Genomic DNA, 55,144 nt, shown 5'->3' with positions numbered 1-55,144 from the left:
CCTTGAGCAACCGCGCCTGCTGGCGCCATTGCGCGAAGCTCAGGCCCGTTTCCACGGCGAAACGGCGAGTGAGCGTCCTGCGCGCCATGCCGATGCGATCGGCCCATTCGTCGATGCTGTCCGGCAACGCCGGATCATTGGCCACCGCAGCAGCCATCGCGGCAAGGCGCTTGTCCTGCGGCATCGGCAGGTGCAGCGACGGCCTGGCGCTCGCCGCAAGCTCATCGATCAGCACGCCCACCAGACGCGCACGGCGCGGCTCCAGCAGGGGCTCGGTGGCATCCATCGATGTCAGCCGGTCGATCAGCCCCTGCACCAGCGGCGTGACGGCAAACACATGCGGTCCGTCCGGCAAGGACGCCGCCATCATCGAGTCGATGTGCAAGCTCCAGCCCGTGGTGGCACCAAAGCTCTGCGCCGCATGGGCGCAGCGCGGTGCGATCCAGCCGATCCACCCCGGCGGCTGCACCCAGCGGCCCGAAGGCGTTTCGATGACCTGCAACCCCTCGCGCAGTGCGAACAGCTGGCCGGTTTCATGCGCGTGGTAGTCCGTGACGCGCGGCGCCTCGTAGGCGTTGATCCAGAGCTTCACAGGGGCCTCAGCAGCCATGGTTGGCCCGCCAGAGGTATCGATTGGCCCCGCGCCGCAAGCCCGAACGCGCGCCGCTGCCTAGCATCGAGTTCATCCTCACCAACCCATCCAAGGAACATCCATGAAAGCCCAAGACGTACTGCCCGACGGCGCAGACTTCACCGTCGTGAACGGCCGCACATTGCGCAAGGGATCGGTCGGCGCCTTCCTCGCCAACGTGCGCATCCTCGAAGACGCAAGCGCGTCGGCCGCCGACAGGCACGCCGCCGAGCAAGACCTGGTCTCCCTGATTCCCGCCCTCGACGCGCTCGGCCTGTTCGACGTGTTCGAGCTGCGCTCGCCGTCCTTGCGCGACGAAGTGGCCCGACATCGCTCGGCACTCAGCCCTGCGCCTGCTGCTGCTTCGCCGAACGCGTGATCGACGCCAGCGTGCCGCGCGTGGTGATCACTTCAGGGTCGAGCGGGATCTCGATCAGCGTGCCCGTATCGGCCGCCAGCGCACGCAGCAGCGCGGCCTCGAACTGCGCCGTTTCCGTCACGCGCTCGGCCGCATAGCCATAGGCGCGCGCGAGGCCGCAGAAGTCGGGGTTGCGCAGCGCAGTGCCGCTCGTGCGTTCGGGGTACTCGCGCTCCTGGTGCATGCGGATGGTGCCGAACATGCCGTTGTTGAGCAGCACGACGATGCTCTTGCCGCCATGCTGCGCAGCCGTCGCCAGCTCCTGCCCGGTCATCAGAAAATCGCCATCGCCCGCGATGGTGAAGGCCACGCGCCCCGTCGCAAGATTGGCCGCGATGCCGGCCGGCACCCCATAGCCCATCGCTCCGCTGGTCGGCGCCAGCTGCGTCTTCGCGCCCTTCGCGAGCCCGTGATAGCGAAAGTAGCGGTGCACCCAGCTTGCGAAGTTGCCCGCGCCGTTGGTAATGGCCGCGTCCGCCGGCAAGTGCTTCTGCAGCAGCGCGACGACCTCCGCCATGTCGACCGGCCCGCGCGGCGTCTCGGCGGGCATGCCGGCCAGCGCCTGCGGCACAAGGTTGGCCTCGTAGTCGGCGTGCGCCTGCAGCGTCCATTCTTCCCAGGGCAGCGTCGGCGGCGCGCTCAGCACCTCCAGGCTGCGCGCGGCCGCGCTCATGCCGGCGTTGATCGCCAGGTCGGCCTGGTACACGCGGTTGAGCTCTTCGGCGCTCGCATGGATGTGCACCAGCGTCTGCTTCGCCTTGGGCGCTTCGAGCAGCGTGTAGCCGCCGGTCGTCATCTCGCCCAGGCGCGGACCGATGGCCAAGATCAGGTCGGCGTCTTTCACGCGCTGCGCGAGCTTCGGGTTGATCGCGATGCCGACATCGCCCGCATACAGCGGATGGTGGTTGTCGAAAGTGTCCTGAAAGCGGAAGGCGTTCGCCACCGGCAGTCGCCAGTTCTCCGCAAAACGCTGCAGCGCCTGCGCGGCCTGCGTCGTCCAGCCGCCGCCGCCGGCAATCACCAGCGGGCGCTGCGACTTCAGCAGCAGTTCGCGCAAGGTGCGCAGCGCACCCGGGTCGCTCCAGGGCTCGACCGCTTCCACGCGCGCCAGCGGCCGAGCCGTCGTCTCGCTGCGCAGCATGTCCTCCGGCAGCACAAGCACCACCGGCCCCGGCCGTCCGTTCATCGCGGTGGCGAAGGCGCGCGCGATGTACTCGGGAATGCGGTTCGCATCGTCGATGCGCTCCACGCGCTTGGCAAAGCCCTTGGTGCTTGGCCCGAAGAAGCTGCCGTAGTCGACCTCCTGGAAAGCCTCGCGATCGCGGAAGTCGCTGCCGACGTCGCCGACGAACAGCACCATCGGCGTCGAATCCTGGAAGGCGTTGTGCACGCCGATCGATGCGTTCGTCGCGCCGGGCCCGCGGGTGACGAAGCACACGCCCGGCCGCCCGGTGAGCTTGCCGTGCGCCTCGGCCATGAAGGCCGCGCCCCCCTCCTGCCGGTTGACGATGAAGCGCGTGCGATCGCGGTACGCATGAAAGCCGTCGAGCACCGCCAGGAAGCTTTCGCCAGGCACGCCGAACGCCATTTCCATGCCCTGTTCGACCAGGCACTCCACGATCAGGTGGCCCGCGGGTTGTGATGTACTCATGAGAAGTAGAACCTCAGCTGCAAATGTCTTCGGCAATTATGTGCGCCCGCTCCAGACGCCTTGCGTTAATTCCCCAATTGGTTAAATTCGCGCCATGAAGGCCTCCAAGGACCCCTCACCCGACGCCGCCGAAGTGATCGAACCCCGTTCGCGCGACGCCGACCGCTCGCAGCTCGCCATCCTCGCGTCGGCGCGCGACGAGTTCTCCGCGCGCGGTCTCGCCGGCGCGCGCATGGACAGCATCGCCGAGCGCGCGGGCCTCAACAAGCGCCTCATCTACTACTACTTCGGCAGCAAGGACGACCTGTTCCTCGCGGTGCTGGAGCGCACCTACGCCGATATCCGCGAGGCCGAGCAGCGCCTGCATCTCGACGAGATCGAGCCTGTCGAGGCCATCCGCCAGCTGGTTTCGTTCACCTGGCACTACTACCTCGAGCACCCCGAGTTCATCACGCTGCTCAACAGCGAGAACCTGCATTGCGCGGCGCACCTCAAGCGCTCCGAGCGCATCCAGGAGATGAACTCGCCGCTGGTACAGCTGCTCGACACCGTGCTGGAGCGCGGCCGGCGCGACAACCTGTTCCGCGCCGGCGTGGACCCTGTGCAGCTCTATATCTCCATCGCGTCGCTCTGCTACTTCTACCTCTCGAACAACCACACGCTCTCGGCCATCTTCGGCCGTGACCTGCGCGCGCCCAAGGCAATGGCGCAACGCCTCTCGCACATGACTGATCTCGTGCTGGGCTACGTCCTGCACTGAGCTTCATCAGCGCGTCTTCGTGCTCTCCGGGTATCTACTAGGCAGCGGCCGTTGACGCTGCAGCGCAGCCGTTCCTACAATCGATAATTCACTCATTGGTGAATTGATCGGTTCAAGAAAGCGGCCCGACCGCGCGGAGACATCCATGAAGCTCTTTGCCAGCACTGCACGCACCACCGTCGTTGCCTCGCTGACCTGCATCGCTGCACTGCTACCGGGCCTGGCCGCCGCGCAGAACGGCTACCCCAGCAAGCCGATCCGCGTGATCGTTCCCTTCGCGGCCGGCAGCACCACCGACATCATTGCCCGCGCCATCACCGACAAGATGAGCGCCAGCATGGGCCAGACGCTGGTGGTCGACAACCGCGGCGGCGCCAGCGGCACCATCGGCCAGCAGGCGGTGGCCACGGCTGCGCCCGACGGCTACACGGTGATGATCCATTCGTCGTCGCACACGGTCAGCCCTTCGACCTTCGCCAAGCTGCCGTTCGACACGGTGCACGATTTCGCGGGGGTCACGCCAATCTCGTCGCTGCCCAATGCGCTGGTGATCTCGCCCAGCAAGAACATCAAGACGCTGCCCCAGCTGCTGGCCGCCGCGCGCGCCAAGCCCGGCAGCATGAACTTCGCTTCCGCCGGCCAGGGCAGCGCCACGCACCTGAACGCCGAGAAGTTCAAGATGGCCGCCAAGATCGACGCGACCAACATTCCCTTCAAGGGATCGGGCGAGGCCGTGACCGAAGTGCTTTCGGGCCGCGTCGACTACTACTTCTCGCCCATTGCTCCGGTCATCGGCCAGATCAAGGAAGGCCAGTTGCTGGCGCTGGCGGTCGGTTCGCCCAAGCGCGCCGCAGCCCTGCCCGACGTGCCCACCACCACCGAGGCCGGCGTGCCCGGCTCCGAATTCAACTTCTGGATCGGAATGATGGCGCCCGCCAAGACGCCGCGCGACGTCGTCGAGCGCCTGCATGCCGAGGTAGCCAAGGCGCTGGCCACGCCCGAGGTGAAGGAGCGCTTCGCCAAGCTCGGCGCCGACGCCTGGACGCTCAAGCCCGAGCAGTTCGACGCCTACATCAAGGAAGAGATCGCGAGCAACGCGCAGCTCGTGAAGGCAGCCGGGCTCTCGGTCCAACAGTAAGCCCCCCTGAAAGCCCCGGCCCTCGCCATGTTCCGCAAGCTCCTGCTCTCTCCGGCCCTGCGCCCTTTCATCCTCATCTTGCTGCTGCTGGTGCTGTGGGACCTGGCGATCCGCCTCTTCAAGATTCCGGCCTACCTGATTCCCCCGCCGTGGGAGGTCGTGAAGCAGCTCGTCGCCGAGTGGCCGCGCCTGCTCGCCGAAAGCTGGAAGACCACGCTCGCCACGCTGGGCGGCTTCGGCCTGACGATCCTGATCGGCATTCCGATCGCGATGGTCATCGCCTACTCGCGCGTCGTCGAGTCGTACGTTTATCCACTGCTGGTGTTCTCGCAGAGCATCCCGAAGGTAGCGATCGCGCCGCTGTTCGTGGTGTGGTTCGGCTTCGGCATCTTCCCGAAGGTGATCAGCGCCTTCCTGCTGGGTTTCTTCCCTGTGGTGGTGTCCACGGTGATGGGCTTCAAGTCGGTCGAGCCCGACATGCTCGACCTCTCGCGCTCGATGGGTGCGAGCCGCCTGCAGACCTTTCTCAAGATCAGCCTGCCGCAGGCGCTGCCTTCGATCTTCAGCGGCCTGAAGGTGTCGGTCACGCTGGCCGTGGTGGGCGCGGTGGTCGGTGAATTCGTCGGCTCCAACTCGGGCATCGGCTACGTGCTGCAGGTTGCCAACGGCAACTTCGACTTGCCGCTGATGTTCGCCGCGCTGGTGGTTCTCTCGAGCATCGGCGTCATTCTTTTCGTCGCGGTCGACCTGGTCGAGCGCGTGATGATTCCCTGGCACGCCTCGCAGCGCCACGCGAACTGAGTTTTCCGTTTCAAGTTCCTTCGCAAAGCCAACAACTCCCGGAGACAAGACCATGAAGAAACTGCTTCCCTCGCTGCTCGCTGCAGCAGCGCTCGCCACCTTCGCCATCGCTCCTGCGCAGGCCCAGGGCGACAAGCCCAAGGACAAGGTCACGCTGATGCTCAACTGGTACCTGTACAGCGAGCACGCGCCCTTCTTCCTCGGCAAGGAAAAGGGCTTCTACGCCGAGGAAGGCATCGACCTCGACATCCAGGAAGGCCGCGGCTCCGCCGTCACCGCGCAGGCGGTGGCCGCCAAGTCGGCAACCTTCGGCTACATCGACGTCACGACCATGATCAAGGCGGCCGCCAAGGGTGCTCCGCTGAAGTCGACCGGCGTGCTGTTCCAGGTGAGCCCGATGTCGGTCATGGGCTTCACCGAGAAGAACATCAAGACGCCGAAGGACATCATCGGCAAGACGGTGGCCGTCACGCCGGGCGACTCGATGTCGCAGATGTGGCCGCTGTTCCTCAAGGTCAACAACATCACGGCCGACCAGGTGAAGATCGTCTCGGGCGACGGCCAGACCAAGCTCAATGCCGTGACCAACGGCCAGGCCGACCTGCTGCTGGGCTACGTGATGGACCAGGCGATCAAGCTGCAGGACGCCACCGGCAAGCCCGTGACGCCGATCCGCTTCGCCGACTCCGGCGTGAACCAGATCAGCTCCGGGATCATCACCAACAAGAACCTGCTGACCGAGAACCCCGACCTGGTGAAGCGCTTCATGCGCGCCTCCACCAAGGCCGCCGAAGCTGCCGAGAAGAGCCCCGAGGCCGCGGTCGACGCAATGCTCAAGGCCAACCCCAAGGCGGGCGTGCGCGACACCCTGATCGTCGGCATGAAGCAGAGCGTGGCGCTCTATCACACGAAGGAAACGGCCAACCAGCGCCCGTACCGCGTGGCGATGAAGAACGTGAGCGACTCACTCGACCTGCTGGTGCAGTACGGCGGCATGGATGCGTCCACACGCGGCAAGCCCGAAGACTACGTGACCCTCGACTTCCTGCCCTGACCTGCCACTGCCTTCGAACCCGCGCGCCTTTCGCTGCCGCCACCTCTCACGCATTCAATGTCCCAAGTCAACCTGATCGAAGCGCGCGGCGTCTCGAAGATCTACCAAAGCAAGGACGGCCCGGTCGAGTCGCTGAAGCCACTCGACTTCGCCATCAAGGAAGGCGAGTTCGTCTCCGTCGTCGGCCCCTCGGGCTGCGGCAAGAGCACGCTGCTGAAGATGGTGGCGGGCCTGCTGCCCATCAGCGGCGGCAGTCTCACGCTGGCCGGCAAGCCGATCAAGGGTCCGCAGAAGGATGTGGGCATCGTGTTCCAGAGCGCGGTGCTGCTGCCCTGGCGCAGCGTGGAAGACAACATCCTGCTTCAGGCCGAGATGCGCCATCTGCCCAAGGCGGCCTCGAAGGACCGCGCGCGTCAGCTCATGGAAATGGCCGGCCTGAAGGGCTTCGAGGGCAAATACCCCTGGCAGCTCTCGGGCGGGATGCAGCAACGCGCGTCGATCTGCCGTGCCCTGTTGCACGACCCGTCGGTGCTGCTGATGGACGAGCCCTTCGGCGCGCTCGACGCGATGACGCGCGAGAAGATGAACCTGGAGCTGCAGCGCATCTGGATGGCGTCGAAGAAGACGGTGATGCTCATCACGCACAGCATTCCGGAAGCCATCTTCCTGTCGGACCGCGTGATCGTGATGAGCGAGCGGCCCGGCTCCATCGCCGCGGTGTACGACATCGACCTGCCGCGCCCGCGCACGCTCGACATGATGGCCTCGGCCGAGTTCGGCGCATATACGAAGCTGGTGCGCGCGCATTTCTTCTCGCAGGGCATCCTCGACCACTGAAGAAAGCGCCAGCCATGGATGCCATCCGTTTTCACGTCGAGGAGATCCGCTTTGCCGAGCGCAACGTCACGCTGCGGCTGCCGTTCCGCTTCGGCGCGGCCACCGTCACGGCCTGCCCGCAGGTCTACGTGAAGGCCCGCATCCGCTTTGCGGACGGCCGCACGGCCGAGGGCTGCGCCGCCGAGATGATGGTGCCCAAGTGGTTCGACAAGAACCCAGCCCTCACCAATGAACAGAACTTCGAGCAACTACGTTTCGCCTTGCGCGACGCGCGCGAAGCCTACACGGCCGAGCCCGACACACAGACCGCCTGGACTCACTTCGCGTCTAACTACGCCGCACTGCAGGCGCGCGCCAGGGCCAAGGGCCTGCAGCCGCTCGTGGCCAGCTACGGCCCGGCGCTGATCGACCGCGCCCTGCTCGACGCACTATGCCTGCACAGTGGCGTGAGCTTCGCCGCTGCGATGAGCGGCAACCTGAGCGGCATCGACGTCGCAGGCAGCGGCCTGGCCGATGACCTCGCAGGCTTCGACATGCCCGGCTTCTTGTCTAGGCAATCGCCGCGCACGCGCATCGCAGCGCGCCACACAGTCGGGTTGGCCGATGCCATCAACGACAGCGACGCCGTGCCCGACGCCCCCACCGACGGCCTGCCCACGACGCTCGCAGCGGCCGTGCGCCGCTACGGTCTCACGCACTTCAAGCTCAAACTGTGCGGCAACACCGCGCAAGACATCGATCGACTCCAACGCATCGCCCGCGTGATAGACGGCCACGCGCAACTCGTGACGCTCGACGGCAACGAGCAATACGCCGATGCGGACGACTTCGGCGTCTTCCTCGACCGCATGCTGTCCACGCCCGTGCTGTGGAAGCTCGCGCAGAAGACGGTCTTCGTCGAACAGCCGATCCGCCGCGATGCAGCCCTGCAGCGCGACGTGTCCGCGCTCGGCAAGCGTATTCCGCTGCTCATCGACGAGTCCGACGCCACGCTCGATGCCTTCGTGCAAGCCCGCGCGCTCGGCTATACCAGTGTGTCGAGCAAGAGCTGCAAGGGCTTCTACAAGTCGGTCATCAACGCGGCGCGCTGCGCGCATTGGAACGCCTCCGAGGAAAAGCCGCGCTACTTCCTCTCCGGCGAAGACCTCACCATGCAGGCCGGCATCGGCGTGCAGCAAGACCTGGCGCTGGTCTCCTGGCTCGGCCTCTCGCACGTGGAGCGCAACGGCCACCACTACGTCAACGGCCTTGCCGCGGCCCCCGAAGCTGAACAGCAGGCACTGCTGCGCGCCCATCCAGGCCTGTACGAACAAAGCGACGGCGCAGTGCGCCTCGCCATCCGCGACGGGCAGCTCGACCTGTCCTCGCTCGCCACCGCGCCCGGCTTTGCCACCGGAAAACCCGGCGCCGGCATCTCGTGGGACGCCATGCGTTCCGTCTACTGAAGCCCCCCGCTTCGATCTGCAATCTCTCTCGCATCTCAAGGAAGAAAACGATGGCCCCCCAACGTCTAGGAATCATCATGCACGGCGTCACCGGCCGCATGGGCATGAACCAGCATCTGATCCGCTCGATCTGCGCCATCCGCGCGCAAGGCGGTGTCACGCTGTCGAATGGCGACAAGGTCATGCCCGACCCGATCCTCATCGGCCGCAACGCCGAGAAGATGGAAGCGCTCGCCAAGGCCCACAACATCGCGCGCTGGGGCACCGACCTCGACAAGGCCCTGGAGAACAAGGACGACACCATCTTCTTCGACGCCGGCACCACGCAGATGCGCCCCACGCTGCTGGCCAAGGCCATCCGCGCCGGCAAGCACGTGTATTGCGAGAAGCCGATCGCCACCAATCTCAACGAAGCCGTCGAGATCGCGCGCCTCGCCGAAGGCTCAGGCCTGAAGCACGGCGCGGTGCAAGACAAGCTCTTTTTGCCCGGCCTGCGCAAGCTCGACATGCTGCGCCGCGCCGGCTTCTTCGGCCGCATGCTCAGCGTGCGCCTGGAGTTCGGCTATTGGGTGTTCGAGGGCGACCTGCAGCCCATCCAGCGCCCGAGCTGGAACTACCGCAAGGAAGACGGCGGCGGCATGATCCTGGACATGATGTGCCACTGGCGCTACGTGCTGGACAACCTGTTCGGCGAAGTGAAGTCGGTGTCGTGCATTGGCGCCACCCACATCCCCAAGCGCTGGGACGAAGCCGGCAAGCCGTATGAAGCCACCGCCGACGACGCGGCCTACGCCACCTGCGAGCTCACCGGCCACAACGGCGAACCCGTCATCGCGCAGATCAACATGAGCTGGGTCACGCGCGTGCGCCGCGACGATCTTGTGACCTTCCACGTCGACGGCACCGACGGCTCGGCCGTGGCGGGCCTGTCGAGCTGCCGTGCCCAGTCGCGCGTGGCCACGCCGCGCCCGGTGTGGAACCCCGACGAGAAGCAGATGATGAATTTCTTCGACCAGTGGCAGGAGATTCCGGACTCGCAGGTCTACGACAACGGCTTCAAGATCCAGTGGGAGCACTTCATTCGCCACGTGGTCGAGAACGAGCCGTACAAGTGGACGCTGCCCGAAGGCGCCAAGGGCGTGCAGCTGGTCGAAGCCGCGCTCGAATCGTGGAAGGACCGTCGCTGGGTCGATGTTCCGGCGCTGAAGGTCTGAGGTCCCTCGCCATGGCTCTTTCGCTGAACCTCCCTACCGCCGGCGGCACGCTCGCGCCCTACGCGCTGCGCGGCACCGCACCGGTGAAGCCCGATGCGGGCATCAAGTTCAACCGCATCGCCTACTCGGCCGCGCACGTGGTGGCCGATCCGCTGGCGGCCATCGACCCGTGGCTGCAATGCGCAGTCGACTGGGACACCACCATCGCCTACCGCCGCCACCTGTTCTCGCTGGGCCTGGGCGTGGCCGAAGCCATGGACACCGCGCAGCGCGGCATGGGCCTGGACTGGCCGACCTCGCTCGAGTTGATCCGCCGGTCTCTCGATGCAGCCAAGGACATGCCGGGCGCACTGGTTGCGTCAGGCTGCGGCACCGACCACCTGAACATCGATGACGTGAAGAGCGTCGACGACGTCATCCGCGGCTACGAAGAGCAGATGGCCGCCATCGAGGCGCTCGGCGGCAAGCTGATCGTGATGGCCAGCCGCGCGCTGGCCCGCGTGGCCAAGAGCCCGGCCGACTACGAGCGCGTGTACGACCGCATCCTGAGCCAGGCGAAGCAGCCCGTGGTGCTGCACTGGCTGGGCGACATGTTCGACCCTGCGCTGGCAGGCTATTGGGGCACGAAGGATGTCGATGCGGCGATGGACACGGCGCTGGGCATCATCACGGCCCATCCGGACAAGGTCGACGGCATCAAGATCTCGCTACTCGACAAGGACAAGGAAATTGCGATGCGCCGGCGCCTGCCGCCGGGCGTGCGCATGTACACGGGCGACGACTTCAACTACGCCGAGCTGATTGCCGGTGACGGCTTCGGCAGCGAGCCGACGCATGGCAAGAGCGATGCGCTGCTGGGCATCTTCGACGCCATCGCCCCCGCCGCGAGCGCCGCCCTCGGTGCGCTTGCGCAGGGCAACACCGAGAAGTTCCACGCGATCCTCGGCCCGACGGTGCCGCTGTCGCGCCACATCTTCGCGGCGCCCACACGCTTCTACAAGACCGGCGTGGTGTTCATGGCGTGGCTCAACGGCCACCAGAAGCACTTCACGATGGTCGGTGGTCAGCAAAGCACACGCTCGTTGCAGCACTTTGCCGAGCTGTTCCGGCTGGCCGATGCGGCCAACCTGCTGGAGCAGCCGGAGCTGGCGATTCAGCGCATGAAGACGCTGCTGGCTTTGCACGGCGTGGAAGGCTGATTCGGACCATGCGCGATTTCTCTCAGAACCACGACTGGCTGTCGATCAACACCGCCACGGTGCGCAAGCAGTCCGGCGCGGAGGTTTCGCTCGACCGCATCATCGACCAGTGCGCCGAGCGCGGCATCCGCGCGATCAGCCCCTGGCGCGACCAGGTGGCGGCTGTCGGACTCGACAAGGTGGCGAAACAACTGAAGGCGCACGGCATCGGCCTCTCGGGCTACTGCCGCGGCGGTTTCTTCCCCGCGCCCGATGCGGCTGGCCTCAAGGCCGCGCTCGACGACAACCGCCGCGCCATCGACGAAGCGAAGACGCTCGATGCGCCCTGTCTCGTGCTGGTGGTCGGCGCCCTGCCCGGCGCGCTCGAAGGCAAGGTCGCCTACAAGGACATCGGCCGCGCGCGCGGCGAGGTGCGAGACGGCATCGCCGCATCGCTCGAATACGCCCGCGAAGTCGGCATGCCGCTCGCCATCGAGCCCCTGCATCCGATGCAGGCGGCCGACCGCGCGTGCATCAACACGCTGGAACACGCACTCGACCTCTGCGACGAACTCGACGCAGGCAAGAGCGGCATGCTCGGCGTGGCCCTCGACATCTATCACGTGTGGTGGGACCCGAAGCTGCAACAGCAGATCGCCCGCGCAGGCCGTGAGCGTCTGCTGGCGTACCACGTGTGCGACTGGCTCACGCCCACGCGTGACCTGCTGAGCGACCGCGGAATGATGGGCGACGGCGTGGTCGAGCTGAAGAAGATCCGTGGCTGGGTCGAGGATGCGGGCTTCGCGGGGTTCAGCGAGGTCGAGATCTTTTCGAATCTCGACTGGTGGCAGCGGCCCGGCGCGGAAACGCTGGACGTCTGCATCGAGCGGCACCGAAGCGCCGTCTGACCGGATGGCCTCGAGCGGAACGCGGCCGCTTGTGCTGCAATCCGCAGCATGGCTACCCCGACCCTCGACGACCTGCGCCGCTACGCGGTAGCACGCACCCTCTTCAAGCCCACCACGCTGCCCGCCGCGATCCGCCAGCTCGGCTTCGTGCAGGCCGACCCGATCCGCGCGCCCGCACGCGCACAAGATCTCACGCTGCGCCACCGCGTGAAGGACTACCGCGCGGGCGACCTCGAAAACCGCTACACCCGCATCGCCGTCGAAGAAGACTGCCTCGTCAACTACGGCTTCCTGCCGCGCGAGCACCTGGCGCTGATGCACCCGCGCGAAGCCAAGCGCGCATGGGACGCCGACACGCGGCGCAAGGCCGCCGATGTGCTCGCCTATGTGCAGGAACACGGCCCGGTGCATCCACGCCAGGTCGAACAGCACTTCGCGCATGGCCGCATCAAGAACTACTGGGGCGGCTCGAGCAACGCGACCACGCACCTGCTCGACGAAATGCACTACCGCGGCATGCTGCGCGTGGTGCGGCGCGACAGCGGCACGCGCGTCTATGAGGCCGTGACGCACCAGCCCGCCGACAACAGCCCTGCCGGCCGCGCACAGCGCGCCGCCGCGCTGATCGAACTGGTGGTGCGCAAATACGCGCCGCTGCCTGCCGCGAGCCTCACCTACCTCGTGCGCCTGCTCGGCTACGGTGCGCCGCATCTCTCGCTGCAAACGCAGGCGGCCCTGCGCATCGCCCGCGAAGAACTGCTCGCAAGCTGCCGCATCGACGGGACGACCTGGTACTGGCCCGCCGACGAGAACCCGGCCTCGCGCCGCCACGCGCCCGACGACGCCGTACGCCTGCTCGCCCCCTTCGACCCCGTCGTGTGGGACCGCCGCCGCTTCGAACTGCTCTGGGACTGGACGTACAAGTTCGAGGCCTACACGCCCGCGCCCAAGCGCCAGTTCGGCTACTACGCGCTGCCGATGCTGTGGCATGACCGCGTGATCGGGTGGGCCAACGTCACCGCGCCCGAAGGCCGGTTGAAGCCAGCCTTCGGCTACGCCGGCAAGAAGCCGCGCGACGCGGCCTTTCGCGCGGCGCTCGACGCCGAACTGCAGCGCATGACGCAGTTCCTCTCCGGGCGCTGACACCTTTCTTCCTATAATCGCGCGGCCTCAGCCAGCCGCCCGCAACGGGCCGCCAGCCGTCTTCGAAGGAACGAAGACCGCAGCCGCAACGGCTGCTCCCCCCCGACGACGCAAGAAAAACCTACAACACCCACCGGCCGCCAGCCTTGATTGATTGAGCGAGCCGCCGGTAGCGCTCGTCCGGATTGAACCGAATCCGAGAAGCCATGGCACGCCCCGCTGCGCGCCGCAGCCACTCCCCTTACCGCAGGACTCAGGAGAAGCTGCACATGACATCGAAGAAGCATCGCCGCCCGACGTGGCACCTTTCACACACCCGCCGCGCCACGCTCGCGGCCACCGCCGTGGCGCTGAGCGCCGCCGTACCGGCCTATGCCGAAGAAAAAGACGAAGCCGGCGAGCCCCGCAGGGCACTGCCCACCGTCACCGTATCGGGCGATTCGGGCGAGACCGCAACCGGCCCGGTGACCGGCTTCGTCGCGAAGCGCGGAAGCTCGGCAACCAAGACCGACACGCCGCTGATCGAGACGCCGCAGGCCATCTCGGTCATCACGCGCGACCAGATGGAGGCGCAGAGCGCGCTCACGCTGCGCGAGACCACCAACTACACGGCCGGCGTGGTGTCGAGCTACTTCGACAGCCGCGTCGACTCGTTCAAGGTGCGCGGCGGCGACGCCATCCAGTACCTCGACGGGCTGCAGCGCAGCTACGGCACCTACAACACCACGCGCGTAGATCCGTACATGCTGGAGCGCGTCGAGCTGCTGCGCGGGCCCTCTTCCGTGCTCTACGGCCAGGGCGGCATCGGCGGCGTGCTGAACCTGGTGTCGAAGCGGCCGCAGGCCGAGCAACAGCGCGAGGTGCAGGTGCAGCTGGGCAGCCACAACCGCAAGCAGGTCGCGGCCGACTTCACCGGTCCGCTCGACACCGAAGGCAAGTGGCTCTATCGCCTGGTGGCCGTGAACCGCGACAGCGGCACGCAGGTCGACCATGTGCCCGACGACCGCATCCTGCTGGCGCCCTCGCTCACCTGGCGCCCGAACGCCGACACCTCGCTCACGCTGCAGGCGCTCTACCAGAAGGACAAGAGCGGCTCGCTGATCGGCTTCTTCCCATGGCAGGGCACGCTGCTGCCGTCGCTGTACGGCCAGATTCCCACCTCGACCTTCACCGGCGAGCCGGGCTTCGACCGCTACGACACGCGCAACACCTCGCTGGGCTACCTGTTCAGCCACCGCTTCAACGACACCTGGACCTTCAGGCAGAACCTGCGCTCGACCGAGAGCAAGGTGGTCTACAACTCCTCCTACACCAGCTTCACGGCCAACCGGCTCACCGGTCGCCCGGCGCGACCGGTGTTCAACGCCGACCAGCGCACCATCGAGCGCGACCTGGTGGTGCAGCTCAACGGCGGCAAGATGCTGCTGATCGACAACCAGGCCGAGGCGCACTTCAAGACCGGCGCGGTGGAGCACACGCTGCTCGTCGGCGCGGACTTCCAGCGCAACGAGACCTCGCAGCTCACCGGCCGCGGCCGCGCGGGCGCGCTCGATGTGTATGCGCCGGTGTACGGCAACTACACGGCGCCCACCTTCCTCACGCGGCAGCCCGCGGTGCTGCAGAAGCAGGCCGGCATCTACGTGCAGGACCAGGTCAAGTACGGCCGCTGGATCGGCCTGCTCGGCCTGCGCCACGACAAGGCCACCACCGACACCGAGGGCCGCCCCGCGGTGGCGGTCGACGACAAGGCCACCACCAAGCGCGCCGGCATCGTCTACCTGGCCGACGGCGGCTGGGCGCCGTACCTGAGCTATGCCGAGTCCTTCCTGCCGCTGGGCGGCGCGGACGTGAACAACACGCCCTTCAAGCCGCAGCGCGGCAAGCAGTGGGAGGCTGGCGTGAAGTGGGAGCCCGAAGGCCAGCGCACCTCGTTCATGGGGGCGGTGTACGACCTGCGCGACACCAATCGCAAGACCACCGACCCGACCAACCCGCTCAACAGCATCCAGCTCGGCGAGGTGCACGTGAAGGGCCTGGAGCTCGAGTACAAGGGCAGCATCGGGCGCGACTGGGACTGGATCGCCTCGTACGCCTACACCGACGCGCGCGTGTCGCGCAGCAACGGCGCCGACCTGGGCAAGCGCATCTCGGGCGTGCCGAAGCACACGGCCTCGGCCTGGCTGATGCGCCGCTTCACGATCGGCGGCGTGTCGGGTTTCTCGGTGGGCGGCGGCGTGCGCTACCTCGGCAAGTCATGGGACGGCATGGACGCCAACCCCGTGCCCTCTGTCACGCTGCTGGATGCGATGGTCGCCTGGGACAACGGCCCACTGCGCCTGTCGCTCAACGTGGGCAACCTGACCGACAAGGTGCAGCTCACCACCTGCCTGGCACGCGGCGACTGCTTCTACGGCCAGCGCCGTACCGTGACTGCGGCCGCCACGTATCGTTTCTGAAGAAAATCCCCGCTCGAGCGAAGGTCTGCCGCGCGGGCGACAGGTCCGTACGGCGATGGGCTCCTAGAATCGCCCCCGCTGTCCGGTTCGCCGGGCGGCAAGCGTTCTCAGGGCGGGGTGCAATTCCCCACCGGCGGTAATGGCGGCTCTTCTGAAAAAAGGCCGCACAAGCCCGCGAGCGCCTGGGGCTTGCAACAAGCTCCAGGGTCAGCAGATTTCGGTGCGATTCCGAAGCCGACGGTCACAGTCCGGATGAAAGAGAGCGCGAAATGCGGGCTCGCCCGCGCGCATTGCTTTGCCGTGCGCGCAGGTAGCCTTGCGGTTTCGTGCGCCCTGATTCAGGAAACCTGCTTTCAAGAGGCACACCATGAGTCAGATCAACGACCTTCCCCTTTCTGCCGTTACCGCGTCGGGTTCGCCGCGCGGCACGCGCATCGCATTCGTCGAGGCGCAGTGGCATTCCGACATCGTCCACCAGGCACGCGACGCCTTCCTCGAAGAAATGGATCGCCTCGGCGTGGCGCGCGAGCTCATCGACATCTTCGACGTGCCCGGCGCCTTCGAGATTCCGCTGCACGCCAAGCGGCTCGCCAACTCGGGCAAGTACGCGGCCATCATCGGCTGCGCACTGGTAGTCGACGGCGGCATCTACCGCCACGAGTTCGTCGCGAACACGGTGGTCAGCACGCTGATGTCGCTGCAGCTGGAAACCGACGTGCCGATCTTCTCGGCCGTGCTCACGCCGCATCACTTCCACGAGCACGTGGAGCACCGCAAGTACTTCCACCGCCACTTCGCGGTCAAGGGCACGGAAGTGGCCGAGGCCTGCTTCAAGACGCTCGAAGGGCTGAAGAAGGTCGACGCGCTGCTGGCGGCGTGACCTACGTGACAAGGGGTGCGAGCCTGCAGTAATCTGGGTGGATGAGCTCTTCATCATCCGCCCGCGAAGACCGCTACACCCTCTACGGCGCCCCTGGCTCGGGCGCCACGCCGATACATGCCGCGCTGACGCTGATCGGCGCGCAGGTCGAAACTGTCGACGTCGCCACGTGGGAGAGCGATGCCGAGCGCGAGCGCGTGTCGGGCGTCAACCCGATGCGCCAGGTGCCCGCGCTGGTGCTGCCTTCGGGCGAGGTAATGACCGAGAGCGCGGCCATCCTGATCTGGCTCGGCGACCGTTATCCGCAAGCCGGGCTCTGCCCCGCACCCGACGACCCGCTGCGCTCGCGCTACCTGCGCTGGATGGTCTACCTGCCGGCGGCCATCTACTCGCTGTTCTGGGTGCGCGACGACCCGCAGCGCCTCGTGCCCGACCCCGCCGCGCAAGCCGCGATGCTCGAACGCTCTGCCGAGCGCATCGCGCACTGCTGGCACCTGATGGACACGCAGATCGACGAGCCCGCGCCTTACCTTCTGGGGGAGAAGCTGAGCATGCTCGACCTGTACGTGACCGTGATGTCGCGCTGGACGCCGGGCCGCAGGCGCTTCTACCGCGTGGCGCCGCGCATGGCCCGGGTGGTGCGCCGCGTGGATGCCGACCCTCGGCTGGCGGAATTCTGGGCTACGCGCTTTCCCTTCACCATGGACCCGAGCGCTCCGGGAGGCTGAGCCCTGTTTTCTATCATCGACACCATGACCGTACGCACACCGACCACCGTCTACCCGATGACCATCTACCACAAGCCCAACTGCAGCACCTCGCGCAACGTGCTGACGTTGATCCGCGAAAGCGGCGTGGAGCCCGAGATCGTCCTGTACCTGGAAACGCCTCCGCCGAAGAAAAAGCTGCGCGAGCTCGCGAAGGCGATGGGCATGGGCGCGCGCGAACTGCTGCGCACCAAGGAAGCGCCGTACGAAGAACTGAAGCTGGCCGATTCGAAGTGGACCGACGACCAGCTGTTCGACGCCATCGTCGAGCACCCCATCCTGCTGCAGCGTCCCATCGTGGTGTCGCCGCGCGGCACGCTGATGTGCCGGCCATGGGGGCGCGTGCGCGAGATCCTGCCGGCCTGAAGCGTCAGCTCGTGGCCCGCTGCGCCAGGCCCCACGCGACATGCTCGCGCACGAGTTCGCTCGGGTGTTCGGCCCGTGTCGCCAGTGCCTCCTGCGCATCGCCCTCGCCCGCTCGCGCCGCATTGCCCAGCGCCACGGCGATGTTGCGCAGCCAGCGCTCATGCCCGATGCGGCGGATCGGGCTGCCTTCGGTGCGGCGCAGGAAGTCTTCTTCGGTCCACGCAAAAAGCTCGGCCAGCGTGCGCCCCGTGAGCCCTTCGCGCGCATCGAAGTCGGGCAGCTCGCTCTTCTTCGCGAACTTGTTCCAGGGGCAGATCAGCTGGCAGTCGTCGCAGCCGTAGATGCGGTTGCCCATCAGCGGACGCAGCTCCAGCGGAATGGGCCCGCCATGCTCGATGGTCAGGTAGGAGATGCAGCGCCGTGCATCCAGCCGCTGCGGCGCAATGATGGCCTGCGTCGGGCAGATGTCGATGCAGGCACTGCAGCTGCCGCAATGTGCCGTGACGGGCTCGCTCGGCGGCAGTTCCATGTCGATGTAGATCTCGCCAAGGAAGAACATCGAGCCCGCGTCGCGGTCGAGCACCAGCGTGTGCTTGCCGCGCCAGCCCTGCCCGCTGCGCGAGGCCAGCTCGGCTTCGAGCACGGGGGCCGAGTCGGTGAAGGCGCGGTGGCCGAAGGGGCCGACCTCCTCGGCGATGCGCTCGGCCAGCTTCGCGAGCCGGTTGCGCAGCACCTTGTGATAGTCGCGGCCCCGCGCATAGACCGACACGATGGCCTCGCCGGGCCGCGTGAGGCGGTCGAACTCGATGGCCTGCCACTCGGGCTGCGTGCTGCGCGGCAGGTAGTCCATGCGCGCGGTGATCACGCTCACCGTGCCCGGCACCAGCTCGGCCGGACGGGCGCGGCGCGTGCCGTGTGTTTCCATGTATTGCATCTCGCCATGGAACCCATGGGCCAGCCATTGCATCAGACCGGCCTCGGCGCTCGATAAATCGACGCCCGCGATTCCGATTTGGGAGAATCCGAGTTCCCGGGCCAAAGCCTGAATACGAACAACGAGTGGATGGCTGACGATCACTTGCCGATTGTAGAAACGACCCAGAACGCCCGCAGCCTGCGCTGGCGCAGCGAGGACGACACCGACGCTTTCGCGCTGGCCCTCGCGTCCTCGCCCGCATTGCGCGATGCCTTCATCGCGCTGCAAGGCGACCTTGGCGCCGGCAAGACCACTTTCGTTCGACACCTGCTGCGCGCGCTCGGCATCGCAGGCCGCATCAAGAGCCCCACATACGCGGTGGTCGAGCCCCACGAGGCGCCCGACGGCCTGCAGATCTTCCATTTCGACTTCTACCGCTTCGCCGATCCGCGCGAATGGGACGACGCCGGCTTCCGCGACATCTTCGCGGGACCGGGCCTCAAGCTGGCCGAATGGCCAGAGAACGCCGCGGGCCGCACACCGGTTGCCGACCTCGCTATTAAAATAGAAGCAATGACTGACGACACACGCAGCGTGACCCTCCTCGCGAACACCCCTCGCGGCAGCGATCTGCTGGCGCGCATCGCCGCATGAAGGCGACCGGCCTGAAACGGCGCGTGCTGCTGCAAGGCGGCAGCATCGCGCTGATGCTCGGCGTGCACCAGATCGCCCGCGGCGCCACCATCCTCGCCGTGCGCGTGTGGCCCGCAGCCGACTACACGCGCGTGACCATCGAGTCCGATGCGCGGCTCAACTCGCAGCAGCTCGTGGTGGGCAGCCCGCCGCGGCTTGCCGTCGACATCGAGGGCATCGACCTAAGCCCCGAACTGCGCGAGCTGGTCGGCAAGATCAAGCCGGGCGACCCGTTCATCAACGGCCTGCGCGTCGGGCAGAACGCGCCGAAGGTGGTGCGCATCGTGTTCGACCTGAAGCAGGCCGTGGTGCCGCAGGTGTTCTCGCTCGCGCCCGTGGCCGCGTACAAGCACCGGCTGGTGCTCGACCTGTACCCCGAGCAGGCGATCGACCCGATGGAAGCGCTGATTGCCGAGCGCCTGCGCGATGCGCCTCGCGCGGGCAGCGGCAGCAACACGAACAACGCCCCGGCCGTGGCCGGCATCGTGCCCTCGGCCCCGGCCGCACCTGCGGCCGATCCGCTCGGCGAGCTGATGGCGCAACAGTCGATGCGCCCCGGCCCGCAGACGCCGCCACCCGTGCTAATCACGCCGCCACCGCCCGTGGTGGGCACCGCGCCCGTCAGGCCCGTGGTGCCCCCTCCCCCGGTGGCTGCCGCACGCGGCGGCAGCAGCACCGCCGCCACGGCCAGCCGCACCGACCGCATCATCATCGTGGCGCTCGACCCCGGCCACGGCGGTGAAGACCCCGGCGCCATCGGCCCCAACGGCACGCGCGAGAAAGACATCGTGCTGCAGGTGGCGCATCGGCTGCGCGAGCGCATCAACGCGAGCAGCGTGAACGGCAGCCCGATGCGCGCCTTTCTCACGCGCGACGCCGACTTCTTCGTGCCGCTGGGCGTGCGCGTGCAGAAGGCGCGGCGCGTGCAGGCCGACCTGTTCGTGAGCATCCACGCCGACGCCTTCACCACACCCGCCGCGCGCGGCGCCAGCGTGTTCGCGCTGAGCCAGAGCGGCGCGTCGAGCAGCGCGGCACGCTGGATGGCCAACAAGGAAAACGATGCCGACAAGGTCGGCGGCGTGAACGTCGGCGGCCACGAAGCGCAGGTGCAGCGCGCCCTGCTCGACATGAGCACCACCGCTCAGATCAACGACAGCCTGAAGCTCGGCGGCGCGATGCTCGGCGAGATCAAGAACATCGGCGCGCGGCTGCACAAGGGCCAGGTCGAACAGGCCGGCTTCGCGGTGCTGAAGGCGCCGGACATCCCGAGCGTGCTGGTGGAGACAGCCTTCATCAGCAATCCGGAAGAAGAAGCCAACCTGCGCCGCGTCGACTACCAGGAGAACCTGGCCGACGCGCTGATGCGCGGCATCCAGCGCTACTTTGCGCAGAACCCGCCTCTGGCGCGCAGCCGGCAGCTCTGATCGGCCGCGCGACTTTGTAAAGCCAAAGCGTGCACTGCTGTCCCACGCCGTGCGGTCCACGAGTCCGCACAGGCAGGCGCGGCAGGCTCCTACACAGATGCCACCGGCCTTCTGGACATGATGACTCATCACTCCTCGAAAGGTGGACATCATGAACACACGTCTCTGGATCGCTGCATTCGCAGCCACTTCGGTCATGACGATTGCAGGCTGCGCGAGCGGCCCTAACCAGAACCTCGGGACTGGTGTGGGCGCTGTCGGCGGCGCGCTGGTGGGTCACGCCATCGGCGGCAACACTGCAAGCACGGTGGGTGGCGCGGCCATCGGCGGCATCATCGGCAACCAGGTCGGCCGCAATGCCGACGAACGCAACTACTACAACCAGCAGCGCTATCCGCAAGGCAGCGGCTACTACCCGAGCAACGGCCCGAACTACTGAGATACGGCCTGAACGAAAAAGCGCGCCAGTGGCGCGCTTTTTTGCTGGTTGATCGGCCAGGCAGTCGTCAGGCCTGCGAGGCCTGCGCCTCGCGTGCCTTCTCGGCCTTCGAGGCGCGCCATGCGCCGAAGATCGCGAGCAACCCCGGCACGAAGATCAGCGCCCAGATGATCTTGTCGAGATGCTGGCGCACGAACGGCAGATTGCCGAAGAAGTAACCCGCTGTTGCAATGCCCAGCACCCAGATCAGCCCGCCGACCACGTTGAACATGGTGAACTTCGCGCGGCTCATCTCGGCCACGCCGGCCACGAATGGCGCAAAGGTGCGAATGAACGGCATGAAGCGCGCAAGAATGATCGTGATGCCGCCGTAGCGCTCGTAGAAGCCGTGGGCCTGGTCGAAGGCCTTGCGGTTGAAGAAGCGCGAGTTCTCCCACTGGAACACCTTCGGCCCGAAGTAGCGGCCGATCGAATAGTTGCACTGGTCGCCCAGAATGGCCGCCGCAATCAGGACCCCGCAGGCGAGCGGGAAATTCATGAGCCCCGCACCGCACAGTGCGCCAACGATGAAGAGCAGCGAATCCCCGGGCAGGAACGGCATCACCACCGCACCGGTCTCGACGAAGACGATGAGGAACAGCAAGGCATAGACCCAGGGGCCATAGGCAATGACAAAGGCCTCGAGGTGTTTGTCGACGTGAAGGATGAAGTCGACGAGAAAGCTGATGATTTCCATGGCCGCGGATTATCCTTGTTGAAACCGAACGCCCTGTGAATCACCCCATGCTGCACATACGCGCTGCCACCGACGCAGACTGGCCGGCCATCTGGTCCGTGCTCGAACCCACCTTCCGCCGCGGCGACACCTACACCTTCGCGACCGACGTCACCGAAGCCGAGGCTCGTCATGCGTGGATGAACCTGCCCGCGGCCACCTTCGTGGCCTGCGACGCGCAGGGCGCGGTGCTCGGCACCTACGTCATCAAGGCCAACCAGCCCGGGCACGGCTCGCACGTGAGCAACTGCGGCTACGTGGTGTCCGAGGCCGCGCGCGGCCTGGGCGTGGCCTCGGCGCTGTGCGAACACTCGCAGCAGGAGGCCGTGCGCATGGGCTTTCGGGCGATGCAGTTCAACTTCGTGGTGTCCACCAACGAAGGCGCGGTGCGCCTCTGGCGCAAGCTGGGCTTTGCCATCGTCGGCACACTGCCCGGCGCGTTCAGGCATCCGCAGCATGGCTTCGTGGATGCCTTCGTCATGTTCAAGCAACTGCAGCAGCCATAAGACTTACTTACCCCACCCGGAGAAACTCACGATGACAGGCCAGTACATCCAGATGAAAGCCGCTGATGGCAGCGGCACCTTCCGCGGCTACCTCGCCCTGCCCGAAGCCGGCAGCGGCCCGGGCCTGGTGATCGCGCAGGAAATCTTCGGCATCAACCACACGATGCGCGAGGTGGCCGACTACTACGCCGAGGAGGGCTACGTGGTGCTCGTGCCTGACCTGTTCTGGCGCCAGGAGCCGAACGTGGAGCTGGGTTACTCGCCAGACGACTGGCAACGCGCCTTCGCGCTCTACGGCGGCTTCGACGAGGCCAAGGGTATGGAGGACATGCAGGCCTCGATCAGCGCATTGCGCCAGCGCCCCGAAGTGCAGGACGCCAAAGTAGGCGTGCTCGGCTTCTGCCTGGGCGGCAAGCTGGCCTACCTGGCGGCCTGCCGCACCGATGCGGACGTTGCCGTCGGCTACTACGGCGTGGGCATCGACGCCGCGCTCGACGAGGCCGACAAGATCAAGCGCCCGCTCACGCTGCACATCGCAGAGCTCGACAAGTTCTGCCCACCCGAGGCGCGCGAACGCATCGTCGCCACGCTCCGGGGCCGGCCCGGCGTTTCGCTGTATGTGTATCCCGGCATGGACCACGCCTTCGCACGCGCCGGCGGCGAACACTTCCACAAGCCCTCGGCGCTGATGGCGCACGAGCGCAGCATCGCCACGCTGAAGGACGCCATCGGCCCGCACTACGACCTCTCGGCGCTGTGGGACAAGCACTGCGAATACGAGTTCGCCACCCGCAACGTCGACGACACCATGTCGACCATGGTGGCCGAGCCGTACGTCAACCACATCCCGACCATGACCGGCGGCGTGGGCTACAAGGCGCTGCACGCGTTCTATACGAACCACTTCGTCAACAGCAATCCGCCCGACACCTCGCTGGTGCCGATCTCGCGCACGGTGGGCGCCACGCAGGTGGTCGACGAGATGCTGTTCTGCTTCACGCACACCACCGAAATCCCGTGGATGCTCCCGGGTGTTGCGCCCACGGGCAAGCGCGTGGAAGTGCCACTGCTCGCGGTCATCAAGTTCCGCGGCGACAAGCTCTATCACGAGCATATCTACTGGGATCAGGCCAGCGTGCTGGTGCAGGTGGGCCTGCTCGATGCGAAGCTGCTACCGGTGGCGGGGATCGAGACGGCGCGCAAGCTGCTGGACGAGACGCTGCCGTCGAACACCCTGATGCCGCGCTGAAAACGACACGGCTTTTAGAATGCCCCGGTGAGCGCCCTCCCCACTTCCATCACCCCCACCGAACGCCGCCCGATCCGCGAACTCCCCGACGAACTGATCAGCCAGATCGCTGCCGGTGAAGTCGTCGAGCGCCCCGCATCGGTGGTGCGCGAGTTGCTGGACAACGCGCTCGACGCGGGCGCCAGCCAGATCACGGTGCGGCTGGCCTCGGGTGGCGTGCGGCTGATCTCGGTGGAAGACGACGGCCTGGGCATTCCGCGCGAGGAACTCACGGTGGCCCTGCGCCGCCATGCAACCAGCAAGATCGCCAGCCTCGACGACCTCGAAACGGTCGGCACGATGGGCTTTCGCGGCGAGGCGCTGGCCGCCATCAATGCGATCGCCGAACTCAGCATTCTTTCGCGCTTCACCGGCTCCGACACGGCCTTCGCGCTCGACGGACGCACCGGCGAGCTGCGGCCGGTGGCCCGCTCCACCGGCACCACAGTCGAGGTGCGCGAACTGTTCTTTGCAACACCCGCGCGCCGCAAGTTTCTGAAGACCGACGCCACCGAGCTGGCCCATTGCATCGAGGCGGTGCGCCGCCATGCGCTGGCACGGCCCGAGGTGGGCTTTTCGGTGTGGCATGACGGCAAATTGGTCGAGCAGTGGCGCGCCGCCACCACGCGCGAGCAGCGGCTGGCCGATGCGCTGAGCGACGAGTTCGTGGCGCAGAGCGTGGCCGTCTATCGCGAAGGCGGCCCGGTGCGCGTGGTCGGCCGCGCCGGCATTCCGGATGCGGCGCGCTCGCGCGGCGACCAGCAGTTCTTCTACGTCAATGGCCGCTTCGTGCGCGACAAGGTGCTGTCGCACGCGGTGCGCAGCGCATACGAAGACGTGCTGCACGGCCAGCGCCAGCCGATTTACGCGCTGTACCTGGAGATCGATCCGGCGCGGGTCGACGTGAACGTGCACCCGACCAAGATCGAGGTGCGCTTTCGCGACGGGCGCGAGGTGCACCAGGCGGTGCGCCATGCCATCGAGGACGCGTTGGCGGCCCCGCGTGCCGGTGATGCAGTCGCGCCAGCGGGTGCGGCACCGCAGCCATTTTTCAAGCAGACCCCGCTGCCGTCGAACGCCAGCTGGGCTCAGCCCGCCATCAATTTCACATCGCAGGAGCGCGGCGCCGGCGATTTCGAGGCGATGTGGCCCCGGCGCAGCGAGCAGCCGGCGCAGCATGCGGCGGAATCGACCGCATCGTCTCTTTGGCCCCAGGCCAGTGCGGCGGCGGCAACGTTCCAGGCCCCTGTCGGGCTGCCCGTGGCCGCGGCAAACACAGAGGCTGCCGCCCTCGCCACCAACGAACAAGCCTGGCCGCTGGGCCGCGCGCTGGCCCAGCTGCAGGGCATCTACATCCTGGCCGAGAACAGCCAGGGCCTCGTGATCGTCGACATGCACGCGGCGCACGAGCGCATCGTCTACGAGCGGCTCAAGACGCAGCTCGACGGTGCGTCCATCAGCAGCCAGCCGCTGCTGATTCCGGCCACTTTCGCGGCCACGCCGCAGGAAGTGGCCACGGCCGAGGCCTGCGCCGAGGTGCTGCCGACGCTGGGCCTGGAAATAACTCCCTTCTCGGCACGCACGCTAGCGGTGCGCGCCGTGCCCGGAACGCTGGCCGACGGCGATCCGGTGGAACTGGCGCGCAGCGTCCTGGCCGAACTGGGCCAGCACGACGCGAGCACGGTGGTTCAGCGCGCCCAGAACGAATTGCTGTCCACAATGGCCTGCCACGGGGCGGTGCGGGCCAACCGCAAGCTCACCATCGACGAGATGAACGCACTGTTACGTCAGATGGAAGCAACAGAACGTTCGGACCAGTGCAACCACGGCCGGCCGACCTGGCGCCAGCTGTCGGTTCGCGAGCTGGATTCGCTGTTCATGCGCGGCCGATAGGGCAAATCGGCGCTTTAAGCCTTTTTTCTAGGGTTTTCCGCAGTCATCGGGATTGCGGGCACGCACGTTGCATAGGCTCGGTAAAGCGCCTGTGAGCGTTGTTTCGGGGGGTTACCAAGGTGCAGTGTCGGCGCACCAAGGTGAAAGCAGGTGAACTTTTCCGCCGACTTCGCTGTCCCTCAACCCCATGATGAAACGCTGGACCCTCCTCGCGTCTGTCCTCTCGCTTTGTGCCCTGCTGGCAGCCGGTTGCTCGACGCTCGACGAACAGCAACGCGAATGGATCTTCCAGCCCAGCGACCGCAGCTGGGGCAACACCGCCTCCATGACCCAGGGCATGGAAGACGTGTGGATCGATTTCCAGTCTTCCCTCACCGGTGAGCCCGCTCGCCTGCACGGCCTGTGGCTGGGCGGCGCGCCCGAAACCACCGACACCCCCGTGATGCTGTACCTGCACGGTGCCCGCTACAACGTGGCCGGCTCGGCGCCGCGCATCCAGCGCATGCACGAACTGGGCTTCTCGGTGCTGGCCATCGACTACCGCGGCTTCGGCAAGAGCTCCAAGGGCCTGCCCTCGGAAGAGTCGGCCCGCGAAGACGCCCGCGCCGCCTGGACCTGGCTGGCCGCGCGCCACCCCAAACAGCACCGCTACATCTTCGGTCACTCGCTCGGCGGCGCCATCGGCATCGACCTGGCGGCGCATGTGAACGACGAGAGCGGCACCATCGTCGAGAGCACCTTCACCTCGATCGCCGACGTGGTCAGCGGCTTCAAGTGGGGCTGGCTGCCCTTCGGCCCGTTCATCACGCAGCGATTCGAAGCGATCAACACGGTCAAGGACATCGGCTCGCCGCTGCTGGTGGTGCATGGCACGGCCGACAGCCTCATCAACCCGACGCTGGGCCGCAAGCTGTATGACGCGGCCACCGTGCCCAAGCTGTTCGTGCTGGTCGAGGGTGGTTCGCACCACAACACCAATTCGATCGGCGAGGCGCAGTACCGCGCGGCGCTGACGCAGCTGTTCCGCATGAAGCCGGAGAGCATGGTTGCCAGCAATGGCGGCGCGGCGAACCGGCCGCAGCCACGGCTTGCACCGCCTTCCGCCGCGCTGGCGCCGCAGGATGTGCGCGGCGAGGTTCGCGCGCCGGCACCGGCCGCCATCTAGGTTTCGTCCGCGCCCGCCGTCAAGCCAGGTTGAAGGGCAGCTGGCGCAAGGGCTTGCCCGTCAACCGTGCAATGGCGTTGGCGAACGCAGGCGCCAGTGGAGGCAGGCCGGGCTCGCCCATGCCGGTGGGCGCATCGGCGCTGGGCACGATGTGGATATCGAACTCCGGCATGTTGGTGATTCGGGCTACGGTGAAATCGCCGAAGTTGCTCTGCTGCACGACGCCGTCCTTCAACGTGATCGCACCGCCGGACAGGCACGTCGACAGCCCCATCACCGCCGCGCCCTGCACTTGCGCCTCCACACTGCGCGGGTTGACCGCCAGGTTGCAGTGCACGCCGCTGGTGACGCGATGCAGCACCGGCTGGCCGTCCTTCACCGAAGCTTCCACCACATAGGCCACCACGGAGTCGAATGACTCGTGCACGGCTACGCCCCAGGCACGACCGTCCGGCAGCTGCTTCTTGCCGTAGCCGCTCTTGTCCACGGCCAGTTGCAGCGCAGCGCGGTGGCGTGGGTGCTTGTCTGCGAAGAGCTGCATCCGATAGGCCACCGGGTCCTGCTTCGTGCTGCGGGCGATCTCGTCGATCAGGGTCTCCATCACGAAGGCGGTGTGGGTGGAACCCACGCTGCGCCACCACAGCACAGGCACGTTGACCTGGGGGTGATGCACGGTCAGGCGCATCGACAGCGGGTACGGATCGCGCATGCCCTCCGTGGCCGTGGCGTCGATGCCGTCCTTCACCTGGAATTGCCCGAACACCGTGCCAGTGGTGATCGACTGGCCGACGATGACGTGGTCCCACGCCAGGATCCTGCCGCGCTCGTCGAAGCCGATGCGTGCGTGGTGCAGATGCATGGGGCGGTAGTAGCCGCCCTTGATGTCGTCCTCGCGGCTCCACAGCAGGCGCACCGGCGCGTCGAAGCCGGCGGCACGCGCGGCCTTGGCGATCTCGCAGGCCTCGACCACGAAGTCGCTGGTGCCCACGAAACGCCGGCCGAAGCCGCCGCCCGCCATCTGCACATGCACCGTCACCTGCTCGGGCTTGAGGCCCAGCACGCGCGCGGCGGCGGCAGCGTCCAGCCCGGCGCATTGAGTGCCGACCCACAGCTCGGCGCGCCCGTTCGACAGCTTGACGGTGCAGTTCAGCGGCTCCATGGGTGCGTGAGCGAGATAGGGGAAGACGAACTCGGCTTCCAGTTGGCGAGGCGCGGTGGCCAGCGGTGCCATGTCGGCGTCGAACTTGCGTGAGCCTGGGCGGCCGGCCAACTCGCGGTACTGCGCCAGTTGCTTTTCGGTGTCCACCTTCTCGACGGAGGCCGTGTCCCACTGCAGCTTCAGCGCGTCGCGGCCCAGCTTGGCGGGCCAGTAGCCATCGGCCACCACGGCTACGCCTTCGGCGCCGCGGTCCAGCGGCACGCGCAGCACGGCCTTCACGCCCTTGACGGCGCGCGCCGCGCTGTCGTCCACCGAGGCCAGGCGAGCGCCGAACACCGGCGGATGCGCCACGACTGCCGTGAGTTGGCCCGGATGCCGCACGTCGATGCCGAAGTCCTGGCGCCCGCTGCTCTTGGCGCGCGCGTCCAGGCGCGTGGTCGGACGGCCGATGATCCGGAAGTCCTTGGGATTCTTCAGCGTGACCTTCTCCGGCACCGGCAGGGCCATGGCAGCTTCAGCCAACTCTCCGTAGCCCAGCTTGCGGCCGCCCGGGCCGAGCACCATGCCGGCCTGCGTGCGCAGCGTGGCCACATCGGCCTTCCAGCGCGCCGCTGCCGCCGACAGCAGCATGGCCCGGGCACGGGCACCCAGTTCGCGGTACTGCGTGAAGCTGTTCTTGATCGAGTGGGAGCCGCCGGTCATGTTGATGCCGAAGAGCGGGTCGACGTAGGCGGCGTCGTTCGAGCCATTGCGGCTGCGCACCAGGGCCCAGTCCGCGTCGAGTTCCTCGGCCAGGATCATTGGCAAGCCGGTCTGCACACCCTGGCCGAATTCCAGCCGGTTGATGGTCACCGTGACTTCGCCGTTGGAAGCGATCTGCACGAAGGCCGATGGCTGCTGCGTCGGCTTGAGCGCGCCAGTCGCCTGCGCCGCACCGTCGGCCTGCGCCATGGCCAGGTGAGGAAAGGCGCCGAGCGCGAGGCCGCCAGCCCCGGCCATCTTCAGGAAGCTGCGGCGAGGCAGCGTGGCAGCTTCGCCGGTCAGACCTTGGGTCATCAGGCGCTGCATGGCGCGCGGCAGTTCGCGGTAGTCGATGTTGGGCAGCATGGCGGCTCCTTCAAGCGAGGGTCTTGGCCGCATCGGCCACGGCGGCGCGAATGCGGGCGTAGGTGCCGCAGCGACAGATGTTGCCGACCATGGCCGAATCGATCTCCTCCGCGCTGGGCTGCTTGCCTCGCGGCAGCGATTTGAGAAAGGCCGTCGCGCTCATGATCTGGCCGCTCTGGCAGTAGCCGCATTGCGCCACGTCGTGCTTGACCCATGCGGTGTGCACGGCTGCGCCGACCCGATCGCTGCCGCTGGTCGTTGCTTCGATGGTGGTGATCTTCTTGCCCTCGGCGGCCGAGATGGGTGTGATGCACGAACGGATGGCCTGGTCGTCCAGATGCACGGTGCAGGCGCCGCACAGCGCCGCGCCGCAGCCGAACTTGGTGCCGGTCATGCCCAGCGTGTCGCGCAAGGCCCAGAGGATGGGAGTGCCGGGGTCGGCGTCGACCGTGTGTTCACGGCCGTTGATGTGGAGCGCGCTCATGTTCGGTTCTTCCTAGGTAGGTTGGATCTGATTCACTTGGCGCCGTCGAGCAGCCATTGCGCGAGCGACTGCACGTCGGCATCGGGGATCTGGGTTTGCGGCGGCATCGGCATCGGGCCCCACTTTCCCGAGCTGCCGGCCTTGATGCTTGCAGCCAGCTGCGCGGCAGTTCCCTTTCCTTCGCCGTACCTTGCCCCGATGTCTTTCCAGGACGGACCCACCACTTTGGCTGTGGCCTGGTGGCATGCGACGCACGCGTACTTCTGCGCCAGCGCCTGGCTGGCCACTGCGCGTGCCGGCCACGCGACGACGCTCACGCCAATACCCAGCGCCACGACGAGGGAAGCGGCAAAGGAACGCTGGACAGCTGCGGTGCGATCGTTGGTCATTGCTGTCCCCGGTCGTCGTGGGCAAGAGACGTGGACAGGCCGCGATGGGCGCCCGCCTGCGCAAGCAGCGCGTTGGCCTTGGCCTCGAAGGTCTGCACGGCATCGGCACCTGCGGCGAACCGGGCCGGCGGCTCTTCGAGCGCGGCAAGCCGCACGATGGCGTCGGCGAGCTTGGCGGGGTCGCCGCCCTGCTTGCCGCTCATGCTGCTCCAGGCGGCAACGGTCTCCCTGGTGCGCTCCGCGTAGTCGTCGATGTTCGGCTCGGCGAAAGTGGTCGAACCGGCGGTGAGCAGCTCGGTGCGAAAGAAGCCCGGCTCCACCAGCATGGTGCGTATGCCGAAGGGGGCAAGCTCAGGGGCAAGCGACTCCATCCATCCTTCGACGCCAAACTTTGCCGCGGCATAGGCAGTGCAGAACATTCCGCCGGCAATCCCCGCAGTCGAAGAGATGGTGAGCAACAGGCCCGAGCGCTGCTTCCGCATCATCGGCAGCACGGCGCGGGTGACGTTCATCGGGCCGAACAGCAGCGTCTCGATCTGGTTGCGGACCTGCTCGGGGCTCAGCTCCTCGAAGAAGCCGGCGTAGAAGTTGCCCGCGTTGTTGACCAGGACGTCGATGCGCCCGAACTTCGCGATGGCGGCCTCCACTGCTGCCTGTGCGTCGTCGAGGCGGGTAACGTCGAGCTTGACGCTCAACAGGTCTGCATGGGGGCCGATGGCCGCAGCCACCTTCGCGGGGTCGCGGCCAGTGGCCACGACGGCGTGGCCTGCGGCCAGCGCTGCCCTGGCGATGTCGACGCCCAGGCCCCGGCCTGCGCCGGTGATGAACCAGGTTTTCTTGTCGGTCATGGGAATGTTCCTTTCGGTTGGTGCCAGTGTCTGCCCAGGAACCGTCGACCCGTTTGCCGAAAGCGCGCGTGTTCTTGCCTGAAACGATGAGACTGCGCCAGAAATGCGGACCGAGCGAAATGCGCGAGCTAGACTTTGCCGGAGCACCCCGAAAGGATTCAAATGGAAGCGCCGCAGCTGACGCAGCAAAGCGAATCGGCCGTCCTGAGCGGCTTGGCCAAAGCGGTCGGAAGCGTTGTCAAAAATGACGGCGACTTCATCACCGCCATTCCCGAACTCTCGCTCCACCGTCGCAGCGCCACGACCGAGCCTGTTCATTGCATCTATGGCTTTGGTGTGGGCATCACTGTCAGTGGGCAGAAGCGGGTTGCGCTCGGCGAGGAATTCTTCGACTACGCCGCTGGGCAATCGCTGCTGACCACGGCTGACCTTCCCGTCGTGGCGCATGTCACCCAGGCCAGTGCCGCGCGGCCTTTTCTGGGCATCATGCTCAAGCTCGACTCTCGCGCCATCGTGCAGGCGGCAGCCGAGATGGCGTTGCCCCAACCGACAAAGGACTACAGCTATCGAGCCATGTCGCTCGGCGATCTCGATCCGACACTGCTCGGCACGGTGACGCGGCTCGTCGAGCTGCTGGCCGAGCCCAAACTGATTCCGCAGATCGCTCCACTGCTTCAGCAGGAAATCGCCGTTCGCCTGCTCGCCGGGCGCCATGGCCAGCAGTTGCAGCGCCTCGTGGCAGTCGGCTCTCCAGGCCAGCAGGTGGCGCAGAGCATGGCCTGGCTCAAGATGAATTTCACGCAGCCTGTGCTGGCGGACGAACTGGCCGCTTCCGTGCATATGAGTCCATCGACGTTCCGGCAGCACTTTCGTGCCGTGGCGGGCATGAGCCCCATGCAATACCTGAAGCAGCTGCGCCTGCAAGAGGCCCGGCAACTGATGCTGAACCAGGGCATCGATGCCGGCACCGCGGGAGTGCGCGTGGGATACGAAAGCGCCTCGCAGTTCAGCCGCGAATACGCCCGTCTGTTTGGAGCGCCGCCGCTGCGCGACATCAAGCGGATGCGGGAAACGACCTGAGCAAGACCCGCGCTGCAGACCGGCGCGCGCCATTTGCTACCCTCGGCGCATCATGTTTCCCAGCTCCGCACCGGCCGCCGAGGCCGCTCCCCCGGCATCGCCCGCCGCTGCGCGTTCCGGTCCGCCGCGCTACGTGGCGCTTGCCGGCCCCACCGCTTCGGGCAAGACGGCCGCCGCATTGGCGCTGGCGCGGCTGCAGCCGGTCGAAATCATCAGCGTCGACTCGGCACTGGTCTACCGCGGCATGGACATCGGCACCGCCAAGCCCACGGCCGCCGAGCAGGCTGCCGCGCCGCATCACCTGATCGACATCCTCGATGCGCGCGACAGCTACAGCGCGGCCGCCTTCGTGGCCGATGCCACGCGGCTCATCGGCGAGATTCGCGCACGCGGCGCGCTGCCGCTGCTGGTGGGCGGCACCATGCTGTATTTCAAGGCGCTGTTCGACGGCATAGACGCCATGCCCGCAGCCGACGCCGCGGTGCGCGCGCGCATCGATGCCGATGCCGCCACGCTCGGCTGGCCCGCCATGCACGCGCGGCTCGCGCAGGTCGACCCGGTCACGGCCGCACGGCTGGCGCCGCAGGACAGCCAGCGCATCCAGCGCGCGCTCGAAGTGTGGGAAAGCAGCGGCCAGCCGCTGTCGAGCTTTCATGCGAGCGACAACAAGACTGCCAGTGCGGTCGAAGGCGGCGTGCTGTTCTCGCTCGAACCGACCGACCGCGCCTGGCTGCACGCGCGCATTGCCGAGCGCTTCGATGCGATGCTGGCAGCCGGCTTCCTCGACGAAGTACGCGCACTGCGCACGCGCGGCGACCTGTCGACCGACCTGCCCTCGATGCGCTGCGTCGGCTACCGGCAGGCTTGGGAAACGCTCGACGCCTGCGGCGACGCCGCGCCCGACGCCAAAGCCATCGCCGATCTGCGCGAACGCGGCATTGCCGCCACGCGCCAGCTTGCCAAGCGGCAGATCACCTGGCTGCGCAGCATGCCGCAACGCACCGTGATCGCCTGCGACGCCCCCGACGCGGTGCAGACCGCCGTTCAACTGATCGCCAAGACCACTCAATCCGGATGACACTGCGCATTTCCAACCTCGGCAAGCACTACGGCGATGCGCCTGTCTTCGAGAACGTGACGCTGGGCGTCGAGCCCGGCGAATTCGTCGCCATCGTGGGCGAATCGGGCGTCGGCAAGTCGACGCTGCTCAACTGCATGGCCGGCCTCGACAGCTGGGACCAGGGCACGGTGACGCACGACGGCACCGACATCGGCGCGCTCGACGGCGAAGCCTGCGCGCTCTGGCGGCGGCGCCACGTGGGCTTTGTGTTCCAGGCCTTCCATGTGCTGCCGCACCTCGACGTGGCGCAGAACGTATCGCTGCCACTGATGCTGCTGGGCCAGCAGAAGGACAACGACGGCCGCGTCGCCCACATGCTCGAAGCGGTGGGCCTGCCCGGCATGGGCGCGCGGCTGCCGCAGACGCTGTCGGGCGGCCAGTTGCAGCGCGTGGCGATTGCGCGTGCACTGGTGCACCGCCCCGCCCTGCTGCTGGCCGACGAGCCCACGGGCAATCTCGACCCGACCACCGCCACGAAGGTGATGGAACTGCTGATCGGGCAGACCCGCGAGCATGGTGCGTCGCTGGTGCTGGTGACGCACTCGGAGAGCGCGGCCGCCCGCGCGGACCGCCTGCTGCATCTGCGCGCCGACGGCATCGCCACCTGAGACTTCCTGGCTACGCCCAATGCCATCGCCAAGTCCGGCAAAAGTTGGCAGAAACAGAGCCGGATTTTTGAACCTCCAAGACGGGTGCTCATAGCATTCGACGGCCCGTAGCCAAGCCACCTGCGAACACACCGACGCCTGCAGTTCATCTGCTTCAAAGGCATGGTGGTCCCGCGTGCTCAGCCAATTCATAAAACGGCTTTGCAATGCAATCAGGGGATCACTCATGCTCGACAGAAGAAACTTCGTTCTAGGCACGCTCGCTTCATCGGCGCTAGTCGCCTGTGGCGGGGGCAACGACACCGCTGCCAACCAATGTTCATCAGCGCCGGCCGCCTGTGGTGGCGGCAACAGCGGCAGCAGCAATAGCGCCGCTGTCAACCGATACCGCCAGGCCAATTTGCTGGCCAGCCACACCCGCTACGGCGCTTCCTTCACGGAGCCGGAATTCATCAACGGCTGGGGCATCGCCATCCGCCCGGCCGGTGCCGGCGGCCATTTCTGGGTTGGCGGCGGTGGCATCTCCTGGCAATACCTCGGCGACGTCACGCGTTCGGCCGACCCGGCATTGCGCGCACTGCACCAAGACGGCCTGCGCGAAGTGACCGTACCGGGCTCGGATGCCAGCACGAGCGACGACAGCGCAGGCAAGGTCACCGGCGTCGTGTTCAACGGCGCGGCCCTGACTTCGGACCTGTTCCGGGTGCAAGGCCAGCCGGCCGGCGAGCGCACGCTGGACGGTTCGGCGCGCTTCGTCTTCGTCACCGACAGCGGTAGCGTCAGCGCCTGGACCGAGCGCGATGCAGACAGCGGCGCCATCGTGCGCATGGACGGCCCGGCCGTGGAGGTCTTCAACGGTGCCGATCAGGGCATGGCCTTCTTCGGCGCCGCCATCCACACCGGCCGCTGGGACCGGCTGTGGCTGGCCGACCTCGGCGCGCAACCGCAGATACGCACACTGGACGCGCAGTGGCAGTTGGTGCCGACGCAGGGCTTCGCCAACCCCTTCGCGAGCGGACCGGCAGGCGCGGCACGGCCGGGCGACCCAGTGCCTTTCAACATCCAGGTGGTGAACGACGGAACCCGGGACCGGGTGTTCGTGCTGTATGCGATCAGCCAGGCCGGCCCAGCCGAAGCGCATGCCTTCCACGCCGGCGAGGAAGATGCGCTGGATGCCGCGGCCGAAGCCGCAACGGGCAATCGCCCCTCGCGCGGCAGGCTCGCCGAATTCGATCTGGATGGTCGTCTGCTGCGCGTCTATGCGGATGACGGCCGGCTCAACGCGCCCTGGGGCGTGGCCATTGCGCCCGCTGACTTCGGCGCGCTGTCGGGCTTGCTGCTGGTCGGCAATTTCGGCGGGGCGGGCCGCATCTGCGCTTTCGATCCGGCCAGCGGCCAGTATGTGGACGACTTGCGCGATGCGCAGGACTGGCCCGTGTCCATCGCCGGCCTCTGGGGCCTGCAGTTCGGCAATGGCGTGGCGCTCGGCGACAGCAATGCGCTGTACTTCGCGGCCGGGCCGCAGGACGAAACCGAAGGGCTCTTCGGTTCGCTGCGCACGGCCTGAAGCCTTATGTCTGCGGCGCGAGGAAGGTCGCGTAGCGCGACAGGTCGACGTTGCCGCCGCTGATCACGATGCCCACGCGCTTGCCGGCAATCGCCTTGCCCGCAGCAATCGCACCCGCGAAGGCGAGGCAGCCTGTCGGCTCCACCACCATCTTCATGCGCTCGGCAAAGAAGCGCATCGCATCGACGAGCTGCTCGTCGGTAACGGTGAAGATGTCGTCCACGTCGCGGCGGATGATGCCGAAGGTGTACTCGCCCAGATGCTGCGTCTGCGCGCCATCGGCAATGGTCTTCGGCGTTTCGATGTGCACGATCTTCCCCGCGCGAAACGACTGCTGGCCATCGTTGCCCGCTTCGGGCTCCACGCCGTAGACCTTGCAATCAGGCGCCAGCGCACGCGCCGACAGCGCCGAGCCCGACAGCAACCCGCCGCCGCCCAGGCACACGAACAGGTGGTCGAGCGGGCCTGTTTCCTCGATCAGCTCCTTCACCGCCGTGCCCTGCCCCGTCAGCACGTCGGGGTGGTCGTAGGGCGGAATCATCGTCATGCCGCGCTCCTGCGCCAGCTTCTTGGTGAGCGCCTCGCGGTCTTCGGTGAAGCGGTCGTACATCACCACTTCGGCGCCGTAGCCCTTGGTGGCGGCGACCTTGGCGGCTGGTGCGTCTTTCGGCATCACGATCACGGCCGGCATCGACAGCAGGCGCGCCGACAGCGCAATGGCCTGCGCATGGTTGCCCGATGAAAACGCAATCACGCCGCCCTTGCGCTGCGTGGCATCGAACTTCGACAGCGCATTGAACGCACCGCGGAACTTGAACGCACCCATGCGCTGGAAGTTCTCGCACTTGAAGAAGAACTCGGCGCCCCAGCGCTCGTTGGCGGTGGTGGAACGCAGCACCGGCGTGCGGTGGGCGTGGCCTTCGAGCCGCTCGGCCGCGGCGATGACGTCGTCGTAGGTAGGTAGTTGCATGTGTCCGAGCTTAGCGGCGGCTTGCAAATTTTTGCAGCCCCGATGGGTAAAAACCCGGGATACGCGTCGGCCGTGAACTCCGTACTCTGTATACAGAGTTCAAAGAAAGCCGCCCATGCCAGCCCAGCTCGTCAGCATCGAAGCCGCCCCCGACCTCGTCGACCAGGTCTACCGCGCCCTGCTCGGCGCCATCAGCAGCGGCACGCTCGCGCCCGGCGAGCGCATCACGCAGGAAGACATCGCGCAGCGCCTCTCGGTGTCGCGCCAGCCCGTGCTGCAGGCGCTGCGGCTGCTGAAGAAAGACGGCTTCGTGCTCGACGCACCTGGCCGTGGCGTACTGGTCGCGCCGCTGGAAGCCGAAGCGATGCGCAAGGTCTACCAGGTGCGCGGCGCGCTCGACGTGCTGGCCGCTCGGCTGGCGGCACAGCAGCGTTTTCGCATCGATCCGAAACTCATCGAGCGCGGCCGGCGCGCAGCGCGCGGGCGCAATGTCGAAGCCATGATCGACGCCGACGTGGCCTTTCACCAGGCCATCTACGAGGCATCTGGCAACCCGCTGATCGGCCAGAGCGCCGATCCGCACTGGCGCCACCTGCGTCGTGCCATGGGCGCGGTACTGCAGGCCGAGCCGCAGCGCGAATCGCTGTGGGACGAGCACGAGGCGATTGCCGCGGCCATTGCCGCCGGCAATGTCGAGCGCGCCTCGCGCCTGAGCGAAGAACACGTCTCGCGGGCCAGCGAGGCACTGAGCGAACGGCTCGCGCAGCAACTGGCGCGAGCCGCATCCGTCATTCCCACGAAAAAAGGAGACAAGGCATGAAGCTGACCCCCGAGCAACGCGCGCAGTTCGAGCGCGACGGCTATCTGTTCTTCCCCGGCCACTTCTCGGCCGAAGAGACGAAGGTGCTGACCGACGCGGTGCCCGATCTCTACAGCAGGCGCGAGGCCTTCAACGTGCGCGAGAAAGGCTCCGACGCCGTGCGCACGAACTTCGCCGCGCACCTCATCAGCGAGCCCTTTGCGCGGCTGGCGCGCCACCCGCGCATGGTCGGCCCGGTGACCGATCTCTTCGAGGAAGAGGTCTACATGCACCAGTTCAAGATCAACGGCAAGATGGCCTTCGAAGGCGACGTGTGGCAGTGGCACCAGGACTACGGCACCTGGCTCAACGACGACCTGATGCCCACCGAGCGCGCGATGAACGTCGCGATCTTTCTCGACGAGGTGACCGAGCACAACGGCCCGCTGATGTTCATTCCGGGCAGCCACCGCAAGGGCGTGGTCGATGCGAAGCATGACCTCACGACCACCAGCTACCCGCTGTGGACCGTGGACAACGACCTGATCCGCCAACTGGTCGATCGCGCGGGCGGCAAGCACGGCGGCATCGTCTCGCCCAAGGGACCGGCCGGTTCGATGATCCTGTTCCACAGCTGCCTGGTGCATGCCTCGGGCAGCAATCTGTCGCCCTTCAACCGCGTGGCGGTGTACCTGAGCCTGTGCGCGGTCAGCAACCACATCCGGCGCCACAAGCGGCCCGAGTACATCGCGCACCGCGACTTCACGCCCATCGAGATGCTGCCCGACGACTGCCTGCTGAAGCCGTACCCGGTCGATGTGCCGTGGAAAAACGGCCTGCCCGAGAGCGCACTGCGCACCTCGCTCGACGTGCTCGACACCGCGGAGGCCTGACCCCATGAGCCTGCACGCCCGCCTGCAACAACGTGCCGCCGAAGGCCGCCCCATCCGCATCGGCCTGATCGGCGCCGGCAAGTTCGGCTCGATGTACCTCGCACAGATTCCACGCACGCCCGGCGTGCAGCTGGTGGCAATTGCTGATCTTTCGCCTGACGCTGCCCGCGTCAACCTCGAACGCGTGGGCTGGCAGCCCGAGCGCGCCGCGGCTGGCTCGGTGCAAGAGGCGCTGAAGCACGGCACCACCTGGATCACCGACGACTGGCAGGCCGTGACGCGCGAGCCTTCCATCGACATCGTGGTCGAGTGCACCGGCAACCCCATCGCCGCGGTCGACCACTGCCTCGACGCCTTCGCGCACGGCAAGCACGTGGTCAACGTGACGGTGGAGGCCGACGCCTTCTGCGGCCCGCTGCTTGCGCACAGGGCGCAGCAGGCCGGCGTGATCTATTCGCTGGCCTTCGGCGACCAGCCCGCGCTGATCTGCGACTTGGTCGACTGGGCGCGCACCTGCGGCTTTCCGGTGGTGGCGGCCGGGCGCGGCCACAAGTGGCTGCCGCACTTCACCGAATCGACGCCCGAGACGGTGTGGGGCAACTACGGCCTCACGCCCGAGCAGGCAAAACGCGGCGGGCTCAACCCGAAGATGTTCAACAGCTTTCTCGACGGCTCCAAGCCGTCGATAGAAAGCTCGGCGGTGGCCAACGCCACCGGGCTCACGGTGCCTTCGGACGGCCTGCTCTATCCGCCCGCGAGCGTGGAAGACATTCCCTTCGTCACGCGGCCGAAAAGCGAAGGCGGCGTGCTCGAACGCAAGGGCATGGTCGAGGTGGTGTCATCGCTCGAAGCCGATGGCCGGAAGATTCCCTACGACATCCGCATGGGCGTGTGGGTCACGGTAGAGGCCGAGACCGACTACATCAAGAACTGCTTCGAGGAATACAACGCCCACACCGACCCGAGCGGGCGCTACTTCACGCTCTACAAGCGCTGGCACCTGATCGGCCTGGAGGTCAGCATGTCGGTGGCGAGCGTGGCGTTGCGCGGCGAGCCCACCGGCGTGGCCATCTGCTGGAACGCCGACGTGGTCGCCACCGCCAAGCGCGACCTCGCGGCGGGCGAGATGCTCGACGGCGAAGGCGGCTACACAGTCTGGGGCAAGCTGCTGCCGGCCGAGCGCTCGCTGCGCCTGGGCGGCCTGCCGCTCGGGCTGGCGCACAACGTCAAGCTGGTGCGCCCGGTGAAGAAGGGCCAGAGCCTGAGCTGGGCCGACGTGGCGATCGACACGACGACTGCCGCCTACAGGCTTCGCAACGAAATGGAAACCATGTTCGCACCCTCCATCAGGGCCAGGGCGGCATGACGGCCTAGGGCATAGGTGGTGCAACCGTTGCGCCAAACGGCAATCGCATAAAAAATAATCTGCTCGACACAAACCCCGTGTCGAAATGACCGCCGGCGGGCCGTCATTGTGGTGAGCGATCTTGCTCAACAGCCTTTTCCTTGACGGAGAGACACCATGCAGTACATGTTGATGTTCTATCAGCCCGCGGCCGAATTCGAACAGCGCGACAACGCGTCCTCGCAGGCCTACCGGGCCAGCTGGGTCGCGTATGCCGACGCCGTGCGCCAGGCCGGCATCTCGCTCGGCGGCCACGGCCTCTTCCCGCCCATGACCGGCACCACGCTGCGCGTGCGCGGCGACAAGCGCCAGGTGCAGGACGGCCCCTTCGCCGACACCAAGGAGCAGCTCGGCGGCTACTTCGTGGTCGACGTGCCCGACATCGACGCCGCGCTCGAGTGGGCGGCGCGCGCGCCCTGCGCGACCAGTGGCGGGGTCGAGATACGGCCTGTGTTCATGGCGACCGCCGTAGCGGCATGAGCGACCCGGCGGCTCACCGGGCCGCCGAACGGGCGGCGCGCGATTCGTACGGGCGGCTGCTGGCCATCCTGTCGGCGCGCACGCACGACATCGCCGCGTCGGAAGACGCACTGGCCGACGCCTTCGCGCGGGCGCTCGAGCGCTGGCCGTCCGACGGCATTCCCGTGCAGCCCGATGCCTGGCTGCTGAGCGTGGCCCGGCACCGCAAGCTCGACGCCTGGCGCCACACCCGTGTGCAGGACGCGGCCACGCAGAGCCTGCTGCTGCTGGCCGGCGAGGTCGACGAAGGCACCACCGACGGCGCGGCCGTGCCCGACGAGCGACTGCGCCTGCTCTTCGTGTGCGCGCACCCGGCCATCGACGCGCCGGCGCGCGCGCCGCTCATGCTGCAGACCGTGCTCGGCCTCGACGCGGCACGCATGGCCGGCGCCTTTCTCACCGCGCCAGCCACGCTCGGCCAGCGGCTGGTTCGCGCCAAGGCCCGCATCCGCGCAGCCGGCATTCCATTCGAATACCCGCAGGCGCGCGACCTGCCGCAGCGGCTGCAGGACGTGCTCGACGGCATCTACGCCGCCTACGGCACCGGCTGGGACGACGTGGACGGCGCCGACGCCCTGCCCCGCGGCCTCACGGCCGAGGCCATCGACCTCTGCCGCATCCTGTGCGGCCTGATGCCGAACGAGCCCGAGCCGCTGGGCCTGCTCGCGCTGATGCTGTTCTGCGAAAGCCGCGCCGCGGCCCGTCGCAGCGAGACCGGCGCGTACGTGCCGCTCGACCAGCAAGACCCGCTGCGTTGGGACCCGGACCTGCTCGCGGAGGCCGAACGTTGTCTGCGGCTGGCATCGGACATGAAATCTCTCGGTGCATACCAGCTTGAAGCGGCCATCCAGTCGGCCCATTGCGAACGCCGCGTGGGCGCGCCGGTCGCGCCCGAAGTGCTGGTGTCGCTGTACGAAGGCCTGCTGGCGCTGCGGCCCAGCATCGGTGCCCAGGTCAGCCGGGCCTGCGCGCTGGCGAACGCGCGCGGCCCCGAAATCGGTCTGCGGGCGCTCGAAGCCATTCCCGCGCTGGAGGTAGCGAACTACCAGCCGTTCTGGGCGGCGCGTGCGCACCTGCTCGCGGCCGGCGGCGCACGTTCCGCCTCGCGGCAAGCCTATGACCGCGCCATCGGCCTGAGCGCCAGCGCGGCGGTTCGCGCGTACCTGCATGCGATGTCGGATCGGCTCTGAGCAAACGGCTTTTCGGTGAATCCACCGCAGTCACTCCTGCGGCACAGCGACCGATTCCCCCACCCGCTTCGCATCGAGCTGGCTGCCACCCTGCGTCAGAGACACCGCGACCACCGCGTTCCCCGCATCCCGCCGGAACACGAACTGCGCGCCGATGGCCGTCACGGCAAACCGGTCGTTGCCGGTGGGCGTGAGCGCGTTGTAGCCGCGCCCGGTCTCGCGCACCAGCAGCTTGCCGCTGCGCACGGTGAAGCTCAGCGACTTGGCCCTCGTCACGCGGAACTCGCCCTTGTAGTCTTCCAGCCGCTTCGGATCGACGGGCACTTCCACCGTCGGCACCGGGTAGCGGCTCTTGCCGATGGCCAGCATCACGGGCTGCATCGGCGCGCGTGCGTTGCTGCTGAGCACGATCATCGCTTCGCCGGTGTCGGGCGCGAGCAGCCATAGCGTGCGGTAGCCCTCGGTGACGCCTGCGTGCCAGTAGGTGCGCCGGCCGCCTTCGGGGCCGCGCACCATCACTGCGTAGCCGATATCGGCGCCCTCGTAGCGCGCCAGCGGCGTAAGCATGCGCGCGGCGGCCGGGCCGAGCGGACCGCCGGCGCCCGCGAGGATGGCGCGGCTGAAGGTCATCATGTCGGCGGCGGTGGAGCGCAGCGCGCTGGCAGGCGCGTAGGCCAGCATGTCGAACAGCGGCTGGCGGCGGTCGCCGGCAAAGGCCGGGGCCATGCGCGAGGCCTTGTCGCCGAGCGAGATCACGGTGTCGTTCATGCCCAGCGGCTCGGTGATGCGCGCGCGCACCAGTTCGCCCCACGAGGTGTTGTAGTGCTCGGCCAGCAACTGGCCGAGCAACGCCATGCCGAAGTTGCTGTACGCGCCCTCGCACGGCGGTGCGGCGGCAGTGAGCTTGATGCGCGCGAGGGACGCCCAGAACATGGGCTTGTCGAAGGTGCGGAACTGCTCGGCGAGCGGTGCGCCGCCCGTTACGCCATCGGCCATCACGGGCATGCAGCCCGTATGCGTGACGAGCTGGCGCAGCGTGACCGAGGTCACGGCGGACGATAGGCCTTCGACCTTGCCGGCGAGCAGCTTGCCCACGGTGTCGTCGAGCTTGAGGTCGCCGCGCTCCACCGACTGCGCGAGCAGCAGGCCGGTGAAGACCTTGGTGACGGAGCCGATCTCGAACATCGGCTGCTCGGCACTGCTAGCCGCGATGGCGCGCGGCGACGACGGAGGCTCGGGGTTGTAGGCGGCGCCGTAGGACGCCTGGCCGTTGCGCAGCGTGCCCACCACCAGCGTGCCACGCTCGGCACCGAGAGCGGCTTTGGCCAGCACCGTCGGGTCACTGGCGAGTGTCAGGGGTTGCTGAAGCTGTGCGGCGGCGTGGCCTGCCAGCAGCGGTGCGATGAGCCAGGCCGCAAGCCAGGGGCGGTACAGGGCACGGGGCAAGAGCCGCATCGTCGGATTCCTCAGGCGTCGTCGAAGAGGCGCCATCGTGCCACGGCGGTGTAACACCGCGCGCACCGCGACAATTGCCCGATGCGCGCATTGCTCACCACCTTCTCCTGGCAGGAACTCCGCCACCACCCCTGGCGCAATGCGGCGGCTGTGCTGGCCGTGATGCTGGGCGTGGCGTTGGCCTTCTCGGTGCAGTTGATCAATGCGTCGGCGCTCGACGAGTTCGCGAGCGCGGTGCGCTCTGTCAACGGCCAGCCCGACCTGGAAGTGCGCGCCGTGCAGGGCGGCTTCGACGAGGCCGTGTTCGAGCGGCTGGCCCGGCACCCGCAGGTGGCGCTGGCGAGCCCCGTGGTCGAGTTCCAGGGCCTGGCGCTGGCCGGCGAGCGCCAGGTGCCGATGCGCGTGATGGGCGTCGATGCGCTGGTGCTGCCGACCATCGCGCCCGCGCTGATGCCGCAGGCCGTGGCCGGTGCCGACCGCTTCTCGCTGTTCGCGCCGGGCCATGTGTTCCTCAACGCCGCAGCGCGCGGCGCACTGGGCCTGCCGGCGGAAACGCCCGCCGGAACGACGGAGACGATGCAACTGCGCAGCGGCGACGCCTGGCACAAGCTCGACGTGGCCGGCCATGTCGCCGCCAGCGGCACGGCGCTCGCGGTGATGGACATCGCGGCGGCACAAGAGCTGTTCGGCCAGATCGGCCGGCTCAGCCGCATCGACCTGCGGTTGGCGCCCGGCACCGACAGGGCCGCCTTCATGGCCTCGCTGCAGCAGTCGCCGGGCTGGCCAGCGGGCGTGCAGTTTGCCGAGCCCGGTGATGCGGCGCAGCGCGTGAGCAATCTGTCGCGCGCCTACCGCGTGAACCTGACGGTGCTGGCGCTGGTGGCGCTGTTCACGGGTGCGTTCCTGGTGTTCTCGGTGCTGGCACTCAGCGTGGCCAAGCGCGCGCAGCAGTTCGCGCTGCTCGGCGTGCTCGGCCTCACGCCGCGCGAACGGCTGCGGCTGGTGCTGGCCGAATCGCTGGTGCTGGGGCTGATCGGCAGCGCGGCGGGTCTCGCGCTGGGTACGGCGCTCGCGGCCTTTGCGTTGCGCGTTCTGGGCGGCGACCTCGGTGGCGGGTACTTCGAAGGCGTGGCGCCCACGCTGCACTGGAGCGCGGGCTCGGCGTTGCTGTACGGCGGACTGGGCGTGCTGGCCGCGCTGGTCGGCGGCTGGTGGCCCGCGCGCGCGGCACAGGCGCTGCCCGAAGCACAGACGCTCAAGGGCCTGGGCGCCGCGCCCACGCAGGGCAACGGCCACTGGCTGGCGCTGGGGCTGATCGCGCTGGGCACGGTGCTGGCCAACGTGCCGGCCATCGGCGGCATCCCGGTGGCGGCATACCTGTCGGTGGGCTGCCTGCTGGTCGGAGGCATCACCGCCCTGCCCTGGCTGATCGCGCTGCTGTACGACCGAGTGGCGCCAATGTTCGCGCGACGCGTGCTGCCGATGCTGGCGGTGGAGCGCGCGCGCCGCATGCGCGGCACGGCCGCCGTGGCGGTCAGCGGCGTGGTGGCAAGCCTGAGCCTGGCGGTCGCACTCACGGTGATGGTCGCGAGCTTTCGTGATTCGGTGACGCACTGGCTCGACGTGGTGCTGCCGGCCGACCTGTACGTGCGCGCCACCTCGGGCGGACGCGGCAGCAACAGCGGCAACAGCAGCAGCACCGACACCGCGACTTTCTCGCCGGCCTTCGTGCAGTCGCTGGCGCAGTTGCCCGGCGTGGCGCGCACGGGCACGCTGCGCACGCAATCGCTGCAGCTCGATGCGACACGGCCCACCGTGACGCTGATTGCGCGCAGCCTGGAAGGCGGGGCAACGCAGTCGTTGCCGCTGGTGGGTGCCGCGCTGCCCGTGCCCGAGGGGCAGATCGGCATCTACGTGAGCGAGCCGATGGTGGAGCTGTATGGCGCGAAGCCGGGCACGGCATTCACGCCGCTGTCGGATGCAATGGGCCTGCGGGCGGGCTCGAAGAAGGCGCAGACGTTCTTCGTGGCGGGCGTGTGGCGCGACTACGCGCGGCAGTTCGGCACAGTCACGATGGATGCGCGGGACTTCGAGCGCATCACCGGCGAGCGCAATGTGAGCGACGTGGCGCTGTGGCTTGCGCCCGGAGCGTCGGAAGGCGCGGTGCAGACTGCAGTGCGCACTCTGGCAGCACGCCAGGGCGGCTCGTCCGCCGAGTCCGTCGAGATCGCATCGGTGGGGCAGATCCGCGCGACCTCGCTGCGCATCTTCGACCGCAGCTTCGCCGTCACCTACTGGCTGCAGGCGGTGGCCATCGCCATCGGGCTGTTCGGCATTGCCGCGAGCTTCAGCGCGCAGGTGCTGGCGCGGCGCAAGGAGTTCGGGCTGCTCGCGCACCTGGGCTTCACGCGAAGGCAAGTGCTGGCGGTGGTGGCCGGTGAAGGCGCCGCGTGGACCGCCATCGGCGCCGTGGCCGGATTGGGACTGGGGCTGGCCGTGTCCGTGGTGCTCGTGAAGGTCGTGAACCCGCAGAGCTTCCACTGGAGCATGGACCTGCTGGTGCCATGGGGCCGCCTGCTGGCACTGTGCGCGGCGGTGGTCGCCGCCGGCACCGTGACGGCCTGGATGGCAGGCCGGGCCGCCGCCGGCAAGGACGTGGTGCTGGCGGTGAAGGAAGACTGGTAGCGCCCTCGGCGTCTCAGCGCGCCGGAGTCAACTGGATACGCTCCACCGTTTCCTTCTCGACAGCCCCCCGGCTGTAGACCAGCGGCACGTACTTGCCTTCGAGCCACAGCGGCGCAAGGTCGCGGTAGTTCGGGCTCTCCGGGTTGCCCGACTGGCCCGGTGTGTTGATGACGCGCGAGGCGTCCCAGTTGCCCACGTCCAGCACCATGCGGAACGATGCGCCCGCCGTCAGCTTGTAGTCGCTGGCCCGGTAGGTCGCCGCCATCGGCGTGAAGGAAGAACCGGACATCGGCCAGTCGCCCACGTCGAGCTTCTTGCGCGTGGCGGCATCGACCACGCCACCGAGCGGATGGCGGAACTCGGCGCGGTGCAGCGCGCCCCACTTCCAGGCCGCGGGGTCGGGGCCGAGCTTGGCACTGAGCTCCTGCATCGCTGCCGGCAAGGTCTTGAGCAGCAGCGCATCGCGTTGCTCGTTCGTAACCCAGCCGAAGGGGTTTTCGAGCAGCAGCACCATTCGCGTGTTGTCGCCGGGCGCGGCCAGCGCGGCGCCTGCATCGCCTGCGCCGGCCTTGAGCACGGCGGCACGCAGCGGCTTGCTGCTCCACACCTCGTACAGCGCGGCGGCTGCGCTGTCGCGGTCCATGGTGCCGTCCCAGCTTTGCAGCATGCGCAGCGCTGTTGCCGTTTGGGCGTCGTCACTGCGCAGGCCGGCCAGCAGCTTCAGCACGCGCTGCGCGGGCGTCGCGACGATGTCGTTCTGCATGCGCTCCGAGTCTTCGACGGAGAAGCGCGAACCCGCCGCCACCTTGGCCGCGAACAATTCCTTGAGGCGTCGCGCACGCGCCGCGTCGCTCCACTCGTAGCCCACGCCCTTCTTCGCGGCGGAATGGTCTGGCGGAATGTTGTTCTCGTTGGCAGTCACCACATAGCCACGCGCCGGGTTGAACTCCGAAGGCAGCTCGTCGCCGTTGCGGAAGCCCGACCATTCGTAGCGCCCGTCACCGGGCACCGGCATCAGCCCGTCCCAGTTGGGCCGGATGGGCGTGAGGCCGCCGGGAATCCAGCCGACGTTGCCGCTGGTGTCCGCATAGACCTGGTTCTCGCCGGGCGCGCCCCAGCGGTTCATGGCCGCGCGGAACTGGTCCCAGTTGCGCGCGCGCATGTAGTCCATGGAACCGAAGTACGGCGCCATGCCGGGCTCCAGCCACGCCGCGCGCAAGGCATACGCACGCTGCTTGCCCGGCTCGGCCAGCAGCACCGGGCCGTGGCGCGTGAAGGTGTTGACCACCTCGCGCGGCGCGCTCTCGCCCTTGACCGCGATGCGTTCGGTGACGCGCACCATCGGCTCCCAGCGACCCTGGTAGCGGTACTCGTTGGCATTGCGCGGGTTGAGCTGGTACACGTACAGGTCTTCCTGGTCCATGTAGAAGCGCGTGAGGCCGAAGGCGATGGTGCCGTTGTGCCCGATCGACAGGCCCGGCAGGAAGGGCTCGCCCGCGCCGATGGCGTCCATGCCCGGTGCGCTCAGGTGCGTCATGTAGCGCAGGCTGGGCGCACCGTGGGCGCGGTGCGGGTCATTGGCCAGGATGGGACGGCCGGTGGACGTGAGCTTCGGCGAGATCACCCAGTTGTTGCTGCCGTAGGCGCCGGTCGGGTCGCCTTGCGAGGCCTGCAGTTGTTCTGCTTCGTCGCTGCCCGGCAGTTGGGCCACCGGTGACGCCAGCCGCGTGTTGGCCTTGGTGAACTGCGGCGACTCGGTTGCGCGCATGTAGGCCGCGCGCAGTTCGGCCGCAGGAATGGTGCACGGGTCGAGCCCCGGCGGCACGCGCGGGTTGATCGGCGGATCGAGCTCGCGGCGCAGCCAGTCGGCCTTGATGCCGGCTCCGCCCGCGCAGTACGCACGGGCGCGATCGATCTCCGACGTGAAGTTGAGCGTGAGGCCGTGATGCCGGATGCGCACCACGTCTTCGGGCGACCACGTGGCCGGCTGGTAGCCCAGCAGTGCGAACTCCGGCGGCAGCAACGAAGGCTGCGCGCGCACCTGCGCCACGTAGGCATTGACCCCGGCCGTGAAAGCCTCGGCCACGCGCTTGGCGTCCGAGCCATAGGCCAGCCACTCGCGGTACATGTCGCCGCGGTAGAGCACGGCACGCGCGGCGCGGTCGTTCTCGACCCATGCGGGGCCGAAATCCTTCGCCATTTCGCCGAGGCCGCGCTTGCGCCAGAGGTCCATTTGCCACAGCCGGTCACGCGCGGCGATGAAGCCCTGCGCCACGAATGCGTCGTAGAGCGTGCCCGCATAAAGATGCGGCACGCCCCAGCGGTCGACCAGCACCTCAGCCGGCTTCTCGAGACCGGGCACGGCGAACGATGAGGAAGGACGCGTGGACGTCTGCGAACCGGGAGGCCCCGACGCGCAACCCGCGAGCAGAAGGGCCGCGAACGCAACCGCGCCGAAGGAATGCCTTTGACCTAACGAGCGCCGCGATGCGGGGCGCAGGTTTGTTCTTTTCATGTGTCTCGTCTCCTGCCTTGTTGTAGATGGCAGGGCACAGTATCCCGATTTGCGCGCCTCATCGCACCTTGTGGGCGTTACAAGGCATGACTTGTAGACTGGCGCCGATATGCAGCAGCAAACACCTTCCACCTCCTCGTCTTACTGCAGCGGCTGGCTCGGCGGCGCAATCCGCCGCATCGAGGCCGACTACCAGCGCAGTGCCGACACGCACCTGATCCCGCTGCCCCTGCCCTCGCTCGCGGCGCACGGCATCGACATGTACCTGAAGGACGAATCGACGCACCCGACCGGCAGCCTCAAGCACCGGCTCGCACGTTCGCTCTTTCTCTATGCGCTGTGCAACGGATGGGTGCGCGAAGGCACGACCATCGTCGAGGCATCGAGCGGCTCGACGGCCGTGAGCGAGGCCTACTTCGCGCGGCTGCTGGGCCTGCCCTTCATCGCGGTGATGCCGCGCACCACCTCGCCCGAAAAGATCGCGCAGATCGCCTTCTACGGCGCGAGCTGCCACTTCGTCGACCATGCCGCGCAGGTGTACGAAGAAGCCCGCGCGCTGGCCGAGCGAACCGGCGGCCACTACATGGACCAGTTCACGTATGCCGAGCGCGCGACCGACTGGCGCGGCAACAACAACATCGCCGAGAGCATGTTCCAGCAGATGTCGCGCGAGCGGCATCCGGTGCCGAAGTGGATCGTGGTGGGTGCGGGCACGGGCGGCACCAGCGCGACCATCGGGCGCTACCTGCGCTATCGCTGCCACGACACGCAGGTGTGCGTGCCCGACCCCGAAGGCTCGGTGTTCTCGGCCTACCACCGCACGGGCGACGCCACGCTGACGGCCGCCGGCTCGCGCATCGAGGGTATCGGCCGGCCGCGCGTGGAGCCCAGCTTCATCCGCACGCTGGTCGACCGGATGATCGAAGTGCCCAACCTCGATTCGGTGGCGGCCATGCATGCGCTGTCGGTGCTGCTGGGCCGCAAGGTCGGGCCGTCGACGGGCACCAACTTCATCGGCATGCTGGCCGTGGCGCAGGAGATGCGCGCGGCCGGGCAGCAGGGTTCCATTCTTTCGCTGCTGTGCGATGCGGGCGAGCGCTACCTGCCGAGCTACCACGACGCGGCTTGGGTGCGCAACGCCTTCGGCGACATCGGGCCGGCGCAGCAGCGCATCGATGCGCTGGTGGCATCGTGATGTCTCCCATGCCACTGCTGTCGCGCCGCGGCCTGCTGCTGGCGGCGCTCGCGGCGGGTCCGCTGGCGGCATGGGCATTGCCCGAGCGCCGGCTGGAGTTTCCGCGCGACTTCGGCAGCCACCCCGACCTGCGCACCGAGTGGTGGTACATCACCGGCCATGCGAAGACGCCGGCAGGGCGCGAGTTCGGCTACCAGGTGACCTTCTTCCGCTCGCGCGTCGAGGCCACGCAGGGCATGCGCTCGGCCTTCGCGGCGAAGCACCTCGTGTTCGCGCATGCAGCCGTCACCGACCTGCAAGGCCGCGTGCTGCTGCACGACCAGCGCATCGCGCGCGCGGGCTTCGGCGTAGCGGAGGCGAGCACGAGCGACACCGATGTGCGCATCCGCGACTGGTCGCTGGTGCGGGAAAAAGACGGCATCTACGTCGCGCGCATTCCGGCCGGCGAGTTCTCGCTCGACCTGCGCTTCACGCCGACACAGCCGGTGCTGCTGCAAGGCAACGCCGGCCTCTCGCGCAAGGGCCCCGATGAATCGCAGGCGAGCTACTACTACAGCGAACCGCAGCTCAAGGCGCAAGGCAAGCTCACGCTCAAGGGGCAAGCCTTCGACGTGGGCGGCACCGCGTGGCTCGACCACGAATGGAGCGAAGCGCTGATGCACCCCGAGGCCGTGGGCTGGGACTGGATCGGCATGAACCTCGACGACGGCAGCGCCCTCACCGCCTTCCATCTGCGGCGCAGCGACGGCAGCGCGCTGTGGGCCGGCGGCTCGTTCCGCCCGCGCGATGGCGTGGCTCGCACCTTCAAGAATGACGAGGTGCGCTTCGAGAGCCTCAAGACCTGGGACAGCCCGCGCACGCAGGCAAAGTACCCGACGCAATGGCGCGTACAGACGCCCTCTGGCAGCTTCGAGGTGCGCGCCCTGCTCGACGACCAGGAGCTGGACAGCCGAGGCTCGACCGGCGGTGTGTACTGGGAAGGCGTAAGCGACCTGCTCGATGCCCAGGGGCGCCGTGTGGGCCATGGCTACCTGGAAATGACCGGCTACGCCGCACCGCTGAAGCTGTAACCGTTGTAGCCGCGCACAAGCACTGACAACCAGCCGCCTCCCGCGTGCGTTGGGAATAATGTCCAGAACTCATCTGAAAACCAGAGGATCCCCATCATGAAGATTCGACTTGCCGTGCTGGCCGTGGCCGGCGCCCTTTCCATCCTTGCGAGCCCCCTTGCCGCCAACGCGCAGGTCTCGGTGAACATCAATGTGCCCGGGCTGGTGATGACGGCGCCGCCGCCGCCACGCTACGAACCCCTGCCACCGCCGCGCGGCGGCTTCGTCTGGGTGCCGGGCCGTTGGGCCTGGGACGGCCGTGCCTACGGATGGCGTCCGGGCGGCTGGCAGCCCGAGCGCGCAGGCTACGCCTATGCCCCTGGCCGCTGGGTCGAGGACCGCGGCGGCTGGCGCTGGACCGAAGGCGACTGGCGCCGGCGTGAGGCTTACCGTGAAGCGCGCCGCGAACGCGAATGGGAAGAAGAGCATCGCCGCCGCGACCACGATCGCGACTATCGGCGCGGCCATGACCACGATCGCGACCGCGGCGATTTCTGCCCGCCCGGCCAGGCGAAAAAAGGCAACTGCTGATGCAATGAAAAAGGGAGCCTCGGCTCCCTTTTTCATTGCAGTTGCCTTGCTTGCTATTTGGCTCGTCGCCGCTCGATGAACGCAATGATCTCGCCCATGATCCCCTTGCGGAACGCCAGCACGCAGATCACGAAGATCAGGCCCGTGACCATGGTCACCGACTCGCCCAGCGTATTGAACCAGTCGATCGTCGTGATGCGCGCCAGGAAGTTGCCGAGTTCGCCGATCTTGTTCTCCAGCAGCACCACCACCGCCGAGCCCACCAGCGGACCCGAAAGCGTGCCGAGGCCGCCCACCAGCGTCATCAGGATGACCTGGCCCGAGGCGGTCCAGTGCACGTCCGACAACGTGGCGAAGCCCAGCACCAGCGTCTTGAGCGAACCGGCCAGGCCCGACAGCGCCGCGGAGATCACGAAGGCCAGCAGCTTGAAGCGGCTCACGTCGTAGCCCAGCGACAGCGCGCGCGGCTCGTTCTCCTTGATGCCCTTGAGCACCTGGCCGAAGGGCGAGTGGATGGTGCGCACGATCAGCAGGAAGGCCGCGACCACGATGACCAGCGCGACGTAGTACATCGTGAGGTCGTTCGACAGATCGATCAGGCCGAAGAGCTTGCCCCGCGGCACGCCCTGCAGGCCGTCTTCGCCGCCCGTGAACTTGGCCTGCAGCGCGACGAAGAACATCATCTGCGCGAGCGCCAGCGTGATCATCGCGAAGTAGATGCCCTGCCGGCGAATGGCCAGCACGCCGAAGAGCCAGCCGAGGAAAGCGCCAGTGAGCGTGCCCGCGATCAGGCCCAGTTCGGGCGTGAGGCCCCAGACCTTGATCGCATGGCCCGCAACGTACGCGGAGCCACCAAGGAAGGCCGCATGGCCGAACGACAGCAGGCCCGTGAAGCCCAACAGCAGGTTGAAGGCCGCGGCGAACAGCGCGAAGCACATCAGCTTCATCACGAACACCGGGTAGGCGCCGAAGAACGGCGCCAGGAGCAGCGCGACCAGCAGCAAGGCGTAGACGATGGTGGAGATTTTTTTCATGTTCATGCCGTTCGCCTTATTTCTCTTTGCCGAACAGGCCGGCGGGGCGAATCAACAGCACGATGACCATGATCACGAACACAACCGTAGACGATGCCTCGGGATAGAAAACCTTGGTGAGCCCTTCGATCACACCGAGCCCGAGGCCCGTGAGGATGGCGCCCATGATGGAGCCCATCCCGCCGATCACCACCACGGCGAACACCACGATGATGAGGTTCTGCCCCATCAGCGGCGACACCTGCATCACCGGTGCGGCCAGCACGCCTGCGAAGGCCGCGAGCGCGCAGCCGAAGGCGTAGGTCAGCGTGATCATCAACGGCACGTTGACGCCGAAGGCTTCCACGAGCCGCGGGTTCTCGGTGCCGGCGCGCAGGTAGGCACCCAGGCGCGTCTTCTCGATCACGTACCAGGTGGCGAAGCACACCACGAGCGAGGCAACGACCACCCAGGCGCGGTAGTTCGGCAGCACCATGAAGCCCAGGTCGGTGGCGCTCGACAGCGCATCGGGCGCGTCGTAGGGCAGCCCCGACACGCCGTAGATCGAGCGGAACACGCCCTCGATCAGCAGCGTGAGCCCAAGCGTGAGCAGCAGGCCGTAGAGGTGGTCGAGCTTGTAGATCCAGCGCAGCAGCAGGCGCTCGATGAGCACGCCGAAGATGCCGATGACGACGGGCGCCGCAATCAGCATCACCCAGTAGTTGACGCCGAGGTACTCCATCGCCATCCACGTGAGGACAGCGCCGAGCATGAACAGCGCGCCATGTGCGAAGTTGATGACGTTGAGCAGGCCGAAGATCACCGCCAGCCCGAGGCTCAGGATGGCGTAGAAGGAGCCGTTGACCAGCCCCAGGAGGAGCTGGCTCAAAAGCGCGGGAAGGGAAATGGTCATAAGCGTTTCAACGAACCCGGGCGGCTGCGCGCCCGCGGGGGATCACTTCCAGAGGGCGCACTTGCTCTCGGCCTTCGTCGTGAAGACCTCTTCGCCCTTGAGCTTCTGGATTACCTTGTAGTAGTCCCACGGCTGCTTGGATTCGGCCGGCGACTTGACCTGCACCAGGTACATGTCGTGCACGAAGCGGCCGTCGGCGCGCACGGTGCCCTTGGCGTAGAAGTCGTCGATGGGCGTGGCCTTGATCGTCTCCATCACCTTGTCGGCATCGACCGTCTTGGCAGCCTGCACGGCCTTCAGGTAGGTCATGGTGGCCGAATAGTCGGCGGCCTGGATGTCGGTGGGCATGCGCTTGGTCTTCTCGAAGAAGCGCTTGCCGAAGGCGCGCGTCTTGTCGTCGAGGTTCCAGTCCCAGCTGGTGGTGAGCAGCAGGCCTTCGGTGTTCTTCAGGCCCAGGCTGTGCACGTCGGTCACGAACACCAGCAGGCCGACCATCTTCATGGTCTTGGTGATGCCGAATTCCTTGGCCGCCTTGATCGAGTTGATGGTGTCGCCGCCTGCATTGGCCAGCGCCAGCACCTGGGCCTTGGAGTTCTGCGCCTGCAGCAGGAACGAAGAGAAGTCGGAGGTGTTGAGCGGATGCTTCACGCTGCCCACCACCGTACCGCCCTTCTCTTTCACGACCTTGGAGGCATCGGCCTCCAGCGCCTGGCCGAAGGCGTAGTCGGCAGTGAGGAAATACCAGCTCTTGTCGCCGCGCGCAATCACCGCGCTGCCGGTGCCCTTGGCCAGCGCCACGGTGTCGTAGGCGTAGTGCACGGTGTAGGGGCTGCACTGCTCGTTGGTGAGCGCCGAACTGCCCGCGCCGTTCACGACGAATACGCGCTTCTTCTCTTGCGCCACCTTGGCCATGGCCAGGGCGGTGCCCGAACTGGTGCCGCCGAACAGCATCGTCAGGCCCTGCGTGTCGATCCATTCGCGCGCCTTGGAGGCGGCGATGTCGGCCTTGTTCTGGTGGTCGGCCTGCAGCAGCTCGATGGGCATGCCGTTGACCTTGCCGCCGAAGTCGTCGATGGCCATCTGGATCGCGAGGGCGCCGTTCTTGCCCTCCACGTCCGCGTAGAGGCTCGACATGTCGGTGATGAAACCGATCTTGACCTTGTCCTGGGCCTTCGCGGCGCCAACGGCCATGAGGCAGGTAGCGGCGAGGCAGGCAGAGGCGATGAGCGTGCGTTTCATGGGATGGTTCTCTCGGTTGACTTCGGTGGAAGGGTCTGGCGCGGCGTCAGCCGGTTATTTCCAGAGAGCGCATTTCGTCTCGGCCTTGGTCGTGAAGACCTGGTCGCCCGGCAGCGTCTTGAGCACCTTCAGGTAGTCCCAGGGCTTCTTCGATTCGGCGGGCGACTTCACTTCGACCAGGTACATGTCGTGGATGAAGCTGCCGTCGGCACGGATGGTGCCCTTGGCATAGAAGTCGTCGACCTTGGTGCTCTTGAGCTGCGCCATCACCTTGTCGGAGTCGGTGGTCTTGGCGGCGGCCACGGCCTTCAGGTAGGTCATGGTGGCCGAGTAGTCGGCGGCCTGCACGTCGGTCGGCATGCGCTTGGTCTTCTCGAAGAAGCGGTTGGCGAACTTGCGCGATTCGTCGTTCAGGTCCCAGTACCAGCTGGTGGTGTGCAGCAGGCCTTCGGTGTTCTTCAGGCCCAGGCTGTGGATGTCGCTCAGAAAGACCAGCAGACCGGCGGTCTTCATGGTCTTGTTGATGCCGAATTCCTTGGCCGCCTTGATCGAGTTGATGGTGTCGCCACCGGCGTTGGCCAGGCCCAGGATCTGCGCCTTGGAGTTCTGCGCCTGCAGCAGGAACGAGGAGAAGTCCGAAGCGTTCAGCGGATGGCGCACCGCGCCCACCACCGTGCCGCCCTTTTCCTTCACCACCTTGGTGGTGTCGGCTTCGAGCGCGTGGCCGAAGGCGTAGTCGGCCGTCAGGAAGAACCAGCTCTTGCCGCCGCGGTCTACAACCGCCGCGCCGGTGCCTTTGGCCAGCGCCACGGTGTCGTAGGCGTAGTGGATGGTATAGGGGCTGCACTGCTCGTTGGTGAGCACCGAGCTGCCTGCGCCGTTGTTGAAGTACACGCGCTTCTTCTCTTCCGCAACCTTGGCGGTGGCCAGCGCGGTACCGGAGTTGGTGCCGCCGAAGACCATGGTCACGCCGGCCGTGTCGATCCATTCGCGGGCCTTGGAGGCGGCGATGTCGGCCTTGTTCTGGTGGTCGGCAACCAGCAGCTCGATGGGCTGGCCCAGCGCCTTGCCGCCGAAGTCGTCGATGGCCATCTGGATGGCGGTGGCGCCGCCCTTGCCTTCGAGGTCGGCATACAGGCTCGACAGGTCGGTGACGAAGCCGATCTTCACTTTTTCCTGCGCCTGCGCGGCGCCTGCGCCCATGGCAAGGACAGCGACGGCGGTAGCGATGAGGCCGAGTTTTTTGTTCATGGTGTTGTCTCCTGAAGAAATCTTTGTGGGATGCGAGAAAAGGTCTTGTGGACGTGTCTTTTGCTTCAGACGCCGAGCAGCTCGGTGAGCACTGGCATCTTGGCTTCGAGCTCGGCAGCGCCGAACTTCTCGACGATGCGGCCGTGCTCCATCACGTAGAAGCGGTCGGCCAGCGGCGCGGCGAAGCGGAAGTTCTGCTCCACCATGACGATGGTGTAGCCCTTGGAGCGCAGCGTAGTGATCATGCGGGCCAGCGCCTGCACGATGACGGGCGCGAGGCCTTCGGAAATCTCGTCGAGCAAGAGCAGCTTGGCGCCCGTGCGCAGGATGCGCGCCACGGCCAGCATCTGCTGC

General features: G+C 67.4%; 51 protein-coding genes and 1 riboswitch (2 of these 52 cut by a window edge). Of the genes, 35 read left to right on the top strand and 16 right to left on the bottom strand.

Annotated features, from left to right (window positions below; genetic code table 11):
* Positions 1-610: the 5' portion of an AraC family transcriptional regulator gene (locus ACZYSP_RS29925; RefSeq protein WP_093081679.1), read on the bottom strand. It extends 170 nt beyond the left edge of the window; only the first 610 of its 780 coding nucleotides appear in the window; its start codon is at positions 608-610; the stop codon falls past the left edge of the window.
* A gap of 103 nt (positions 611-713) precedes the next feature.
* On the opposite strand from ACZYSP_RS29925, the gene ACZYSP_RS29920 reads away from it, so the two are divergent.
* Positions 714-1,010: a hypothetical protein gene (locus ACZYSP_RS29920; RefSeq protein ID WP_093081682.1), complete on the top strand. Its 297-nt coding sequence runs from the start codon at positions 714-716 to the stop codon at positions 1,008-1,010.
* Here the strand turns inward: ACZYSP_RS29920 and ACZYSP_RS29915 are convergent.
* Positions 973-2,700, bottom strand: a complete 1,728-nt coding sequence (locus tag ACZYSP_RS29915; protein ID WP_093053097.1) for a thiamine pyrophosphate-binding protein — start codon at positions 2,698-2,700, stop codon at positions 973-975. The genes ACZYSP_RS29920 and ACZYSP_RS29915 overlap by 38 nt on opposite strands.
* Positions 2,701-2,794: 94 nt before the next feature.
* Between ACZYSP_RS29915 and ACZYSP_RS29910 the strand changes: the two genes are divergently transcribed.
* The 14 genes from ACZYSP_RS29910 to arsC all read left to right on the top strand — a co-directional run bounded on the left by ACZYSP_RS29910 (position 2,795) and on the right by arsC (position 17,647).
* Positions 2,795-3,460 carry a TetR/AcrR family transcriptional regulator gene (locus tag ACZYSP_RS29910; protein ID WP_093053100.1) on the top strand — a complete coding sequence of 222 codons (666 nt, stop codon included), beginning with the start codon at positions 2,795-2,797 and terminating at the stop codon, positions 3,458-3,460.
* Between the two features lie 145 nt (positions 3,461-3,605).
* Positions 3,606-4,598, top strand: a complete 993-nt coding sequence (locus ACZYSP_RS29905; RefSeq protein WP_093053103.1) for a tripartite tricarboxylate transporter substrate binding protein — start codon at positions 3,606-3,608, stop codon at positions 4,596-4,598.
* A 27-nt stretch (positions 4,599-4,625) separates the two neighbouring features.
* The gene (locus tag ACZYSP_RS29900; RefSeq protein WP_093053105.1) at positions 4,626-5,399 is read left to right on the top strand and encodes an ABC transporter permease; all 774 of its coding nucleotides are present in this window, start codon (positions 4,626-4,628) and stop codon (positions 5,397-5,399) included.
* A gap of 52 nt (positions 5,400-5,451) precedes the next feature.
* On the top strand, positions 5,452-6,453 hold the full coding sequence (locus ACZYSP_RS29895; protein ID WP_093053108.1) for an ABC transporter substrate-binding protein: 1,002 nt from the start codon (positions 5,452-5,454) through the stop codon (positions 6,451-6,453).
* 57 nt (positions 6,454-6,510) lie between these two features.
* Positions 6,511-7,290: an ABC transporter ATP-binding protein gene (locus ACZYSP_RS29890; protein WP_489018092.1), complete on the top strand. Its 780-nt coding sequence runs from the start codon at positions 6,511-6,513 to the stop codon at positions 7,288-7,290.
* Between the two features lie 14 nt (positions 7,291-7,304).
* Positions 7,305-8,735 (top strand): enolase C-terminal domain-like protein, encoded by a 1,431-nt coding sequence (locus ACZYSP_RS29885; RefSeq protein WP_489018090.1) that lies wholly within the window; start codon positions 7,305-7,307, stop codon positions 8,733-8,735.
* Positions 8,736-8,785: 50 nt separating this feature from the next.
* The gene (locus ACZYSP_RS29880; RefSeq protein WP_489018088.1) at positions 8,786-9,949 is read left to right on the top strand and encodes a Gfo/Idh/MocA family protein; all 1,164 of its coding nucleotides are present in this window, start codon (positions 8,786-8,788) and stop codon (positions 9,947-9,949) included.
* A gap of 11 nt (positions 9,950-9,960) precedes the next feature.
* The gene (locus tag ACZYSP_RS29875; RefSeq protein ID WP_440533985.1) at positions 9,961-11,148 is read left to right on the top strand and encodes a dihydrodipicolinate synthase family protein; all 1,188 of its coding nucleotides are present in this window, start codon (positions 9,961-9,963) and stop codon (positions 11,146-11,148) included.
* Between the two features lie 8 nt (positions 11,149-11,156).
* Positions 11,157-12,035 carry a sugar phosphate isomerase/epimerase family protein gene (locus tag ACZYSP_RS29870; RefSeq protein WP_489018085.1) on the top strand — a complete coding sequence of 293 codons (879 nt, stop codon included), beginning with the start codon at positions 11,157-11,159 and terminating at the stop codon, positions 12,033-12,035.
* A 48-nt stretch (positions 12,036-12,083) separates the two neighbouring features.
* The gene (locus ACZYSP_RS29865; RefSeq protein ID WP_489018083.1) at positions 12,084-13,178 is read left to right on the top strand and encodes a DNA glycosylase AlkZ-like family protein; all 1,095 of its coding nucleotides are present in this window, start codon (positions 12,084-12,086) and stop codon (positions 13,176-13,178) included.
* A gap of 269 nt (positions 13,179-13,447) precedes the next feature.
* Positions 13,448-15,634 carry a TonB-dependent siderophore receptor gene (locus ACZYSP_RS29860; RefSeq protein ID WP_489018081.1) on the top strand — a complete coding sequence of 729 codons (2,187 nt, stop codon included), beginning with the start codon at positions 13,448-13,450 and terminating at the stop codon, positions 15,632-15,634.
* A gap of 99 nt (positions 15,635-15,733) precedes the next feature.
* Positions 15,734-15,902, top strand: a riboswitch (FMN riboswitch).
* 99 nt (positions 15,903-16,001) lie between these two features.
* Positions 16,002-16,514: a 6,7-dimethyl-8-ribityllumazine synthase gene (locus ACZYSP_RS29855; RefSeq protein WP_130422419.1), complete on the top strand. Its 513-nt coding sequence runs from the start codon at positions 16,002-16,004 to the stop codon at positions 16,512-16,514.
* Positions 16,515-16,555: 41 nt separating this feature from the next.
* Positions 16,556-17,242 (top strand): glutathione S-transferase family protein, encoded by a 687-nt coding sequence (locus ACZYSP_RS29850; RefSeq protein ID WP_489018078.1) that lies wholly within the window; start codon positions 16,556-16,558, stop codon positions 17,240-17,242.
* A 24-nt stretch (positions 17,243-17,266) separates the two neighbouring features.
* On the top strand, positions 17,267-17,647 hold the full coding sequence (gene arsC, locus ACZYSP_RS29845) for an arsenate reductase (glutaredoxin) (RefSeq protein WP_093057799.1): 381 nt from the start codon (positions 17,267-17,269) through the stop codon (positions 17,645-17,647).
* Positions 17,648-17,651: 4 nt separating this feature from the next.
* Here arsC and queG read toward each other — a convergent pair whose 3' ends face one another.
* A complete protein-coding gene (queG, locus tag ACZYSP_RS29840; protein WP_489018076.1) occupies positions 17,652-18,725 on the bottom strand; it encodes a tRNA epoxyqueuosine(34) reductase QueG in 1,074 nt (357 codons plus the stop codon).
* Here queG and tsaE point away from each other — a divergent pair.
* The 3 genes from tsaE to ACZYSP_RS29825 all read left to right on the top strand — a co-directional run bounded on the left by tsaE (position 18,711) and on the right by ACZYSP_RS29825 (position 21,119).
* Positions 18,711-19,217 (top strand): tRNA (adenosine(37)-N6)-threonylcarbamoyltransferase complex ATPase subunit type 1 TsaE, encoded by a 507-nt coding sequence (gene tsaE / locus ACZYSP_RS29835; RefSeq protein ID WP_489018074.1) that lies wholly within the window; start codon positions 18,711-18,713, stop codon positions 19,215-19,217. The genes queG and tsaE overlap by 15 nt on opposite strands.
* Positions 19,214-20,680: an N-acetylmuramoyl-L-alanine amidase gene (locus ACZYSP_RS29830; RefSeq protein ID WP_093081704.1), complete on the top strand. Its 1,467-nt coding sequence runs from the start codon at positions 19,214-19,216 to the stop codon at positions 20,678-20,680. Before tsaE ends, ACZYSP_RS29830 begins: the two co-directional genes overlap by 4 nt.
* A gap of 151 nt (positions 20,681-20,831) precedes the next feature.
* A complete protein-coding gene (locus tag ACZYSP_RS29825; RefSeq protein ID WP_093057920.1) occupies positions 20,832-21,119 on the top strand; it encodes a YMGG-like glycine zipper-containing protein in 288 nt (95 codons plus the stop codon).
* Between the two features lie 67 nt (positions 21,120-21,186).
* Here ACZYSP_RS29825 and ACZYSP_RS29820 read toward each other — a convergent pair whose 3' ends face one another.
* A complete protein-coding gene (locus ACZYSP_RS29820) occupies positions 21,187-21,855 on the bottom strand; it encodes a DedA family protein (RefSeq protein ID WP_093057801.1) in 669 nt (222 codons plus the stop codon).
* Positions 21,856-21,902: 47 nt separating this feature from the next.
* On the opposite strand from ACZYSP_RS29820, the gene ACZYSP_RS29815 reads away from it, so the two are divergent.
* The 4 genes from ACZYSP_RS29815 (at position 21,903) to ACZYSP_RS29800 (ending at position 26,746) form a co-directional block, all read left to right on the top strand.
* Positions 21,903-22,400: a GNAT family N-acetyltransferase gene (locus tag ACZYSP_RS29815; RefSeq protein ID WP_093057802.1), complete on the top strand. Its 498-nt coding sequence runs from the start codon at positions 21,903-21,905 to the stop codon at positions 22,398-22,400.
* A 31-nt stretch (positions 22,401-22,431) separates the two neighbouring features.
* Positions 22,432-23,649: a dienelactone hydrolase family protein gene (locus ACZYSP_RS29810; protein ID WP_489018070.1), complete on the top strand. Its 1,218-nt coding sequence runs from the start codon at positions 22,432-22,434 to the stop codon at positions 23,647-23,649.
* A gap of 27 nt (positions 23,650-23,676) precedes the next feature.
* Entirely contained in the window at positions 23,677-25,581 is a 1,905-nt protein-coding gene (gene mutL, locus ACZYSP_RS29805; RefSeq protein ID WP_093057804.1) for a DNA mismatch repair endonuclease MutL, read from the top strand.
* Positions 25,582-25,768: 187 nt separating this feature from the next.
* Entirely contained in the window at positions 25,769-26,746 is a 978-nt protein-coding gene (locus ACZYSP_RS29800; RefSeq protein ID WP_093079998.1) for an alpha/beta hydrolase, read from the top strand.
* Between the two features lie 19 nt (positions 26,747-26,765).
* On the opposite strand, the gene ACZYSP_RS29795 is transcribed toward ACZYSP_RS29800, so the two are convergent.
* Genes ACZYSP_RS29795 through ACZYSP_RS29780 form a run of 4 tightly spaced genes read right to left on the bottom strand, consistent with a single transcriptional unit; the run spans position 26,766 to position 30,733 of the window.
* On the bottom strand, positions 26,766-29,012 hold the full coding sequence (locus ACZYSP_RS29795; RefSeq protein WP_489018067.1) for a xanthine dehydrogenase family protein molybdopterin-binding subunit: 2,247 nt from the start codon (positions 29,010-29,012) through the stop codon (positions 26,766-26,768).
* A 10-nt stretch (positions 29,013-29,022) separates the two neighbouring features.
* Positions 29,023-29,496, bottom strand: a complete 474-nt coding sequence (locus ACZYSP_RS29790; RefSeq protein WP_440533976.1) for a (2Fe-2S)-binding protein — start codon at positions 29,494-29,496, stop codon at positions 29,023-29,025.
* Positions 29,497-29,528: 32 nt separating this feature from the next.
* Entirely contained in the window at positions 29,529-29,885 is a 357-nt protein-coding gene (locus ACZYSP_RS29785; protein WP_143047766.1) for a c-type cytochrome, read from the bottom strand.
* Positions 29,882-30,733: an SDR family oxidoreductase gene (locus ACZYSP_RS29780; protein ID WP_489018065.1), complete on the bottom strand. Its 852-nt coding sequence runs from the start codon at positions 30,731-30,733 to the stop codon at positions 29,882-29,884. The genes ACZYSP_RS29785 and ACZYSP_RS29780 overlap by 4 nt, the downstream gene beginning before the upstream one ends.
* Before the next feature lie 162 nt (positions 30,734-30,895).
* On the opposite strand from ACZYSP_RS29780, the gene ACZYSP_RS29775 reads away from it, so the two are divergent.
* The 4 genes from ACZYSP_RS29775 to ACZYSP_RS29760 all read left to right on the top strand — a co-directional run bounded on the left by ACZYSP_RS29775 (position 30,896) and on the right by ACZYSP_RS29760 (position 35,108).
* Positions 30,896-31,813 carry an AraC family transcriptional regulator gene (locus ACZYSP_RS29775; RefSeq protein ID WP_093177610.1) on the top strand — a complete coding sequence of 306 codons (918 nt, stop codon included), beginning with the start codon at positions 30,896-30,898 and terminating at the stop codon, positions 31,811-31,813.
* A 52-nt stretch (positions 31,814-31,865) separates the two neighbouring features.
* Complete coding sequence (gene miaA, locus ACZYSP_RS29770; RefSeq protein ID WP_489018062.1) at positions 31,866-32,891, top strand: tRNA (adenosine(37)-N6)-dimethylallyltransferase MiaA; 1,026 nt, start codon at positions 31,866-31,868, stop codon at positions 32,889-32,891.
* Positions 32,888-33,541, top strand: coding sequence for an ABC transporter ATP-binding protein (locus tag ACZYSP_RS29765; RefSeq protein WP_489018060.1), 654 nt, complete (start codon positions 32,888-32,890; stop codon positions 33,539-33,541). Before miaA ends, ACZYSP_RS29765 begins: the two co-directional genes overlap by 4 nt.
* 226 nt (positions 33,542-33,767) lie before the next feature.
* Positions 33,768-35,108: a TIGR03118 family protein gene (locus ACZYSP_RS29760; RefSeq protein ID WP_489018058.1), complete on the top strand. Its 1,341-nt coding sequence runs from the start codon at positions 33,768-33,770 to the stop codon at positions 35,106-35,108.
* A gap of 4 nt (positions 35,109-35,112) precedes the next feature.
* Here the strand turns inward: ACZYSP_RS29760 and ACZYSP_RS29755 are convergent, their stop codons facing one another.
* On the bottom strand, positions 35,113-36,078 hold the full coding sequence (locus ACZYSP_RS29755; RefSeq protein ID WP_489018056.1) for a threo-3-hydroxy-L-aspartate ammonia-lyase: 966 nt from the start codon (positions 36,076-36,078) through the stop codon (positions 35,113-35,115).
* A 115-nt stretch (positions 36,079-36,193) separates the two neighbouring features.
* Between ACZYSP_RS29755 and ACZYSP_RS29750 the strand changes: the two genes are divergently transcribed.
* The 5 genes from ACZYSP_RS29750 to ACZYSP_RS29730 all read left to right on the top strand — a co-directional run bounded on the left by ACZYSP_RS29750 (position 36,194) and on the right by ACZYSP_RS29730 (position 40,884).
* On the top strand, positions 36,194-36,898 hold the full coding sequence (locus ACZYSP_RS29750; protein WP_489018054.1) for a GntR family transcriptional regulator: 705 nt from the start codon (positions 36,194-36,196) through the stop codon (positions 36,896-36,898).
* On the top strand, positions 36,895-37,770 hold the full coding sequence (locus ACZYSP_RS29745; RefSeq protein WP_093079974.1) for a phytanoyl-CoA dioxygenase family protein: 876 nt from the start codon (positions 36,895-36,897) through the stop codon (positions 37,768-37,770). The genes ACZYSP_RS29750 and ACZYSP_RS29745 overlap by 4 nt, the downstream gene beginning before the upstream one ends.
* Before the next feature lie 4 nt (positions 37,771-37,774).
* Positions 37,775-39,136: an NAD(P)H-dependent oxidoreductase gene (locus ACZYSP_RS29740; RefSeq protein WP_489018052.1), complete on the top strand. Its 1,362-nt coding sequence runs from the start codon at positions 37,775-37,777 to the stop codon at positions 39,134-39,136.
* Positions 39,137-39,292: 156 nt separating this feature from the next.
* Complete coding sequence (locus ACZYSP_RS29735) at positions 39,293-39,655, top strand: YciI family protein (protein ID WP_093057816.1); 363 nt, start codon at positions 39,293-39,295, stop codon at positions 39,653-39,655.
* Positions 39,652-40,884 carry an RNA polymerase sigma factor gene (locus ACZYSP_RS29730; protein ID WP_489018050.1) on the top strand — a complete coding sequence of 411 codons (1,233 nt, stop codon included), beginning with the start codon at positions 39,652-39,654 and terminating at the stop codon, positions 40,882-40,884. Before ACZYSP_RS29735 ends, ACZYSP_RS29730 begins: the two co-directional genes overlap by 4 nt.
* A gap of 30 nt (positions 40,885-40,914) precedes the next feature.
* Here the strand turns inward: ACZYSP_RS29730 and ACZYSP_RS29725 are convergent, their stop codons facing one another.
* On the bottom strand, positions 40,915-42,339 hold the full coding sequence (locus tag ACZYSP_RS29725; protein WP_489018048.1) for a serine hydrolase domain-containing protein: 1,425 nt from the start codon (positions 42,337-42,339) through the stop codon (positions 40,915-40,917).
* A gap of 81 nt (positions 42,340-42,420) precedes the next feature.
* On the opposite strand from ACZYSP_RS29725, the gene ACZYSP_RS29720 reads away from it, so the two are divergent.
* A complete protein-coding gene (locus tag ACZYSP_RS29720; RefSeq protein ID WP_489018046.1) occupies positions 42,421-45,024 on the top strand; it encodes an FtsX-like permease family protein in 2,604 nt (867 codons plus the stop codon).
* Positions 45,025-45,037: 13 nt separating this feature from the next.
* Here the strand turns inward: ACZYSP_RS29720 and ACZYSP_RS29715 are convergent, their stop codons facing one another.
* Positions 45,038-47,539 (bottom strand): penicillin acylase family protein, encoded by a 2,502-nt coding sequence (locus ACZYSP_RS29715; RefSeq protein ID WP_489018044.1) that lies wholly within the window; start codon positions 47,537-47,539, stop codon positions 45,038-45,040.
* A 109-nt stretch (positions 47,540-47,648) separates the two neighbouring features.
* Between ACZYSP_RS29715 and ACZYSP_RS29710 the strand changes: the two genes are divergently transcribed.
* From ACZYSP_RS29710 to ACZYSP_RS29700, 3 genes are all read left to right on the top strand, one after another.
* Positions 47,649-48,734, top strand: coding sequence for a PLP-dependent cysteine synthase family protein (locus ACZYSP_RS29710; RefSeq protein WP_489018042.1), 1,086 nt, complete (start codon positions 47,649-47,651; stop codon positions 48,732-48,734).
* Complete coding sequence (locus tag ACZYSP_RS29705; RefSeq protein WP_489018040.1) at positions 48,734-49,804, top strand: lipocalin-like domain-containing protein; 1,071 nt, start codon at positions 48,734-48,736, stop codon at positions 49,802-49,804. Before ACZYSP_RS29710 ends, ACZYSP_RS29705 begins: the two co-directional genes overlap by 1 nt.
* Before the next feature lie 96 nt (positions 49,805-49,900).
* A complete protein-coding gene (locus ACZYSP_RS29700; protein WP_093079945.1) occupies positions 49,901-50,374 on the top strand; it encodes a YXWGXW repeat-containing protein in 474 nt (157 codons plus the stop codon).
* A 53-nt stretch (positions 50,375-50,427) separates the two neighbouring features.
* Here ACZYSP_RS29700 and ACZYSP_RS29695 read toward each other — a convergent pair whose 3' ends face one another.
* From ACZYSP_RS29695 to ACZYSP_RS29675, 5 genes are all read right to left on the bottom strand, one after another.
* Positions 50,428-51,414: a branched-chain amino acid ABC transporter permease gene (locus tag ACZYSP_RS29695; protein WP_489018038.1), complete on the bottom strand. Its 987-nt coding sequence runs from the start codon at positions 51,412-51,414 to the stop codon at positions 50,428-50,430.
* 10 nt (positions 51,415-51,424) lie between these two features.
* A complete protein-coding gene (locus ACZYSP_RS29690) occupies positions 51,425-52,300 on the bottom strand; it encodes a branched-chain amino acid ABC transporter permease (protein ID WP_093057828.1) in 876 nt (291 codons plus the stop codon).
* 42 nt (positions 52,301-52,342) lie between these two features.
* The gene (locus ACZYSP_RS29685) at positions 52,343-53,539 is read right to left on the bottom strand and encodes an ABC transporter substrate-binding protein (RefSeq protein ID WP_093079940.1); all 1,197 of its coding nucleotides are present in this window, start codon (positions 53,537-53,539) and stop codon (positions 52,343-52,345) included.
* Between the two features lie 54 nt (positions 53,540-53,593).
* Positions 53,594-54,742, bottom strand: a complete 1,149-nt coding sequence (locus ACZYSP_RS29680; protein ID WP_256216924.1) for an ABC transporter substrate-binding protein — start codon at positions 54,740-54,742, stop codon at positions 53,594-53,596.
* 113 nt (positions 54,743-54,855) lie between these two features.
* Positions 54,856-55,144, bottom strand: the 3' end of a protein-coding gene (locus ACZYSP_RS29675; RefSeq protein WP_093079937.1) for an ABC transporter ATP-binding protein. It continues 419 nt past the right edge of the window; 289 of the gene's 708 nt are visible here — the last part of the coding sequence; its start codon lies beyond the right edge, outside the window; its stop codon occupies positions 54,856-54,858.

Source organism: Variovorax sp. F042 (assembly GCF_057814215.1).
This window is presented reverse-complemented; position numbering and strand designations above follow the sequence as displayed.

Excerpts from the sequence above, each read along its gene's own strand:
- ACZYSP_RS29920 (WP_093081682.1), top strand. The coding sequence starts at position 714 with ATGAAAGCCCAAGACGTACTGCCCGACGGCGCAGACTTCACCGTCGTG.
- ACZYSP_RS29915 (WP_093053097.1), bottom strand. The coding sequence starts at position 2,700 with ATGAGTACATCACAACCCGCGGGCCACCTGATCGTGGAGTGCCTGGTC.
- ACZYSP_RS29910 (WP_093053100.1), top strand. The coding sequence starts at position 2,795 with ATGAAGGCCTCCAAGGACCCCTCACCCGACGCCGCCGAAGTGATCGAA.
- ACZYSP_RS29905 (WP_093053103.1), top strand. The coding sequence starts at position 3,606 with ATGAAGCTCTTTGCCAGCACTGCACGCACCACCGTCGTTGCCTCGCTG.
- ACZYSP_RS29900 (WP_093053105.1), top strand. The coding sequence starts at position 4,626 with ATGTTCCGCAAGCTCCTGCTCTCTCCGGCCCTGCGCCCTTTCATCCTC.
- ACZYSP_RS29895 (WP_093053108.1), top strand. The coding sequence starts at position 5,452 with ATGAAGAAACTGCTTCCCTCGCTGCTCGCTGCAGCAGCGCTCGCCACC.
- ACZYSP_RS29890 (WP_489018092.1), top strand. The coding sequence starts at position 6,511 with ATGTCCCAAGTCAACCTGATCGAAGCGCGCGGCGTCTCGAAGATCTAC.
- ACZYSP_RS29885 (WP_489018090.1), top strand. The coding sequence starts at position 7,305 with ATGGATGCCATCCGTTTTCACGTCGAGGAGATCCGCTTTGCCGAGCGC.
- ACZYSP_RS29880 (WP_489018088.1), top strand. The coding sequence starts at position 8,786 with ATGGCCCCCCAACGTCTAGGAATCATCATGCACGGCGTCACCGGCCGC.
- ACZYSP_RS29875 (WP_440533985.1), top strand. The coding sequence starts at position 9,961 with ATGGCTCTTTCGCTGAACCTCCCTACCGCCGGCGGCACGCTCGCGCCC.
- ACZYSP_RS29870 (WP_489018085.1), top strand. The coding sequence starts at position 11,157 with ATGCGCGATTTCTCTCAGAACCACGACTGGCTGTCGATCAACACCGCC.
- ACZYSP_RS29865 (WP_489018083.1), top strand. The coding sequence starts at position 12,084 with ATGGCTACCCCGACCCTCGACGACCTGCGCCGCTACGCGGTAGCACGC.
- ACZYSP_RS29860 (WP_489018081.1), top strand. The coding sequence starts at position 13,448 with ATGACATCGAAGAAGCATCGCCGCCCGACGTGGCACCTTTCACACACC.
- ACZYSP_RS29855 (WP_130422419.1), top strand. The coding sequence starts at position 16,002 with ATGAGTCAGATCAACGACCTTCCCCTTTCTGCCGTTACCGCGTCGGGT.
- ACZYSP_RS29850 (WP_489018078.1), top strand. The coding sequence starts at position 16,556 with ATGAGCTCTTCATCATCCGCCCGCGAAGACCGCTACACCCTCTACGGC.
- arsC (WP_093057799.1), top strand. The coding sequence starts at position 17,267 with ATGACCGTACGCACACCGACCACCGTCTACCCGATGACCATCTACCAC.
- tsaE (WP_489018074.1), top strand. The coding sequence starts at position 18,711 with ATGGCTGACGATCACTTGCCGATTGTAGAAACGACCCAGAACGCCCGC.
- ACZYSP_RS29830 (WP_093081704.1), top strand. The coding sequence starts at position 19,214 with ATGAAGGCGACCGGCCTGAAACGGCGCGTGCTGCTGCAAGGCGGCAGC.
- ACZYSP_RS29825 (WP_093057920.1), top strand. The coding sequence starts at position 20,832 with ATGAACACACGTCTCTGGATCGCTGCATTCGCAGCCACTTCGGTCATG.
- ACZYSP_RS29820 (WP_093057801.1), bottom strand. The coding sequence starts at position 21,855 with ATGGAAATCATCAGCTTTCTCGTCGACTTCATCCTTCACGTCGACAAA.
- ACZYSP_RS29815 (WP_093057802.1), top strand. The coding sequence starts at position 21,903 with ATGCTGCACATACGCGCTGCCACCGACGCAGACTGGCCGGCCATCTGG.
- ACZYSP_RS29810 (WP_489018070.1), top strand. The coding sequence starts at position 22,432 with ATGACAGGCCAGTACATCCAGATGAAAGCCGCTGATGGCAGCGGCACC.
- ACZYSP_RS29800 (WP_093079998.1), top strand. The coding sequence starts at position 25,769 with ATGATGAAACGCTGGACCCTCCTCGCGTCTGTCCTCTCGCTTTGTGCC.
- ACZYSP_RS29795 (WP_489018067.1), bottom strand. The coding sequence starts at position 29,012 with ATGCTGCCCAACATCGACTACCGCGAACTGCCGCGCGCCATGCAGCGC.
- ACZYSP_RS29790 (WP_440533976.1), bottom strand. The coding sequence starts at position 29,496 with ATGAGCGCGCTCCACATCAACGGCCGTGAACACACGGTCGACGCCGAC.
- ACZYSP_RS29785 (WP_143047766.1), bottom strand. The coding sequence starts at position 29,885 with ATGACCAACGATCGCACCGCAGCTGTCCAGCGTTCCTTTGCCGCTTCC.
- ACZYSP_RS29780 (WP_489018065.1), bottom strand. The coding sequence starts at position 30,733 with ATGACCGACAAGAAAACCTGGTTCATCACCGGCGCAGGCCGGGGCCTG.
- ACZYSP_RS29775 (WP_093177610.1), top strand. The coding sequence starts at position 30,896 with ATGGAAGCGCCGCAGCTGACGCAGCAAAGCGAATCGGCCGTCCTGAGC.
- miaA (WP_489018062.1), top strand. The coding sequence starts at position 31,866 with ATGTTTCCCAGCTCCGCACCGGCCGCCGAGGCCGCTCCCCCGGCATCG.
- ACZYSP_RS29765 (WP_489018060.1), top strand. The coding sequence starts at position 32,888 with ATGACACTGCGCATTTCCAACCTCGGCAAGCACTACGGCGATGCGCCT.
- ACZYSP_RS29760 (WP_489018058.1), top strand. The coding sequence starts at position 33,768 with ATGCTCGACAGAAGAAACTTCGTTCTAGGCACGCTCGCTTCATCGGCG.
- ACZYSP_RS29755 (WP_489018056.1), bottom strand. The coding sequence starts at position 36,078 with ATGCAACTACCTACCTACGACGACGTCATCGCCGCGGCCGAGCGGCTC.
- ACZYSP_RS29750 (WP_489018054.1), top strand. The coding sequence starts at position 36,194 with ATGCCAGCCCAGCTCGTCAGCATCGAAGCCGCCCCCGACCTCGTCGAC.
- ACZYSP_RS29745 (WP_093079974.1), top strand. The coding sequence starts at position 36,895 with ATGAAGCTGACCCCCGAGCAACGCGCGCAGTTCGAGCGCGACGGCTAT.
- ACZYSP_RS29740 (WP_489018052.1), top strand. The coding sequence starts at position 37,775 with ATGAGCCTGCACGCCCGCCTGCAACAACGTGCCGCCGAAGGCCGCCCC.
- ACZYSP_RS29735 (WP_093057816.1), top strand. The coding sequence starts at position 39,293 with ATGCAGTACATGTTGATGTTCTATCAGCCCGCGGCCGAATTCGAACAG.
- ACZYSP_RS29730 (WP_489018050.1), top strand. The coding sequence starts at position 39,652 with ATGAGCGACCCGGCGGCTCACCGGGCCGCCGAACGGGCGGCGCGCGAT.
- ACZYSP_RS29725 (WP_489018048.1), bottom strand. The coding sequence starts at position 42,339 with ATGCGGCTCTTGCCCCGTGCCCTGTACCGCCCCTGGCTTGCGGCCTGG.
- ACZYSP_RS29720 (WP_489018046.1), top strand. The coding sequence starts at position 42,421 with ATGCGCGCATTGCTCACCACCTTCTCCTGGCAGGAACTCCGCCACCAC.
- ACZYSP_RS29715 (WP_489018044.1), bottom strand. The coding sequence starts at position 47,539 with ATGAAAAGAACAAACCTGCGCCCCGCATCGCGGCGCTCGTTAGGTCAA.
- ACZYSP_RS29710 (WP_489018042.1), top strand. The coding sequence starts at position 47,649 with ATGCAGCAGCAAACACCTTCCACCTCCTCGTCTTACTGCAGCGGCTGG.
- ACZYSP_RS29705 (WP_489018040.1), top strand. The coding sequence starts at position 48,734 with ATGTCTCCCATGCCACTGCTGTCGCGCCGCGGCCTGCTGCTGGCGGCG.
- ACZYSP_RS29700 (WP_093079945.1), top strand. The coding sequence starts at position 49,901 with ATGAAGATTCGACTTGCCGTGCTGGCCGTGGCCGGCGCCCTTTCCATC.
- ACZYSP_RS29695 (WP_489018038.1), bottom strand. The coding sequence starts at position 51,414 with ATGAACATGAAAAAAATCTCCACCATCGTCTACGCCTTGCTGCTGGTC.
- ACZYSP_RS29690 (WP_093057828.1), bottom strand. The coding sequence starts at position 52,300 with ATGACCATTTCCCTTCCCGCGCTTTTGAGCCAGCTCCTCCTGGGGCTG.
- ACZYSP_RS29685 (WP_093079940.1), bottom strand. The coding sequence starts at position 53,539 with ATGAAACGCACGCTCATCGCCTCTGCCTGCCTCGCCGCTACCTGCCTC.
- ACZYSP_RS29680 (WP_256216924.1), bottom strand. The coding sequence starts at position 54,742 with ATGGGCGCAGGCGCCGCGCAGGCGCAGGAAAAAGTGAAGATCGGCTTC.